Genomic DNA, 56,301 nt, shown 5'->3' on the forward strand with positions numbered 1-56,301 from the left:
CTCCACAACCAACATCCCACACTGTGCTCCCCGATGACCTCGGGGGCATCATCCACATCAGTGTAAGGGGGTCATTTTTGGACGCCGATCACCCCGCTACGGGGTCAATGTTGCATGCCTGTTCACACCCGTTGCCAATGGTTGGGCTCGCCAGTACGCCTGCGACTCCGCCCAAACTTGACGCCAAACAGATCGTCCAGCCTCGTCAGCACGCTGTTTGACGGCCTCATATTCGTCGGGCGTCACGGTGCCGAAAATCCGTTTGACCTTCTTGGCATACCCTTGCCAGTAGGTGCGCCGGTACGCAGCCCGCTCAACCTCTTCAGCCTTCTCGCGTTCGTGGGTTTCATCGGCAGACAAGCGCAAGCTCTGACTCAGAGTTTGGCCGATCCCATTCAATTTAGATGTCATGTTATACTGCCAGTTTACCGCTGCGATTTCGTTGCAGCAAACTTTGTGCAGAATTAGGATCGCCGAAAGGGACGGTATTCCGCCGAAACCGAATGTTTAGCAGTAGCACGCGGCGCCATTACCCGAGAAAACAGCGCGGGCTATTGTTATCAGTACATTTGAAAGCTGTTACTGCAGCTCCACCTTCACGCGTTCATATAGCTCTTTCAACTCTCCGAATCCCATGTCCAAAATGGGTTCATACATGAACGCATTGATATGGATGTTCGAGGGGGTGATCAAATTCGCTCTCTGCAATAGCCGTATTTCATCGGTAAGATTATTGTAGGTGGTTTTGAAGTCGCCAAGCAAATTCCCCATCTGTTTTCGCGAAGAGTCGTAGGAATCTTCAACCTCTCGAATTTTCCGCACCATATATCTTTCCGAACGAATTCGTGTCGCTATCGAGAGAACAATCTTGTGCTCCAAGTTTATTCCATCTGGCTGATTTAGGCAGTCGTCCGCAACTATAAGTATAAAATCGAGCACTGATATATGTTCATCAACAGCAGGGAACGTTTCGTTGGGAAATGCTCTTTCAAATATCTGCTTGTAATCTCCCATAGTTAGAGCTGCAGATTCATTTTTGAAGTGCACCATCCGAGTGAGCGTGAGATAGTCTGGGTTGTCCGTACCAGCAGCATCTTTTGCGCCTTGAGAATACTCGATAACATTTCTGAGGAACGGAATGAAAGCCACTTGGATAACGCTTTCAGCCAGCCTTTCTTTCCATTTTTCAAACGGGTTTCGTATGTCCGAACGCTTGAACTTCGAAAGCGTTACACCGTCAGGCGTTTTGGAGGCCATGAAACACTGATGTGAGGCACAAATTCCCCGGCTCTCTACAGTCCTCAGAAAATCGAAATTATGCGTCAGTACAATAGCTAGAAAATCTACATCTTCAACTTTCGTCACATCCTCCAGATAATCAATAATGGCGAACTTATTTTTGTAGTCAAAGGAATCCGATATATCGTCAAAAATGAAAAGAGTTTTCCTACGGAGCTTCTTCCTCATGTAGACTTCAAACATGATATTAAGAATGTAGAGCGCGCGCGCCTCACCTGTGCTCAGGATCCTTAGAAGTTCCTTTCGCTGACTATCCTTGTAAACGGCTTCTTGCTCTCCATCTCGGAACGAAAACTCTATAGATGGTGCCGTGTCTTTCAGTATCACGTCCGCTTTATTTTCCACTCGGAGCTCAAATGGAAGATGAAGAAAGCGGCGGTTGAAATCGGAAATTACAACATCCCAGTCGTTTGGATTTGCGCTAGCAGCAGCAACTATAGTTCTCAGCGCATCCTGACCTGACTTATACTCAGTCAAAAGTGCTTCGTATTCTTCATGCGCCTTAAACATGTATTGGACCCAAAGTTTGCGTTCAAATTCCCCCAGATTTTGCATCTCGGGCAATAGATGCTGGTTTTGGGTGATATAATCACGAAACGCCTGAAGCTCCTTGTTCTTGAGTTTCGCATTGAACTCCTCAAATTTGGCCTTCAATTCGGCATCATTTAGCACCGCGGCCTTCTCCGCCTCAATGCGTTCTTCGAGTTCTTGGCTAGAAGTGAATTCAGATTTTACGGCTGAGGACTTGTCCAGAAGATTGATGCTATGGCCAGCCTCGAAAAAGTTATTCAGCTTAAGTTGCTGTTGCACTTGATGTGCATGGTGGTACTGAAAATCCTGGCGAAGGACCGGTGAATTTTGTGTCAGTTCATCATATTTTCTTGCGAATTCCTCAACGATCTCTGCAGCATCGTTTGCCTGCAGCAGTTCGCGGACCTTGGGATCGAAAAGGACCTTGTAGTTTGCTTCGTCGAAGTCGGTATCTATCGCACCAGAAATCTCGTCCTCCAGTGCCAAAAGTGCGTCATAGTAAGGAAGCCCGAATATCTCTTCTATTATTGGGTCCATGGCCGTCCGAGAGCGCTCACCAAACCCAGAGAATTCCTTAAGACGCTTGTCTAGGGCACTCTTTGCTGCTCCAATCTTCTTGTGGACTTCCTCATATTGCCTCTTCAGATCAGCGTTGGCCAATAAGGTAGAAATCTCCCCCGAGGAGTAATTTTCATCGTAGGAGTTGACGACAAATATTTCATTTCTCTCAAGTGCGTTCCCATTTAGTGTTACTTCACACTTACTGTTACGCTCCGGGAACGCCAAATCGCTTGGAACCTTTCCGGCAGATAGATCCTTCAGTGTTTTGGCGAACGATGTCTTCATGACACCATTCGGAGCATAGATCGCGAGACCTTTGTGGGTAAATCTAAGCTCGTCCTCTAGCTTGTTGATGCCATAACACCATTTTAAATCGATCTTTAGGGTGTCTGCCATGGTGTGTTCCGATTTGCTTAAGTATTAGGTGTGCTTCATCATTCCGTCCACTGATGTTGCCTTGATATATTTAGCTGGATTAGGATCGATAGAAATCGCAGCGAAATGCTTCTCTCCACACTTGATCTTCGCTCCTTCCTGATGACGAAGATCATCCCACCAACCGCTGCTTTTTGTCTCGACAACAAAGTATAGTTTTTCGGCTCCGTCTTCGTCTATCAAAACTGCCCAGTCTGGATTGTAGGTGCCCAGCGGCGTCGGAATCTTGAACCATGCCGGAAGCTTGGCATAAACCTTCACCGCCTCGTTGGCTTCTAGATCCTCGGCGAATTTGCGTTCCGTACCCTCAGAATCGTAGACCACATACTCGAAAACCGACTTTTCCGTCTGGATCGCATTCTTCAAGTAGGTCTTCAGTTCTTCCTGTTCGAAAAGTTGTTGGCAGTAGTAGTGATCGTCGCCAATGCGCTGATAACGAATGCCATCAACCAGCGCTAAGCGCTTGGTGCGGGTAATAGCTTCGGCGCATTGGTCGATGAACTGCTGCGGATTGCGCTTGAAATCTTCCACGCGGTCACTCTTCAGTAGAATATCGACGATGCTGTTACGTGTCAGTTGTGTCTTGTCCTGAAGATCAGTGATAATGTCGGGCAGTTCGATATCGTCTTCATTGATTGTCGCAAACGCCCCCTGGCGTCCGTCCTTTGCAGAAACGCCGCCCTTGCCGATTTCCAACCCTGCGGTTCTGAAGCGAGCTCTGGTTTTTGTGATCGGCTCGCTTTTTCGGATGGCCTCTGCGGCATCCTCCACAAGCTTCGAGTTGTCGAATTCAACGCGATAGGTCGTCTTATGCTTGATCCGATCCCACAAAGCTTTGAATTCAGGGCTTTCAAGTACTGCCTCGCGGGTTCGAATAACTTTGCGATCATCCGCGTTCTTGATGTCCAAACGACCCGCGAGTTTTTTCAGAATGCCTTCTATCTGACTGGCGTGTTCTTCAAACTCCTCGGGCAGCTGGAGCGTACCGTCTTTGAGAGCCGTTCGAAGGCTGTCTAGGACCTTGCCTTTCCCATCAATCAATTCCGCCGCCTTTAGGTGCTCCCACAGCTTTTCGGATGCGGTTGCCCCCAGAGGCTGAAGTGATCCATCTTCCGATTTCACTTGTACCGACGCAAATTGATGTCGCTCAACAACACCAAACTTGATGCCGGTATCCTTTTCGATCTCAGTCTGCAGGTTTTTTGCGAATTCCTCATAGCTTTCGGTGGCGATAACGGTCAGCGTGTTTGTGTCGTTCCCACGTATCCGCCGACCTTTTTCGGCTCCGTCAGAGTTGACAGCAAGACGAAGGCCCCGGCCAATTGTCTGGCGACGTTCCCGTTCGGTGTTCATGTCCCTGAGCGTACAGATCTGGAACACGTTGGGATTGTCCCAACCTTCCCGCAAAGCTGAGTGGGAGAAGATGAACTTGAGCTTCGTATCAAAGCTCAAGAGCTTTTCCTTGTCCTTCATAATCAGGCTATAAGCGCGCTCCGCATTGTCGCGGTTGGCCTGGTTGTTCTCTGCGGTTTCGGTCCACCTTTTGTTCTTATCGATGGAGAAGTAGCCATCGTGCACGTCAGCGGCTTCCGCCTCAAAATCGATTGATCCAAAAAGCGTCTGGTATTCTGATGATTTGGCGAGCTTGGCGTACTCCTCCTCAAACATCTGGGCATATTTGCCCTTAACCTGGTTCCCATCCTCATCGTATTGCCGATAGTGATCCACCGTATCGATGAAGAACAAGCTCAGCACTTTGATGGGCCGACCGGTTTCCTTGAACCGAAGCTCCTTGTCGAGATGCTCTTTTAGGGTTCGTCGGATCATCAAGCGCTTCTGTGCATCTGGATCGACGCCACCGTGCGACATGCCGGGTTTCAATACCTTGTCCAGGCCCGGGCCTTTGACCTCTATCGTCTCTGCAGGACCGACGGTGATCGTGCCAATCTGCATGTTCTCGTAGATCGCTCGGTTTGCCAGCTGCTCCAGATCGTCACCGTCTTCGACCGTCAAAATCTTGCGCTTGACGGCTTTCCCGCTCGCCACGTCCAACTCGACCTTGGCCGTGATTGTGCCTTGCCGATTGTGGGTTGAGATCAGTTTGACGAACGGCTTGTTATGCCCGCCTTCAATCTCCAGAGACGCCACCTCGATCTGCTTCACCAGTCCGCGCTCGTAGGCGTCAACTGCATCGAGCCGATAGACCATATGATGCTTTTGGATATGCGTTGCCGAGTAGCGCAGCGTGCAAAGAGGGTTCATCGCCTGCAGCGCTGTTTTACCGGCCCCTTTGAGGCCCCCATCAACGCTCTGGGGTTCGTCCACAATGATGATCGGGTTGGTTGCCTTGATCAGGTCAATGGGCTTCTCGCCGCCGGTGTTCTCGTTCTCTTTATAAAGGTTGTTGACGTCCTTCTTGTTGATCGCGCCAACCGTCGTGACCATGATCTGGATCGTCGAACTGGTGGCAAAGTTGCGCACCTGTCCCAGCTTCGAGCTGTTGTATTGGAAATATTCATACCCCTTGGCCTTGGGATAGAGGTTTTCAAAGTGGTCGCGAGTAATCTCCAGCGTCTTGTAGACGCCTTCCTTTATGGCCACCGAGGGCACAACGATCACGAACTTGGTAAACCCGTAGTCTTGGTTCAGCTCGAAAATCGTACGCAAGTAGACGTAGGTTTTCCCGGTTCCGGTCTCCATTTCGACAGTGAAGTCACCTGACTGAAGCACAGAGTCCTGGGCCAGACCGTTGGCCAGCTGAATGTCGCCTAGGTTTTCCAAAAGCTCGTCGTCGACCAGCTGCAGCCTGTTCCCAACACCCAATTCGTTTTCTTGCAGGCCAAGCGTTCCTTGCGGGCCGCTTTCAGGGCGGTAGGTCACCGTGAACTCAGAGCGGGAGATTTCTTGACCCTTGAACAGATCCACCACTGCCGCGATGGCGGCTTGCTGGTAGTCCAGATCGTCTTCGAAATGCAGTTTCATTTTTGACATGGGAAATCGATCTTAAAGGCTACGGACATGAGAAATGCCGTTCTGTTCCAGAATGGCGGCCATGTTGGTCTTGGCGATGTCGTCGGCAAAGGCACTGTCGCGGAAGAAGACATGTGTATCGGTTTCCGGGGCTAGCTCTTTCTGCCAGTCCAGGATGCCTTGGGCGACCTTATCGACATCTGTGGCGGCAATGGACCTATCGAGGCACGCAAAGAGGACGCCATAGCCGATGCTGTGGATCGTTTTGCCCGCAGCCTGCCGCTCTTCAATAGGCACCGTCAGTTCGATCCCGCGTTTGAGCAAGAGTTCATATAGAACGTCCTGCTCCGTCCGGCCTTCGACAAGATGTTCTTTGTGGGAAAGCAGGCTTTCTTCAAGATCGGTACGATCTGGATTCCAAGCTCGTATATTCGAACCTGAGAGTTTAAAAAATTTAAAACCGAGGTCACCATTGAAAGCAGGATGCTCTTTTTTTATCCGTTCCGCAGCTCGCTTAATTCGCTCGACACCTAGCGCCGAAATAGTCGTGTATCCTGCCTGATGTGCTGCAGTCCCTCTGTCACAAGGTTCAGGCAACTGAACGCAGATATAACGCATTCGGCTGTTGCTCTCGGCATTTTCTTTAAGAACTGCGTGTGCGGTTGAGCAAGACCCGGCAAAAAAGTCCAAAACCAAGGAGTCTTCTGAAGCGGTCAGATGAAGCATCCTGCGAATTAGTGATATCGGTTTTGGCGTCAAAAACCCTGGATCACCTTCAAACAAATCAATCAATTCTTGTTTGGCAGTTTGGTTGCCACCAACTTCTTTGTAGCTCCACCATGTTCTGGCGATTACGCCATCACGAGCTTCCGAAAGGTATACTTTTTTGGTCGGCATAGCGTCACCAGCCTTTCCAAAGTAAATTCGACCAGCTTCGAGCTCTTCAAGGAACTTTGCCTCAGGCAGAGCCCAATGACGCCCCGGTGACGGTTTAACAAGACGACCAGACGGCGTTTTTACTTGGTAGCGATATTTTTCGCGCTTCTGTGAGTTTTCAGTGCGCACGTCCATGGGATATGTTCTCCACGGCCCTTTAGGATCGTTGTCAGCGTTTGAAAAACGAGAGCTTTGCTCTTCAGATCGTGGAAGATAGTTCCATCCACTTTCAAAAAAGGCTGGTCCTTTACAATACACTAAGACGTAGTCATGGTCCGTCGAAATAACCCGTCCATTACTCTTTGGTGTATAAACTTTTTCCCAAACAATTTTCGCAACAAAATTTTCGCGTCCAAATATTTCGTTGCAAATCTGCTCGAGATTTCCGCACTCGTTATCATCTATTGAGATGAATATTGCTCCATTGCTTGCAAGCATATTCTTAGCTAATTTTAAGCGAGGATACATCATATTCAACCAATTAGTATGATATCTCCCAGAGCTCTCTGTATTCGATGACAATTTTTGCCCTTGATCAGTCAATTGCCCTGTGTATTTAAGGTAAGTGTCAAGATTGTCAGCAAAGTTATCAGGATAAATAAATTCTCCGCCGGTATTATATGGAGGGTCAATAAAGATCATTTTGACTTGTCCAGCATAACTCTTTTGCAAAAGCTTCAGAACCTCGAGGTTGTCGCCTTCGATGAACAAGTTCTGTGTCGTATCCCAATCGATACTTTTGTTATGGCAGGGCAAGAGCGTCCCAGTGCTGGGAGCCAAAGAAATCTTACGCGCTGCTTTTTTACCATACCAGTTCAAGCCGTACTTCTCTTCACCTTCGTCGAGAAGGGATGCATCACCCAACAACTGGCGTAAAACATCAAAATTCACGCCGCCTTCGGTAAAAACATCGGGAAACATCTCTTGTAGTTTTTCAATATTCTCAGAGATAATGTCAGCGCTTTGGCCGTCCTGTGGGGTAACGTTTTGCATGCTCGGTCTATCTATTATTGGGAAGTGCCGATCAAATCGGCTTCAAGTTGAACTATAGCATCTTTCCGGGATTTGATCTCGGAATTCAAAGAGATTTTTCGGGCCATCTGGCTTTCGCGCTTTAACGCATTGCGCAGCTCCGCGATCTCCCGCTCCAGCCCGTCGATCTTGTGCAGCGCTGCACGGTGCATCGGCGCAACCTTGGCCGAGGCCGCTTGGAATTGTCCAGTACGTTCCGCCGCGATCAACGCGATAACCTGCGCCTGCAACCCTTGATACAGGGCATAGAAGTTCGTGGCCGGAAGTTTCGACAAGGTCACCGCATCCAGAAACGCAGCCTCGATCCCGGTTGGCGTCGTTGGGTCGAACCACGGGCTCAGCCAGCGCTCTTCCACCACGATCTTGGACGCATCCGCCTGATTGATCCGCTTGCCCGCGACACTCAGCGCCACTTTGCCCTCATGCTGAAACACCAACAAGAGCGGATAAGGGATCGCTTGCTGCATGAAGTTGGCCAGCCGCTTCACGCGGGTCGGGCTGGACAGGTCAACCGACAGGATTGCTACCTCTCCGTAGTCGCGTTCGTCGTCTTTCAACGCCGAGATATTGATCGAACTCGGCTTCAAGGTGTAGCGCCAACGAATGCCTGACACATCCTCGCTCAGCGCATTCTTGTCCGCAGCCTTTAGGTCCGCGTTGTCGAGAAACAGCTTCTTGAAAAGCGGCTTGTCCAAGCGGCAGCTATCCGGGATGCGAAGGCGTTCGAAAAAGGCGTCGATCATGCGGCTGCCTTTATGATCAGGAAACTCACAACTTCGAAGTCACCAGAGCCAGCGCCGCCGCTGGCCGACAAGGTCGTGCCGCCACGGGCAAACAGGCTCTCGACGCCTTTTTCCTCGGTTTTTCCGACGATACTCTCCACCGCGATCGCCAGAAGATCCTTGTAGGGCTGCATGTTCCGCAGGTTCTTTGTGCTAGAATTCAGCGTCTCGATCACAGCTTGATCAAGCTCTGTCGCGGTTGCGCCAAGCTTTTTCAACAGGTCTAGGCTCTTCTTCGCCTGCAGGTGATTGAACACGATGTCGCCGGTTTCCGCGACATAGGCGAGGAAGTAAGGCGCAAGCGCATACCCTTCATTCGCATGCGCCGTGCTAGTTTGGTCACGCAGGCAAAAGATAACTCCGGGAACGGCCTCTGTGGCAGAGGCTGAAACCACAGCGTGCAGCCCGGCAGGCGTGCGTTCAAGTTCTTCCAAGTGTTCTTTCAAGTAGCCTGACAGATCCATACGGAAGTCATTGAGCGTCAGGTCGGTGATAGAGACGTTTCCGTCCATGTCTTCCAAGTCGAGGACGGTATCCTGCAACTGCTGCATTTGCCGACGACGATACTCTAAGTCGTTCATCTGCTTTTTTTCATCATAATCAATGACGTTTTCCTCACCCGTCGCAGAGATGTCTAACAGAACCATTCGACCGCTCACTCGGGCCTCAAGGTTGATGTACTCATCCAGTTCCATGTTCGGCCAGAAATTGATTAACTGAATTGCGTCGTTCTTTGAACCAAGCCGGTCGACGCGCCCAAACCTTTGGATGATTCGCACTGGGTTCCAGTGGATGTCAAAGTTTATCAGGGTGTCGCAATCCTGAAGGTTCTGCCCTTCTGAAATACAATCCGTGGCGATCAAGATGTCGATTTCGTCGGTGGCGTCTGGGTCAATCTTGTCGCGCTCTTTTGATACGGGCGAAAAGTTGGTCAAGATTCCATTCAGGTCACGCGAAATACCGGCCAAAGTGCACTTTTTGTTGCCACTGCCACCTGTCACCAAGGCGCTGTGAAGACCACAGGCTTGCAGCGCCCATGCGTTGATGTGCTGATACAGATACTCAGCCGTGTCTGAGAAGGCGGTGAAAACAATAAGTTTCTTGTTGCCTTCATTGATAGGGCTTTGGCTCTTTTCCAGGATCAAACTCTTTAGCCGGTCAAGTTTTGCGTCTTCGTCCGCCGTAACCTTGCGAGCTTCCTCTAGCAAAAACTCTAGCAAGATACGGTCTGCTTCAAGATCCTGCCGCATCCGAAAAAGATCCAAGTCTTGGATCAGAACTTTCACTTTGCGACCGATCATCAAGTCATCGAGGTCCGCAGCGTCCACTTGAATATCTTCAATGGATAGCTCTTCGACTTCGGACGCCTCGTGCTCGTCGATCTTTTTAAGGAAATCGACAACCTGACCATGGACCTTACCCACTGTGAGCGCAAAAGAGTGGATTGAGCTTTCCATGCGCTTCAGCATGTTAACTCGCATCAAATGGATCAGGCTTCGTTCACGATCGACCTGTTTGAGTGTCGATTTTCCACCAGCGACCTGTTGGTCATACTTTCGACTGTACTCTTCCTGCTTGTCGATCAGCACGTAGTCCAGCGGTGCATAAGCAGCGAGGCTGAGTTTTTTTATCGAACGATTGATTTCCTTCAAAGCTGGGAAGCTACCGGCCATGTCTATGTCGGATTTAATGTTCTGCGGCTTGAGGCGCTCGGGAAATTTCCCGATCTCAGTCACGTCGTAATATTTCTCGATGTGCTGCCTTGAGCGCGCTATGGTCAACAGGTCGAGTAGCTTGAAGTAGCCGAAGTTTAGCGTTTCAAGTAAACGTTCGCTGGTTCTGGTTTCTTCGGGTAGCTTGAGCCAATCGTTAAACTGGGCCTGCGCCCGCCTCAAAGTCACTTCGATGCTGGCTATGCCTGCATCTTCAAATGCCTTGTCTCGACCTTCAGTGATAAAGGCTACTTGGTTTTTTAAGTCATTGAGCCGGTTGTTGACCGGTGTTGCCGAAAGCATCAGGACTTTGGTTTTGACCCCACTTTTTATCACATCTTCCATTAAGCGCTGGTATCGAGTGACGCCATCAACCCGAGGGTTGTTGTTTCTAAAGTTGTGAGACTCGTCGATCACCACAAGATCGTAGTTTCCCCAATTTAGAGTTTCGAGATTGATCTCACCGGATCTTCCCGCCAAGCGGCTCAGATCTGTATGATTGAGCACGTCATAGCTGAAGCGATCCTTTGCCAGCAGGTTGCGTTTGTCATTGACCGTGTAGACGGTCCAGTTTTCACGCAGTTTCTTGGGGGCCAAGACCAAAACACGATCGTTGCGTAGCTCGTAGTACTTGATCACTGCCAGGGCTTCGAATGTTTTTCCCAAGCCGACACTGTCGGCGATGATACAGCCGCCATAGCGTTCAAGCTTGTCAATCGCGCCCAACACGCCGTCTCTTTGGAACTTATAGAGCTTGTTCCAAACAATCGTGTCTTTGAAGCCGGTTTTCGACCGGATGATGCTCTCTTCGTCTATGTCTTCAAGGAAGTCCCTAAAAATATTGAACAACGTCGCAAAATAGATCTGACTAGCGGGCTTGTCACGTGCCAGCTGATCTAGCGCCTCTAGTAGTTCTGCCTTCGCCTCACGTACGGCTGTTGGATCAGACCAAATCGTGTCAAACCAGCTAAGGAGTTGCTCGGTCGCCGCCGGGTCGTGGGTCACCGTATTCATCGCAAATGACCGAGACGGCACGGATCCAAGTCCCGCTGCGGTGAAGTCCGAGCTTCCCGAGATTGCCGTAGGAGCGCTGTGTTCATTCGCGATGTGGAAGATGTTTTGCGCGATCGTGCTGCCGTGCAACTGTTGCACATCTACTTTGCGCTTCACCCAATCCGCACACTCGCTTGCGACCCGCTGAAGGTCTAATTTGTTCCGTAGACTTGTTTCGTCTCGGTTCCCGGCCAAGCTATCAATTTTGACTGTCTCGGCGTTGCCCAACAAAAGACGTAGCGTGCTGATTTTCCGCAGTTCATCTCGAAGCTCTGCGTACCCATAAATTGAAAAGAGCCCGGTCAGCACTGCCATTTTGGATTCATCGTTGAGCGAGCGTCTCAGCTCGTCAACAACCCTACCGTGGCTCTTATTGTCTAGTAACAAAGCTTGATGTCCTGTGTCTGCCGTCGATGCCGGGCTCTCGCCGTTGGTCATGAGTGATTTCTTTGATTGGGACTATCGTACTGAAATTCATAGAATTCACCAGCAAGACTTCGCTTACATTCTTCACGGCGCTTTGCTTGGCGCTGTGCTTCCGTACGGGGTTCCAAGGGCCCTCCCTTGGCAAGGTGTATGTCGCATCAAATCGGCCTCGTGTTGCTCTGCGACCGGGCTGTTTGTGCAGACATGCAAACTTGCGCGGTGCCAAAGCACCGCCGCTGTGGCTCTGCCAAATAAGCATCGCGCTCCGCTGTGAGGAGAAAATCGGCTTTGCCGGTAGCGCTGCGCCTCTCGTGCTTTGCCCGATCATGTTCCCCGCTCCCCTCTTGCACAAAGCCTTGAAACACTTGGCAACCCATCCACCACACGTACGCTCAGGGATGATCTGAAGACGGACCTCCGTCCCTGACGGGCTCTCGGCATCCGTGACAGGTACTTCCACATGAACAACCGTGTAACCGATACCGTACGGCTTGGGCCAGAAAACTTGGACGAGATCCGAGCGTCGATCGACTGGCAAGCTTTGTTTGCCGGTCTGGGGCTGCGCAAGGCAGAACAGAAGAGCAAGCCGCACGACTGGTGGGCGTTTTCTCCGTTCCATGACGAGAAGACACCGAGCTTCCATATGGCAGCGGGCGGCGTTTGGTACGATTTCTCCATCGGAGAAGGTGGCGGGCCGATCGAGCTGGTGCAACGCCTGGAAGGCGGCAACTGCTACGAAGCCGGACGCTTGATCCTTGAACGCGGCTGGGCGCATGCGTCGGTCGATCTGTCAAAGCCTGTCACCGCCCAGCGGGACACTGTCAGACAGGGCGTCAAGCGTACGATGACCCGCGCCAGTCAAAAAGAAAAACTGGTCAACGAACCCATCCGCCAGGACCTCCTGAAAATGTGCGAATACCACCCGTGGTTGGCTGAACGCGGGATCTCGGAAGCCACCTGCGATCTGCTCGGGATTGGCTACCTACCGCAGGGGCGCTCCCCTCTTAAGGGTCGGGTTGTGTTTCAGGTGGCAGACGCCCGATCGACCACCAAGAAACCAAACGAACCCAAGCGGGTCATCCTGAGCCATTTCGGGCGAGCGACCACCGACGACGTCGACCCAAAATACCTGTTTTACCCAGGCTTTCACAAATCGGCCGAACTGTACGCTCAAGAGATGATCGAGCTGCACGAAGACGCCGCCCAGCAGATCCAGGAAACCGGTGCGATTGTCCTGACCGAGGGGCCGTTTGACGTCGCCAAAGCCGTTGAGGCTGGTTTGCGCAACGTGGTGGGCTGCTTCGGGGCGTCGCTCTCGGAACAGCAGGCCAACAAACTCAAACACATGGCAGAGACTTACGGAGCTAAGCGGGTGCGCGTGGTCTTTGACCGTGATGACGCGGGGCAGAAGGGCGCGATCAAGGCGGCTGACGCTCTGCGTCAAGTGGGCCTGGAGCCGGTTATCTTCGACTGGAACGCCCCCATCGGACGGTCGTCTCGCGGCGATGTTCATATTCCGGCTGGAACCGACGATCTGGCCGATTTTTCCACGGAACAACTGGTCTGGCTGCGCGCCAAGAATCTAATTTAGGAAGGAGTTTTCTGATGTCTGTCAGTAAGATGGCGCAGATCAAGGGCGTGACCCTGTCTGAGACGCTTATGATCAAAGCCTTGGAAGCTGTGCCGGAGCAGGGGTTTTCCAAGACGGCTTTCGGTGATGCGCTGGTCGACCAAGGGATCAACGCGGCTCAAGATGGCGACTTTGTTCGTCGGGTGATGCAGCACCTCAAGCAAGCGGGCTGGATTGATTTTGATGGCACCGCCCAGAGTTGGCACCTGACGTCGTTTGGTCAGCTGCGTTTGCCTCAAAAAACCATTCCACTCGTTCCAGCACTGTCGAGCGCGTCGGCAACTATGCTGCCCTCCAACCGATTGGATCGGTGGGCCGAGCATGGCCGCCTGACCATCGGCGCGGTAGCGTGTTTGACGCTCTTGATGGCGCTGGTCGGGCTGAACGCCAGCTTTGCTTGGGAGCTTGGGCGCGAGGCGGCACAATTTCAAATCTTGTTCACCATGGGCGTCATGGCACTCGATATGATGCGGCCCGGTTTTGTGATGATCGGATTCTATTTGAACGGGCGCGGACGGTATGCTCTGGGCACTATCGCGCTCAGCATGGCGTTGACCTTATCCCCGGTTTCCGTGCTGTCAACGACGTCGATCTTGTCAGCCTCTTTCCTATTGGGCGCAGAAATCAATCGCGACGCGGATACACGGGCACAGACCCTTGAAGCGCTCCGCGTTCAACACGAGAGCTTGTTGCAACGAGCAGCGCAGGACGAGGCGGCGTGGCGGCAAGAATGCGCACGGGGTGGCTGCGGTCGGATTGCTGCAGAGTTGGAAACGGCATTCCAGACGACCGTTGCCGAAGCCCAGGCAGTACTCGATCGGATCGTATCCCTGACCGAAGCCGAGCAAGGCAATTCAGAGTTGCTCGCGCGTATGATTAAAACCTTCGAAAATTTGGGTCTGTTTGGAGGCGACCGGCAAATCCTCCTGCCGCTGTTTTTGGCTATCAGTCTGGAACTGGGGGCCTTATTCGGTCCGGCCCTGCTGTTGCAGCGCCGGACACAAACGATGACCCGGTCCTAGGCCGTGTCATCGATCCGTAAGCGGCGCAGAATATCTTGCGCCGCTTTTGCCAGTTGGGGCGTCAACGCGTTGGAGGCAGAAGTGTCGGCAAAGGCCCGTAACGTGGCCATAGGATCTTCGGTGGTCCAGCTGGTATGAGCGACGAAGCGTTCAGCGTCGGTCTTTGCTGTTTGGGCAATTTGTTCGAGCAAATCGATCCGCAGGTCAGACGTCACGCGGTTGTCAGCTACCGGGGTTTCTGCCGCTGATTTACCAGCTTCAAAGGCCCGCAATAGCGCTTCATTCAACGACCAGACGGACACTTCATGGAAGTCGAGCCCGTCACGGTTCTGGGTTTCGAGCGTCTCGATGTCGAGATGCTGCAGAGCAATGTCTGCTAGGATAGCGTCAGGTGACAAGGCTTGATCGCAGGCAAACCAGTTTTGACAGGTTTCCAGCAGGTGGGCGTAGTCTCCGGTTCGAGCTTCGGCCAAGAATTGGTCAACGACGTCTTTGTCGAGCCTGTGGTCGCGCAACAGTTTGCTGGCTCGGCCCAGAATGGCGAATGCATTGCCGTCTTCTCCTACCAGGCGCAAGTGTAGCATTGGGTAACGTGGCGCGAAGTTTGATGGTTGTGATGGTTGGAATTGGTTCATGATATGAAGTGATTAAAGATTAGGTGATGAATAGACGGGATTATTTGAAATCCCGCGTGGAGAGCCACCAGCAGGTTGGAGCACCGGTGTGGCCGGGTTTCCAGACGGCCCAGTAGTACTGTTGGCGGGCGATACGGGCGGTGGTTGAGGTCGGTTTACCCATCGGCCAGCAGGTCAGATCATCAAGGAAATAGAGCGCGGCAGGCGGGGTCTTGATGAACTTCTGATGCCGGTCAGGGTTGGCTAAACTGCGCAGGTTCAGCAGCATCGCCACGGTGCCGCCGGTTTGACGGGCGTGGATCAGGGCGCGTCGGACAAAGGCGTCACCCAGGCCGTGTGTCCCGTAGGGCGGATTAGTGACGATGTGTTTCGCCAGTGGGGTGGCCGACTTGAGAAAATCTTGGCCACCGGTTCCAAAACCCCGATCAATCAGATCGGTGGAAGTGACGTCGTAGCCAGCTTTGGTCAGTTCGCGGGCGATAGCCCCGTCACCGCAGGCGGGTTCCCAGATGGGTCCGTCAAAGCTTTCCACCGAAAGCAGGGCGCGGGTGGCTTCTGGCGGGGTTGGGTAGAACTCGAACGGCGCGCGTCCGGGGCGCGATTGATACGTCGCGCGCGGTTTGGCAGAGCTGCCAGTCCGGGGCCGGGTTGAAAGGGTAGTCATGTCTTGTTTGGGTTAAAGGATAAGACACCGACCACGCGCCGCGCCCCCAAAGGGCGGGCGTCAAGGAGGAACCCGCAGGGGCAAATCCTTTTCGCCTGACCAGGGCGTGGCAGGCTTGGTCGTTTCTTACTCCGACCCAAACCAAGCAGGATCCGCCACACCCTCCGACCGGCAGTTGTGCAAAACTCGACGGACAAAATTCAACCCATTAGGCTGTTTCTGTTTAGTAACCACACCCGATGACCGAAACCCCCGACCAATTTCATGAGACAGCTGACGATCTGGACGCCGAAACCCGGGCCATTCGCACCCTAAACGATAACCTGCGCCGGACCTTCTCGTGCGGGCGCGTGGTCATGACACAAGGCGTGCAAGCCCTAGCAGAAGACACCGTATACCGGATCCTCAAGGCCGTGCGCGAGTTCAACGACTTCAGCGAAGACAACGACCCTTACGGCACGCATGAGTTTGGCCTGTTTGATCAGGACGACGAACGCGTGATGTTTAAGATCGACGCCTATGACCAGAACCTGGAATACGGCTCCCCCAACCCCGCTGACCCAACCGTCACCACCCGCGTCCTGACCATCTTGCTCGCCTCGGAATACTGAGGCCAATTAATAATCCCCAACCTTATGGGCCTTGACCAATACGCTTACACCCGGCTGCCAGAACAAGACGCCGCTGAGGTGCAACCCCAGTTTACTTGGCGCAAACACGCCAAGCTGCAGGAATTTATGGAGCAGCTGTTTGTGACCCGAACTGGAACCGATGCCGCCGAGTTGAATTGCGCCGAACTGGAGCTGCAGTCCGAAGACATCGCCACGCTTCAAGCTATGGTCGAACACGGCGAATTACCGGCCAGTCCCGGTGGCTTTTTCTATGGCCATCAGTTTCAGGACGAATCTGCCTCGGAATACCGCACCCGCGATCTGGAATTCTGCCAATGGGCGCGGGCTATTTTGCAAACTCGCGCCAAGGTCTTCTATTCCTGCTGGTGGTAGCGCGTTCTTCTCTTTTCACCGCTTAAAATGTCTACTCGCGCCACGATTACAGTCGCTGATGATCGCGACAACTTCGATCTCTATCAGCATCATGACGGTTACCCCGAAGGACCCCACGGTCTGGTTCGGCACATCGCCATGGCCCGTCGCCTCGCCTGGGATCTCCCTCGTTTTGAGGCGGCGGATTTTGCGGCGGCGGTAATCGCGGTCCTGAAGGATCGCGGGGGGTCGACCTATCTGACCCAGGACGCTGAAGCCCATGCCGATCGGTCCTTCCATTACCGTATCGAACCAGTGCGGGAAAACTACGCGACGCGGGTGATGCTTACGATCAGTCGTCCCAGTTGGGACCGAAGCCAGCCCGATGTTGAGGTTTTTCATGGTGAGCTGCAGTCGGCAGTTTCGAAATTTAATGCCATCGGTGAGACCGCTATCCAACCGCGCGAATACCAAACCCTTATGACCGCCGAGGGGGCGCTGTGGCGGGCGCACGAAGAGATCCGCGCGCTGTGCGGGGAACGGCCCGACCCAGATACCGAAAAGGTCTTCGAAGATATCGAGGACGCCAGCCGAGACTTAGCCTCACTGCGTTATCATCTAGAACACAACGATCCATGGCGCACGCTTGCCCACACAGAAAAAGCTTTGGCGCGCGTTCGCGAATCCAGTGACACTCCGATTGCCGGGTTGCCAACCGTTAAGGTCAAATTGACTATGGATGCGCACCGAAGATTTCAACGTGAACTGACAGCGGATTTCGAGATTTCAGAAGAGTGAGCCTTGCCGATCGTCCTCTTCCATTCGCGTCCAGCTCGGATCTTTAGCGGCCTCGTCCAGCCACCAGAACACAAAGGCGACAGGATCGTGGTCAAACTCGGCCAAAGCGTCTGCACCGTTCAGAAAATGCGACCGGTAGCCTGTTTCCGTGATCGGTAGCAGGCGTTTTTCGGCACTGCGAATCTCGATGTGTTGGGTGACAAAACCATCCTCCGGAACCGAGAACCAACTTGGGCAGTGCCGGATTTCTACAGCGATATCCCGCCATGTCATTTGATAGATTTCATACTCGGCTCGTTCACACCTTTCCGGGATTTCCATTTTTCTCAGCGTATGCGCGAAGGCGAAAACCGCCAATTTTGCACAGTTTCGGGATCGTTGGGCGACTGGGCGTATCGACGACGCAGATCGCCGAAGCTCTCTCCCTCGAGATGATCAGAGCGGACTCCGTTGATCTTCCAAGGCCTGCAAAGCTTGCAACCGGCTCTTCGGTTACGGGGGCGTTTTTTCTTGTGATGCATACGCATTCTCCTTGGGTTGGCTTTGACCTGTCCAACTCCTAACAGACTGAATGTTTGGAAAAACGGGACGAAACTCCGTCTCTGACTTTGGCGCGCATGGCCCTGCATGATCCGAGCATGAGCATTCTGACACCCCAAGAATTCGCGCAAATGGAGCAACTGCTCGCCAACCTCCTGCCGCACATGCGGCCCGACGAAGAGGCTACGCTGCTTCACTTGCATGCACGCCTGCAGATGATTTACGAGGCGCAGTCCGGTTTAAATGCATCGCGTAATCGCCTTATGGCGTTGGGATCGAAAACGCCGCGATGATGTCGCGCAACTCAGTTAGGTCTTTCCCATACCCATATTTCGGACGCTGGAATTTGTGCCCCATAAGCTGCGCCTGCGCTCGGTCCACAACGTCACGCTTGGTCAGTTGATCCTGAAACCAATGGCGCAGACTATACAAACTTTGACGCTTGTCAGTGACGATGCCGCTATCGCGCAGATTACGATTGATGATGCTGGTGGCGTACATATTTTTGCCCAGCCGTTTCCCCCAGCCGCCTGCCACCACCAATTCCTCGGCGGCAGCCAATGACACCCCGAGAAGCGGCAGCAGCCTTTCAGAATGATCGGTCTTTAGCCCGCGCACCGCGTTCTTGCGCACGTGGACATGCGGAACCTCGTGCTCCAGGATCACGTCATCTAATTCCAACCCGATCGCTTCGACCGGGCGCATACCGGTGTTCACCAACAGGTGTACGAGCCGCATAAAATCAGAAGCAAGATTTGGTAAAGCTGCGGGCTTGATGAGGGCGCGAATTTGTTCGGTTTCCAAAGGAATGCGGGACACCTCAGCTGTTTCTTTCAGGCGCACCCCTGAAAAGGGATTGGACTTAGACAGTCCGTCAATGTCGTAGTTCACCCCAAACAGACGCCGGAGAGAATTGATCTCACGGTTGCCTGTGTAGGGCTTGAGGCCCTTAGCCTCGACCCGTTCCACCCACCAACTACGGAACTGAACGGCGTGACGGCGTTCCACTTGAGAAAATGGAATGTTGCCCACGGCTTCTTCAAAGCTGCGTATGGCCTTGAGGTAAATGTTGCGTTTGACGCGTTGCTGGTCGTGACTGAGCCGGCTCCACTCGTCTTTGATGTAGTCCCAGAAGCGATCAAAGGCGTCTCCCAACGAGAACTCAGGTTCGGGCATCATGCCCAAGATCGCTTTTTGTTCCGGAGCGCTATGCTGTCCGAGGATTAGCAAGCGCAGCCTATCCAGCAGATCCCCATCGGTTAGATCAGAGGCTGCTTTGGGCACTAACCCGTGCAGGTGTTGCAGGGCAGCGGCAGCGCGGTAGCGATCGGCGGCATCTTGTGCGCACAGTGACACGCCCCGCTCCTTGGCATCGTACCAATCCTGATCGAGGTCGCGTGAGATTTGAGCGGCAAGCAACCTAGCGTCGGCGAAGTCACGGGTATGGAGCGAGAAGCGGATGAGTTCTCTGGACTCAACGTCACGATAGCGGACGGGACGCCGTCGCTGGTAATGCCAGATGTCTCGGATCTGCTTGAGATGTAGCCCTCTCATGATTTTCCTCGCTTGCTACAAATCGAGCTACAAGCGCGATTTGCGGGGTGGCGAAGACGAAAATAGAAACCAATGGTCCCAACTACTTAGGGACGGAGTGCCGTTTGCTCTTGAAGCTAATGGTGCCCGGGGGCGGAATCGAACCACCGACACGAGGATTTTCAATCCACTGCTCTACCCCTGAGCTACCCGGGCACGGGAGAAGGTTTTCCTTCGGGTGGAGGCGGTTTAGCCGAGGTCCGACCCGGTGTCCAGCAGGTTTTCCAACTGTTTTTTCATCCGGTGAAACCACCTCTTTCAAAGCGTATCGGGGCAGGCTACATCCTTCGAATGGCTCTCGTCGCGGAAACCCTCAACACATTTTTCACACATGATTTCGACTGTGTGATCGACGTCCGTAGTCCGGCGGAATTTGCAGAAGACCGGGTTCCCGGGGCCATCAACCTTCCGGTTCTAGACAACGAAGAGCGCGCGCGGGTTGGGACGATTTACAAGCAGGAAAGCCCCTTCAAAGCGCGGAAAATCGGCGCGGCTCTGGTGTTTCGCAATGCGGCGGCTCATATGGCAGGGCCACTGGCTCACCATCCCGGCGGCTGGCGGCCACTCGTATACTGTTGGCGGGGCGGGCAGCGGTCCGGGGCTTTCACCTGGATGCTGCGTGAGATCGGTTGGCGCGCCGAAGTGGTGCAGGGGGGCTACAAGACTTATCGCCGCCTCGTGACACGCGCGCTGTATGATAACGCGTTGCCGCACCGCCTTGTTCAACTGGGTGGATACACTGGAACGGCCAAGACAGCGCTCTTGCCGCGATTGGGCGCGCGCGGGATTCAGGTGCTGGATCTTGAAGGTCTGGCGCGGCACCGCGGATCGCTTCTGGGGGAGATGCCCGGAGGCCAGCCCGCGCAAAAGGGTTTCGAATCCGATCTTGTCCGGGCGTTGCACGCGCTTGACCCGGCATTGCCGGTAGTGGTTGAGGCGGAAAGCAGCAAGATTGGTCAGATCAACCTACCGCCCGCGCTTTGGGATGCGATGAAATCCGCGCCGTGGATCGAGATTGCCGCCCCGATTGAGGCGCGCGCGCGGTACTTGGCGGAGGCATACGAGGATATTCTTGCCGATGGGCCACGTCTGACCCAAAAGCTTGCACCTCTCCGCTTTTTTCGGGGTCATGGGATTGTGGACCGATGGGATACGATGATCGCCGACGGGGCGCGGCTGGCATTGTGCCAGTCCTTGGCCGAGGATCATTACGATCCGGCCTACCGCACCTCGATGCGCGCGCACGCGCCCCGCATCCTTCACCGCGAAGAGACGTCCTCACTGACGCCTAAAGCACTGGATAAACTCGCCGACCGGCTGGCCGGGCACCTTCAGAAAATCCGGATCTGACCTGTCTCTGCCGTGATCCGCCCGATATCGCAGGCACTATATCCCGCAGCGCGCAAGTCGGCGACCAATTGTCCCGCGTCCCCCTGCACCGCCGCCAACAAGCCGCCGGATGTTTGCGGGTCTATCAACAAATCATGCCGCGGCGTGTCTGGGAGATCGGGGAAGGGGGCGCGGTTGTCGGGGTAAAGGCTCGACCGGACGCCGCTGGCGGACAGGGCCAGCGCGCCGGACATCAGCGGCACCGCGTCCAGGGTCACATCCGCGCCGACCGATGAATTCAGACATATATTGCGTAGATGGCCCAGCAATCCAAAGCCGGTAACATCCGTCATCGCATGAGCTTCTTTGAGGATTGTGGCTGCTTGCGCCTGTGATTGCACCATCAGACCAAGCGCGGCGCGCACGTCCTCGCCGCGCGCCTTACCGCCCATTTCGGCGGCCATAATAATCCCTGACCCCAAAGGTTTTGTCAGGATCAGCCTGTCGCCCGCACGCGCACCACCCAGCCCGATGGGCTTGTGATCACATACGCCGGTCACGGTAAAGCCTATCGTCAGTTCCGACCCTTGCGAGCTGTGTCCGCCGATAATGTCTGCCCCGGCTTCGCCCATCACCTCGCGGGCAACGGTCATGATCTCGCGTAGTGTCCGCGCCGCGAGCGCGGGGGACACACGCGGCAGGATGAGGTTGGTCAGCACCGCCTTCGGTTGCGCGCCCATGGCCCATATGTCGCCCAAGGCATGTTGCGCGGTGATACGGGTCATGATCGCGGGGTCCGGAACGATCTCGCGCAGGTGGTCCGTGCTGATCACTGTATGGACCCCGCCAATGTCGATCACCGCCGCGTCATCTCCGGGCAAGCCCCCCGGTTCAAGCGCCTGCTGCAACGCGCCCTGACCCAGTTTGGCACCACATCCCCCACACAGCACCTTGTCGCCAAGCGCCTCTGCCCCTGCGGCCCGAACAATGGGGAGCGGCGTGGGGGCCATTTGAGGCAGGTCTTGGAATTTCAACATGAATTTACGGTCAATACGATCTTTCCAACGCCAGACCCAAGGTCCAGAGAATGACAGTCCAAATCGATCGCCAAGGGCCGATTTACCGCCCAGAGACAGCAGTTTCAGATAGTCGCTCTGGGGGTGATAGCTGCGAATTTGCCCCGTTTCGCGCAATGCAGCCCGCAGGTTCCGCGTAAGGATCGGTGCCTGTCGCACCGCGTAAACCCCAGCCTTGGGGCGCGGCGCAAATGCCATATCGGCGCAATCGCCAACGGCAAAGACATGTCGATCTGAACTCTGCAAACCCGCGTCTACGGTAACAAAGCCGTCTCGATGGGCCAGTCCGGTCTCTGCAAGCCAGGCATGCGGACGGGCACCAGCGGCGCCACAGACGAAATCGGCCTCGATCAATCGGTTCGCAAGCCGGACGCCATTGGCGGTGACCTCTATGACGTCGGCGGCTTCGTGGACCTCAATCCCGGCCTCACTCAACGCGCGCCGCATCCGCCGGGCCGAACGCGCCGGGAGAGCGGCCAACGCCTTGTCCCGTTCGATCAGATACAGACGGGCAAGGCGCCCGGCCTTGGCCAAGGCATAGCTCATCGCAAGGATCAGTTCGGCGCCCGCCACGCCGCCGCCGATTACGGCGACAGACGCGGGTTCCTCTGTAGATAGATAGCTCTGCCAGGCGACAGCGAACCCCTCCAACGGTTTTGCCGGAACCGCATGTTCGGCAAAACCGGGTAACTCCGGCATGGCGGTGGTGATCCCCACGTCGATGCTAGCCAGATCGAATACAATTGGTGGACGATCCGCCACGCGGATTTCTCTGTGGTGCAGGTCAATTTCTGTTGCTGCCCCAAGGACCAATCGGGCACCGGCAAAATGCGCCAGTTTTACAAGGTCAATTTCAAGCGTCTCGCGCGGATAATGTCCCGCGATATGCCCCGGCAGCATTCCGGAATAGGCCGCCGTCGGGTTTGGGCTGATCAACGTGAGGCGGGCACCGGGCAGCGGGTTCATTCCCCAGGATCGAAGGACCAGCGCGTGGGTGTGGCCGCCGCCGATCAGCACCAGATCGCGGGTCAAAGGATGGGGCGTTGACTGCATCTCTGCCTCCTTCGGCACACCGGGCCGCTTTCTGCGACAGCCCCCGGCATAGCGCCGAAGTGCGCGTCAGAAAAGTGTGATCTCGTCGGCAACGGGGCGTGGGATCGGTGTCGGTTTTTCTGGCGGCAGTGCAACAGATTCGGCCGAGACCAGCAGCTGACGCACCCGCCCGTCCGTCGGCCAAAAACGGATCCGCCGCGCTGCGGTACCAGCCACGCTTTCCGCGATACAGGGTATGCCTTCATCAGACAGGAATTTCCGGGCAAAGGCCGCGTTTGACGCGCCGATGTCGCGCAGGTTGCCCATCATGCTGGCGCCGCCGAAAATTTTGGCCTGCAGCCGGGCGCGCTCTGCCCCTTGGCGCAGCAAGCCGTTGATCAACAGTTCCATGGCATAGGCACCATAGCGGACGTTTGCCCCGTCGCCGCCCTCGCGATTGGGCAAGAGGAAGTGATTGAGGCCTCCGATCCGGCGCGTTACGTCAAACATGCAGACCGCGATGCAAGACCCCAGAACGGTGGTCAAAACAACCTCCGGGTCTTCGGAAATCTGGTATTCGCCCTGGATGACATTGACTACCTTTTCGGTCGACCCTCTCATTGTTGTATCTCCCTGGATACGCGCTTGGTCTCACCGTGTTCGCTGAGAAGTGCCTCCGCAATACGGTCGAGGGGTAGGATCCTGCGGACACTGCCGTTTTGAACAGCGGCGCGCGGCATTCCGTAAACAACACAGCTTGCCTCGTTCTGGGCGATGGTAAACGCCCCGGCCTCAAAGAGGGCTTTCATCCCGTCAGCACCGTCCCTTCCCATTCCGGTCAGGAGCGCAGCCGATACCCGCGTTGCAAGCGGGACTGCGGAGGCAAAGAGCATGTCGACCGACGGTATGTGCCCGGCGACGGGGGCTTCCTTGACACAAATCGCGCGTGTACCGGCACGGCCATCGATGACCAGATGGCTGCGCGTGCCCGCACCTATCAGGATTTGGCCCCGCCGAATGGGTAAGGGGCCGGTGGCAAGCAGCACGTTGGGCAGGCATTGTCGGTTCAAAAGCCCTGCAAGGCTCTCACCAAAGCCGAACCCGGTATGCTGCACGACCATTGTCGGCGGACAATCCTCGGGGAATTGCGTCAATACGCCAAGCAAGGCGTCAACGCCTCCTGTACTCGCCCCGATCAAAATCATGCGCCCGGCGCTGCTCGCGGTTTTTGCGATTGGGGGCGTCCTTGTGGGAGCCAGCGGGGAAGCGGGGCGCCGCGTTAGCGGAGCCTTTATTGCCGAACCCGGAGCGCGGATTACGCTCACATGGGGGGTTGCGGCGTGCTTCCTGCCTTGCGCCCCTGTCGAGGGTGCCGCCATCGGACGACTGTGTCCCGTTGTAGCGATACCTCTTGGAGTGGCCGATTTTTCAGCAGAGACCGTTGATGAAAGCGGTTTCTTGGTGTGGCAATGCTTGCGATCGGTGCGGGTCAACGCGCAAAGCTGCTGGACATATAACTCTTCCGGCGCATCAGCCGGTATCGAGAAAATATCCGAACCGGGCTGATCAAAACCCACTGGGGCCGAAGGCAGCCGCGCTGACCGATTGGGCATCGTTACCACCAGCCAACGAATGTCGAGCGTTGCAAACAGGGCGCGCATGACTTCGAATTCTGGCAGGTTGGCCAAAACGTCGGCGATCAATACGGCGCTCGGCAGGCGCTCTTCGACAACGTTGTAGGTGTTCATCAGGTCGCCAGTTGTAGATACCACCTGGAAATCGACCATTTGGTCAACCAACCGTTCGAGCCGGGCCTGTTGCGCGCGATCCGGTGTTGCGATGACAACGGTCTTCCTAGGCATTTTTTACCTCCTGCGACGGTGTGTTCACACCTGAACCGGGCTAGGCGGCTGGCGCATCAAAACAGTTCCGCGTGCCCGCCGGTGGCAGCGGAATTGACTGTTCCGCTTAGTCTGGTCGCCATGTCGCGAAGCGGCACGGCTGACAGTGCCTGCACCACATCCACCATTCCCGTTTCATCAGTCTCGGCAGAGATCTGTTCGAGGTAGTCCGCCAGAGCGCCAATCGACTGCCGTAGCATGTCCAGTTCCTGCAACATTCCGATGGACTTTGTATCGAACGCATGGGTTGCGTGGACGATGACGGTGTCTAGCCCATGCTCCAATCGCTCCAGCCGAACATACAGTCCCTCAAGTTCAGCCGAGGCCCGCCGGGTGGCCACTTTCAGGGGTAACGTGTTGTCTGCCACCGACGTCATAGGCGACCAACCACGCTTTCGATGCACTGTTTCATTGAGGCCGATGTAAACGGTTTCTTGATCATGTTATTGAGACCAAGCTGTTTTGCCTCCGCAACGATCTCTGGCGTAGGGCGCCCCGTGACAAGGATAAAGCCCATCTTCTTGAGGGCTTGGTGGCTGCGTACGGCCTTTAACAAGCCAAGCCCGTCCAGACCGGGCATGTTGTAGTCCGACAGGACCAGATGCACCGGGCTTGCGGCCATCCGACCAAACGCGGCACGACCGTCATTTTCGGTGACGTAGTTCTTGATCCCGATATCATCGAGGGCCTGGGTGATCAGGCCGCGGCTTGTTGCCATGTCATCGACGACCATGATCCTCAGAGAGTCCTTCAATCCCATAATGCTCTCCTATTGCAGCGTGGGCTGCGCGTTGGTGCGCGATTTGCAGTAACTGGTGATGCCGACGCCTTCGAGATTTTCAAGGGCCGGTCCTGTGACGCGCTCTGAGTGTCCGATAAACAACAGTCCGCCGGGGGTCAGCATGGCGCTCATGCGCTGCCAAAGACGCCGTTGGGTTTCAGGGGCGAAATAAATCGCTACGTTTCGGCAGAATATGGCGTCAAACGGTCCCTTGAATGGCCAGTCGTTCATCAGGTTCAACTCATTGAACGTCACCAGAGATTTCAGTGTTTCGGCCACACCATACGTTTTTTCGCCCGGGTCATTGGTTGCCATCCACTCCTTGCGCAGGGCAGAGGGGACGCCCGCGGCTTCTTCGGCGGAATAGATCCCGGCCCGCGCCTTGGCAACGATCTTGGGGTCGATGTCCGTAGCAAGGATACGAACATCCTTGGCATGTGCCTCCGGTATTGCCGTGAGTACAGTCATGGCAATTGAAAAGGGCTCCTGACCGGACGAGCAGCCCGCAGACCAGATACGCAAGCGCCCGCCAGCGCGGACCTTGTCGCTGAGCCCATGGGCCAAACTCTTCTGCAAAATTTCGAAATGATGGTTTTCCCGAAAGAAACTGGTAACGTTTGTGGTCAGCGCCGAGATCAATTCCAGCCTTTCGTCCTCTTCCTCGGTACGTTTGAGCAACGCTAGGTAGTCTGCAAAACTCTGCACTTGCCGTGACTTGAGCCGCCGAGCCAGCCGCGAGTAAACCAATGGTTTCTTGCTTTCGGCAAGGCTGAGCCCAAAACGTTCCTGCGCAAGGTCGGCAATCGAACGAAAGTCGTCGTCGCTGAAAGGAATGTCGCGCGTGTAGGCGCTTGGCGCCGGGCTGTTCATGCAGGCAGCCCTTTTTCGCTATCGACCACGGCTCCAAGATTAACGACCCGAACCATGGAGTCGTCGACCGAGATCATGCCGAGGATGCTGTTTCGGGTGGCCTCGGACTTGATGTCCGGGGTCTCTTGGATTGCACTTTTTTCGACCGACAGGATTTCGGATACCGACTCGACCAAAAGTCCGATGGTTGCACCATCGACGGCAGCCACGATCACAACGTTGCGTTCGTTTGCGGGCGTCGCGCCCAGACCAAAGCGCGCGGAAAGGTCAAAGATTGGGATCACCGCACCGCGGAGATTCATGACCCCCAGCACGTCCTGAGGCGTGTGAGGTAGGGCCGTCACCGGGGTCCATCGCCTGATCTCGCGGATTTGCGTTATCTCAAGGCAATAACTCTGGCCGCCTGCCGAGAAGGTGATGAATTCGAACTGCGTGTCCGAAAGTGCTTCTGCTGTCTCAGCCATGACGAAGCTCCATTCTGCTGTGCTGTGCAAAGGGATCGTGCCCCGAAGTATGGGCCAGTTTGATCAGTTCTTCGGGATCGAGGATCAGTGCGATTTTGCCATCCCCCAGGATGGTCGCCGCAGAGACCCCGGCGATTGCTGCATAGTTGCTTTCAAGGCTCTTGATCACCACCTGCCGCTGGTCGTGGATTGCAGTAACGCGCAGTGCGGTCAGACCTTGCATCTCAGTGCTGACCAGAAGCAAAATACCGTTTCTGTTCTTGTCATCTGGTTTGCCCAGCCCAAGACTGTCGGCCACATCGATGATCGGCACGTAGGACCCGCGTACGCTGACCACTTCGCTGTCGGTGCCGACTACATGGATGTCGCGGGGGTTGGGTCGAATAGTCTCAAGGATCGAAGAAATCGGAATGACCATGGTCTGGTCGGCCACGGAAATTACAAAGCCATCCATCACGGCCAGCGTCAGTGGCAATACGATAGCAAATGTCGTGCCCTTTCCGGGGGTCGAGGTGATCGATACCCGACCGCCAAGTGCGTGCACTGCATTCTTGACCACATCCATCCCCACGCCTCGGCCAGACAAGGCCGAAACCTGACCTGCGGTGGAAAAACCTGGCAGGAACAGTAAGTTGTCGATCTCAGGATCGGACAATTCGACATCCGGCGGAACCAGTCCCTTTTCCATCGCCTTGGCGAGGATGACTTCGCGGTTCAATCCGGCACCGTCGTCCGAAATCTCGATAAAAACGCTACCGGATCGGTGTGCCGCTGAAAGCCGGATCGTACCCGTCTGGTCTTTGCCCGCCGCGGTGCGGGCAGCGGGCAGCTCCAGCCCATGATCAACCGCGTTGCGCACCATATGGGTCAGCGGGTCGGCCAGCCGTTCGATGACTGTCTTGTCCACCTCGGTGGAGTCGCCGACGGTAACCATCTTGGCTTTCTTACCCGTTGCGTCCGACGCCTCTCGCACAATTCGGGACATGCGCTGGAAAAGCGGTTTGACCGGCTGCGCGCGGATCGCCATGACACCTTCTTGGATGTCGCGCGCCAGGAGTTTGTAAGCCTCCAGCTCATTTGTCAGATGCGCGACGGTGGGCAGATCAAGTTCTTCGATCCGTTGGGAAATCATCGCTTGGTTGATGATCAACTCGCCGACCGTGTTGATCAGTCTGTCGACCCGGTCCAGATCGACCCGCAGTGTGGGTTTGGGTCCGCGAGATTCCTTACTTGCCGCCGCAGGAGCAGCTTTTTCCGGACCGGCTTCCGCTTTTTTGTTGGGCTCTTTTGTAACCTGTTCCGTGCTGGCGGGTTCGTTGATTGGATCCTGAGGAAGCGCCGTCTCTTCGAGTGTCGACAAGGTTGCCTCGTCCGGACGTTCGAGCGGCTCTGGAATGTCGATTGCCGGGGGAACCGCCGCCTGATCTACCGTGATCTCCAGCGTACATAGCCCTTCTACGAATTCGAAAACTTCGTGCAGAGTGGTTTCGGGTTCGCTGGTCGACAGCGACAGCTGCCAGGACAGGATTGCATCCGCCGGATCGAAGGCGTCGAATTCCGGCAACCGGCTGAGATCCGCTTCGACCGAAAGGTCCCCCAACTCGGCCAGCGCGTCGAAGATCAGCAGCGGTTCATGCCCGTTTTCGTAAAGCGCCCGCGACGGGGCAAAGCGGATGTCGAAAACGCGGATACTGTCTGCGCTATCCTCGATGGAAAGGTCGATTTGGGGTCCATCGAAGTCCAATGTCACCGCATCAAAACTGAAATCCTCAGCCGCGGTGTCGCCGTCCAGATAGCTTTCAAGTTCATTGACAAGACCGGCCTCAATCTCATCGTCAAGCTCCGTGTCGTCACGCGCCGCGGCGACAAGGTCGGACAGGTGGTCCCCAGAGCGATGGAACAGACCCATCAGTTTTTCGTCGACGGCCAGCGCGCGGTCACGCACCTTGTCCATCACGGTTTCAAAGCTGTGAGCAAAAGCCACCAGCCGGTCGAGGGCGAACGCACCAGCACCGCCCTTGATGGAATGCACGGAGCGGAAGACCGCGTTCACGACCTCCATGTCGTCGGCGGCGTCCTCCATCTGGGACAGCCCCTCAACGAGCGCTTCGAGGAGCTCTTCACATTCCTCGAAGAAGGTATCTCTGATCGAATTTCCCGACATCTCAGCTCACATGCCCCGTCAGACGCCTCAGGACGGACACCAACGAGGCGTCGTCGAAGGGTTTTACAATCCAACCCGTGGCGCCTGCGGTGCGCGCCCGCGACTTCAGGTCATCGGAACTTTCAGTGGTCAGAACGAGGATCGGCACATTGGTGCGGTTGGGACCACTGCGCAGCGTATCGATCACGCCAAACCCGTCCATCTTGGGCATGTTGATGTCGGTGATCACCACGTCTGGGTCGACATCTGGAAAGATGTCCACGCCCTCTTGGCCGTCGCAGGCAGAGTGAAATTCGAACCCCGCACCTTCGAGGGAGACCCGCAACAGGTTGCGGATCGTTCGCGAGTCGTCAATTGCCAGGACTTTTGTCGTCATTGCAGCGGTTCCTTGTCGAAATGATCGGAAGAGAGACCAAGCCTTTTCAGTCCCTCACGAAATCCGGGCGCCATATCGGCAACGTCGAAATCAACGCCGTCCTCGGCCCATTGCCTCTGCGCCACGAGCAACAATTGCAGCCTGTGCGAATCCAGACGCGCAACATCGCGCGCCGAGACCGTGACCGGCATTCGTCGGGCATTCAAAAGAAAGGCGACCAGCGGATCTTCACCGGATCGGGCCCGCGCGGGTCCGAGAGCGTGGAAACTGATGTCTGACATCGCGGTACTGCATCCTTCGTGGCACTGTGCGCGTCTTGGCATGACACATCTGACGACCCGAAGAGATAGGGATGCGACCTTAACAAAGGGTTCCGATGTCTTCGTCGGGCGGTCGCTGACACGTGGCATTGCAGACGAGCTGATCCCGAATTCGGCGCAGCGTCTCGAAACTATCTGAATCCAATAGGGAAAATCACGCCATCATAGTGCGCGGCCAAGTTTTAGCTGCATCGTTCGAAAAGTGAAAATTCGAGGCATCGGCATCCAGCGTGGGGTCGGCCGCTGCTTCTGTCAGGCCAGCGGCCCTGCACATGGATCGACACAAGAGGCACCTGGCGCATCGAACAGGTCACTCCTCCAAGGCCGTGTCCTCCTGACACTCTCTATGAGCCCAATGCAAAGCGGGGCCAGTCTGTCCAGACCAGCCCCGCCGACTGACACCGCGCAGTGCGCGACGCCTCAATTCCAATGCAGATCAGGCTGCCTTTGCGCTGTCCGGCCCGAACCGACCGTAAAAGCTTTGGGTTTTGTCGGCCATCTCACGCAGCAGGGGCGGGCAGCTAAAGCGCGGACCATAGGCTTCGGTCAGCTGATCACAGCGTTCCGCCGCATAGGGCGCGCCGATCATGTCCAGCCAGCTGAGCGGTCCACCGGACCACGGCGCAAAGCCCCAGCCAAGGATCGCGCCGACGTCGCCTTCGCGGATGTCCATCAACACGCCTTCCTCCAGCGCGCGGACCGCCTCGAGCGATTGCACGAACAGCAGGCGATGCTGGACCTCGGTCACAGTGGGCTGGTCCTCGGCCTGCGGGTACTTGTCCTGCACCAACTGGCTCAGGCCCTGACGCTTGCCCTTTTCGTCGTAGTCGTAAAAGCCCGCCTTGGTCTTGCGACCCAACCGGCCCTCACCTTCCATCCAGAAGATGACCTCGTCGACCTCGCCGTCGGGATAGGCATCGCCCATCGCCGCGCGGGTCGCAAGGGCGATCTTGGCTCCCAGATCAATCGAGGTTTCATCGACCAGTTGCAGCGGCCCCAGCGGCATCCCTGCCATTTTGGCAGCGTTTTCGATCAGGGCGGGCGCTACGCCTTCCTTCACCATGCGGATGCCTTCGTTGATGTAGGGTATGATGCAACGGTTGGCGTAAAAGAACCGTGCGTCATTGACCACGATGGGCGTCTTGCGGATCTGGCGCACGAAATCCAGCGCCTTGGCCACGGCGCGGTCGCCGGTCTCCTTGCCCTTGATGATCTCGACCAACATCATCTTCTCGACGGGCGAGAAGAAGTGGATGCCGATATACTGCTCAGCATTTTTGGACGCCTTCGCCAGTTCCGAAATCGGCAGGGTCGAGGTATTGGTGGCAAAGATACAGTCGTCGCCGGTCACGGCGTCCACGGCTTTGGTCACTTCAGCCTTGATCTTGGGGTCCTCAAACACCGCCTCGACGATCAGGTCACAGCCTTTCAGATCGTCGTAGGACGTGGTCGCCGTGATCCGCGCCAGCATCGCGTCGGCCTTGTCCTGCGTGATCTTTTTCCGACTCACGCCTTTGGCGGCGTAATCCGCGCTATAGGCCTTGCCCTTGTCAGCGGCGGCCTGATCGCGGTCCAGCAGCACCACCTCGATGCCCGCCTGCGCCGATACCAGCGCGATGCCCGCGCCCATCATGCCCGCACCCAGTACGCCAACCTTGGTGACCTTCTGGTCAGCCACATCTGCCGGACGCACAGCACCCTTTTCCAGCGCTTCCTTGTTGATGAACAGCGACCGGATCATGTTCGCCGATGAGGGGTTCATCAACACGTTGGTGAACCAGCGCGCCTCGATCTTCAGCGCGGTGTCAAAGGGCACCAGTGCCCCCTCATAGACCGCCGACAGCAGCGCCTTGGCGGCGGGGTAGACGCCCTTGGTCTTGCCGTTGACCATCGCGCTCGCCCCGACAAAGGTCATGAAGCCGGCGGGGTGATAGGGCGCACCGCCGGGCATCTTATAGCCTTTGGCATCCCACGGCTTTAGAATATCGGCATCCTTGGCGTTCAAAACCCACTCTTTCGCGGCGGCCAGCGGGTCCTCGACCACCTCGTCGATCACCCCGGCGGCCTTGGCCTTTTTCGGATCGTTCAGCTTTCCCTCCAGCAGCAGCGGAGAAGCGGCCATCGCGCCCATCTTGCGCACAAGGCGCGTGGTGCCACCTGCGCCCGGAAAGATGCCGACCATGATCTCGGGCAGGCCGATCTTGGCCTTGGGGTTGTCGGCGGCAAAGATCCGGTGCGTCGACAACGGGATCTCCAGACCGATGCCAAGTGCTGTGCCGGGCAGGGCGGTGGCGATCGGCTTGCCACCCTTGTTGGTCTTGGGGTCCATGCCCGCGCGCTCGATCTTGCGCATGATGCGGTGGGCGTTCATGATCCCGTCAAACAGACCCTTGGCCGGGTCGTCTCCGGCCATTTCTTTCATCTTGGCGATGACCTTCAGGTCCATGCCGCCGGCAAAGCTGTCCTTGCCAGAGGTGATCACGATCCCCTTGACCGCATCATCTGCCAAGGCGTCGTCGATCAACCCGTCCAGTTCGTCCCAGGCCTCCAGCGTCATCACGTTCATGGACTTGCCGGGCACATCCCAGGTGATTACCGCGACGCCGTCTGCGTCCGTTTTCATCGTGAAATCAGTCATGCTCACTCTCCAGTATTTTTCGGGTGGCGCCCTGTCCACGCATGGTGGCCGCGGGCGTTGAGGATTGCCGACATCTTCCATCCGTCGTCAGTGGGATGCAGAAGTGCCGTTGATGTATAGGGATCGGCGATCCGTTTGCCCTGCCGCATCAGGTTGGTGCGGTAAGAGGCCAGAACGGTCCCGTCTTCGCAGTGTTCGACGCCCATCCGTTCCCGGTGGACAATATCCAGAGCCATGGCATCGCAGGCTTCAAGGTACAGTTCAAAATTCTTCCGCACGTCGTCATCGGTGGACAGGGTGACAGGCCCGGAACCCGTAACCATGCTGAAAGGCAGCTGCATCCGTGCGCGCCATTTGGTGATGTCGCGCGTCAAGAAAGGCTCGGAGATATCTTTTAGAAACTCTTCGAATGCGGCATGTGTGAAAGCAGATGTCATGGCCTTTCCAACTCCCCACCATCGCGGCGCACAAAGCGCATCTTGCCGTCTTCAACCTCGACCTTCAGATCCAGGTCCGAATACCAGCCGGTCTCTCGGTCCGTCCGTGTGCCAACCACAACAAAAGCAGCCTCCGTATCCGACCTGTTCAGGATATGATGACCGTTCGGGTCGCCCGCCGGAAACGCGCAGCAATCACCGGGGGCAAGCGGCGTCTCGCCGGTGTCGTCGACCAGTGTAAGCGCCCCTTCGGTCACCACCAGAAATTCATCCTGACGTTCATGCCAGTGCCGAAGTGAGGACATCGCGCCGGGGGCCAACCTCACGAGGTTTGCACCGAATTGGGTCAGCCCGGCGGCGTCGCCCAGGCGCTGCTGACGACGCCCGATCATGGCCTCATCATGCGGGGCAGGGTAGGAGGACCCGGTGCGCAGGGGTATCTTGTCCAGATCAATCTTCGGCATCAGGTCGCCTGCCTTTCCAGAAGATGTTCGAACGCTCTTGGCGCGATTGTCGTGGATTCACGGGCCTTCATGCCGCAACGAATGTGGCTTGCCCGCCAGTGTGGCCCTTCTTTCACCAGAGCGTGTTCACAGAAATATGGATCGACAAGATAGGTTCCGCCGCGCATGACACGTGTCTTGTGACGGCCACTGATCTGCGTTCCCACCGGATTGATGAATTTCGCATCGATGCAGATGCGGCGATATTCGGTTGTGCCAAGGTCCAAAGGGGTGCTGCGCTGTTCCTCCAGCATGACCTCAAGAGCCTCGAGCCGTTCGACCCGAAGTGCGGTTCCCATCGTCCGGACCTTTGACGGAATCGCAAGCGCGTTGTCGATCCGCGACAGGTCACCGTCGATGAACTGCCGCGTCACCGTGTCCAGATTGGTCTGACAATACTCTTTCGCCATGTCTTCGGTCATGTGAGGCCGCCATGTCCGGGGGCGGCCTGCGCGTCAATTTGCGCCTGCATTGTCAAATGGCCCATTGGGTGAATGACAGAGGTCATGCGCCAGTTCAGGTCCGCGCCTTGTTCGATGGTCATAGCGCTCTTGTAGGCCGGGATAACCAAACGAGCGCCGCTCAGAATATGGGTGCGATACGCTCCGTGGATTCTGCGGTCGCCAACCATCTCGGCGATATGGACGCGCCGGACGATGTCGCTCACGCCATGAACGCGCAATTGCGTGACGGTCCGGTTAAAGTCTTCCTCAAGGCCGTCTGTTCTCATCACGACCATCGTTCCCTTGCTCGTCTGAACAAAAAGCGGCAGTTGAACAGCTTCGCTCAAGGTGGCGAAATGGCCATCCAGATAGGCACGAGTAACACGGTCCAGATAGCTCTGGAAAACGGCTTCGGCGGCATATTTTTGCACCTGATCGGTTTTTGGCGGCGTCCCGCCGCTCAGCAGTGCCTGACCATGGTCGCTGTCCGACGGCACGGAATACAGCATTCCGGAAATCAGCCACTGATCGTTCTCGCACACCAGTTGTGACAGCGTCACCACGGGGTCTTTCAGAAGCGTGCCATCCTCCGACCGAACATGCGTCATATGGCAGGATCGTATCACATCCGGCCCGTCAAAGAGCGCCAACTCGATCCATCGGTCCAGTTTCGCCAGACCAATGTCCGCGTAATGCGCGCGCACCCGGACAAATGCGCGTTCCAGATCCGCCTTATTGTTTAGAAGGCGGACACCGTCGATCGTCACGATGGACTGTGGCAGTTTGAAACAGTTTGCGAAGGCATCGAAATCGCCAGCCATAAGCGCGCGTCCAGTGGCATCCAGAAGGCTGGATGCCACTTTTTTCGCGGTTTCTGGCGACATCGGCACCGGAGTTACACCCTCTCGATGATCGTCGCGGCACCCATGCCCGACGCGATGCAGAGCGTGGCCAGGCCGGTGCCTTTACCGGTCCGCTCCAACTCATCCAGCATGGTGCCAAGGATGATCGCGCCTGTCGCGCCCAAAGGGTGGCCCATGGCGATGGAACCGCCGTTCACGTTGACCTTGCTGTCGTCCACGTCAAAGGCCTGCATGAAGCGCAGCACAACCGAGGCAAAGGCCTCATTGACCTCAAACAGGTCGATGTCGCTGATCGACATGCCGCTGTCCTTGAGGATTTTCTGTGTCGCGGGGACCGGGCCGGTCAACATGATGGTTGGATCGGTGCCGATTTTGCAGGTCGCCCGGATACGCGCACGCGGCTTCAGTCCGTATTTCTCGCCGAACTCCTTGTTGCCGATCAGCATGGCGGCCGATCCGTCCACGATGCCAGAGCTGTTGCCGGCATGGTGAATGTGGTTGATCCGCTCCAGATGCGGGTACTTCATCAGCGCGATGGCATCAAAACCCGGCATGACCTCGCCCATATCCTTGAACGACGGCTTGAGCGCGCCCAGCGTCTGCATGTCGGTGCCCGGCCGCATGTATTCGTCATGGTCGAGGATCGGAAGGCCGTTCACGTCGCGCACGGTGATGAGCGACTTTTCGAACCGCTTGTCCGCCCAAGCCGCGGCGGCCCGCTTTTGGCTTTCGACAGCCAGACCGTCAGCATCATCACGCGAAAAGCCGTATTCGGTTGCGATGATATCGGCCGAGATGCCCTGCGGGACGAAATAGCTGTCCATGGCGATCGACGGATCGACCGCGATGGCCGCGCCGTCGCTGCCCATGGCCACGCGGCCCATCATTTCGACCCCGCCGGCGATATAGGCCTGACCGGCACCGCCCTTGACCTGGTTCGCGGCCAGGTTCACCGCCTCCAGACCCGAGGCGCAGAAACGGTTGATCGCAAGGCCGGGGATGCTCTCGTCAAGGTCGCTCGCCAATACGGCAGACCGCGCAAGGCAACCGCCCTGTTCGCCGACTTGGGTGACGTTTCCCCAGATCACGTCCTCGACGGCGTGACCATCAAGGCCGTTGCGGTCCTTCACGGCGTTCAAGACCTGTGCCGAAAGGCGCAGCGAGGTGACTTCGTGCAGGCTGCCATCCTTGCGGCCCTTGCCGCGCGGGGTGCGGACGGCGTCGTAGATATAGGCTTCGGTCATGTGATATCCTTTTCTTCAGGCCCGATCCGCAGGGGATCCGGGCATCAGCTCATAGGGTGCTTTCCAACGGGGCAGCCCCTCGATATTTTTCAGCCACCGGTCGATCGCGGGCCAATCGCTGCGGTCAAAACCAAAGGGTTCGGGGTAAAAGAGATAGCCGCAGCAGGTCAGGTCCGCATTTGTAGGCGCATCCCCAACGATCCACGTCCGGTTCGATAGGTGTGCGTCGAGAATGCCATAGGCGCTTTTGAGCCGCCCCTGCATGAAACCGATCACCTCTGCGGGTTGTTTCTCCTTGGGCAGGAAGTTCATCAGGAACCGCGTCATGCCTGCCATTGATGACAGCTTATGATTGTCCCAGAGTATCCAGCGCAGAACCTCGCGCTCTTCGGCGTTGGTCGCTCCGCCGAAATGTCCGTAGGTCTGGGACAGGTACTGCTGGATCACGCCGGACTGGCTGAGCCGGATGTCGCCATCCTCCAGCACCGGGCATTCACCCATCTCGTTGACGTCCTGCCGATATGGATCGGACCGGGTCTCACCGTTAAAGAAATCGACCTTCACCGGCTCCCAGTCCAGCCCGGCCAGTTCCAGCGCCAGTGCCGCCTTGTAAGAATGTCCCGACTCGCCAAAGCAATAGAGTTTCATGGTCATCGCGCAGCGCCTCCCGTCGCGCCTGTTTTTCCCGACAGAGCGGGGGTTTCACACCCCCGCGCCCCCGTGGAGGTATTTTCACCAAGAAGAAGCTGAAAGACGCTTCCGCCAGTAACCGAGCGTTAAGGTTAACGCGCCTAGTCTTGTTGTGCGGTACAGGCTGGAGAGCCGATGACCGCCCAAGGAGAAGTCCCGCTTCTAGCCAAAGGATCGGGCACCGCGGGGAGGCCGATTGCAGCCCGGATGTATGGGTCCGATACGCGGCCTTCCTGCTTCTTCTTGGTCAAAATACTCATATCCTCCTTCACCACGCCGCGCTGACCTAGAGCGCGCGCGCGATCAGTTCTTTCATGATCTCGTTCGTGCCGCCGTAGATGCGTTGAACCCGGGCATCGGCCCACATTTCGGCCACGGCGTATTCCTGCATAAAGCCATAACCGCCATGCAGCTGGACGCATTCATCCAGAACCTCGCCTTGCGTGTCGCTCAGCCAGTATTTCGCCATAGCCGCCTTTTCGACGCTCAGTTTGCCTTCCAGATGCTCGGCCATGCAGGCATCGAGGAAGGCGCGCGAGACCGTCGTCTTGGTCTGACATTCCGCCAGCTTGAAACGGGTGTTCTGGAACTGGGTAAGCGGGCCACCAAAGGCTTCGCGTTCCTTGCAATAGCGAACCGTGCGGTCCACCGCGCCTTCCATCGCGCCCACCGCGCCGCAGGCGATGATCAATCGCTCCTGCGGGAGTTGCTGCATCATCTGGTAGAACCCTTGCCCCTCGGCACCGCCCAGCAGGTTTTCCGGCGGTATTTCAACATTGTCGAAGAACAGCTCGGATGTGTCGGCCGCGTGGCAGCCGATCTTGTCGAGGTTGCGACCTCGGCTGAACCCTGCCGCGCCTTCGGTTTCGACCACCATCAGCGACATGCCTTTGGAGCCTTCCTTGGGATCGGTCTTGGCCGCCACGATGATCAAGTTCGCGTGTTGCCCATTGGTGATAAAGGTCTTTTGCCCGCTCAGCCGGTAGGCGTTGCCCTCTTTCACAGCCTTGGTCTTTAGCCGCTGCACATCCGACCCGCCCGAGGGTTCTGTCATCGCCAATGCGCCCACCAGCTCACCAGTCACCATCTTGGGCAGCCAGCGCGCTTTTTGCTCCTCGGTGCCGTAGGACAGGATGTAGTGCGCGACGATGCCAGAGTGAATGCCGTGACCCCAGCTGGCCAGATTGGCGCGCCCGGCCTCTATCAGGATTACCGCCTCATGGCCGAAATCGCCGCCCGCGCCGCCGTATTCCTCTGGAATCGAGGGACAGAGCAGGCCCAGTTCACCTGCCTGTGCCCATGTTTCGCGGTCCATCTGGCCCTGCTTGCGCCATTTGTCATAGAGCGGCTGCCATTCGGTTTCGATGAACTTCGCCGTCATCTCGGCCAGCATGGCGTGTTCGTCGGTCATCCAGTTTTGCGGCATGGGGTCCCCGTTATGTCTTGCGTTCGTCCAGATCGGCATTGAACAGCCGCAACCGGTGCGCCAGCGCATCGGTGTCGGTCACGCTGTCGAAGTGTTCAAAGAGGAAAGACAAAGCCTCACCTTCGTCCAGCCCCGCCTCGTGGGCAAAACGTTTGAGCTTGCGATAGCCGTCTTCGGTCATCGCGACCGGAAAGCGGCGAGTCAGGCGAAATCGTTTTGGCATGGGCTCCTCCGAGGCTGGGTGTGCCGGGCGGGTCGCCCGGCGATGGGGCGGCGGGGACATCCCACCGCGCATACCTTTGCCTCAGAACGCGTCCGCCTCAAGCGCCATGACCGTCTCTGCGCCACTCTCGATCCGCTTGAGGTGGGTGCCGGTCATCGGCAACTGGCGCGCCATGTAGTAACGCCCGGTCGCGATCTTGGTGGCGTAGAAGTCCGCATCGCCCCCACCTGCGGCCAGCTTGGCCTTTGCGGTCCATGCCATTTTCGACCACATCAGCCCAAGGCACACATGCCCGAAGAGGTGCATGAAGTCGTAAGAGCCGGACAGCGCGTTGTTCGGGTTCTTCATGCCGTTCTGCATGAAATACATGCCCGCCGCCTGCAGATCCTTGGAGGCCGCCTTGAGCGGGTCGAGGAAGTGTTTATCGAAATCCTCGTCCTGACCTTTGTGTTCAGAGGCAAAGCTTTTGACCATGTCAAAGAAGGCCATGACGTGTTTGCCGCCATCCTGCGCCAGCTTGCGGCCCACGAGGTCCAGCGCCTGCACGCCATTTGCACCTTCGTAGATCATGGCAATGCGGGCGTCGCGGGCGAACTGCGACATGCCCCATTCCTCGATGTAGCCGTGGCCGCCATAGACCTGCTGCGCGGCAGTGGCCATCTCGAAGCCCTTGTCGGTCAGAAAGCCTTTGACGATCGGGGTCAGCAGGGAAATCAGGCCGTCGGCGGCGGCATCGTCTGTCTTGTGCGCGCGGTCGATCATCGACGCGCCCCAAAAAACAAAAGCGCGGGCCGCTTCGACAAAGCTTTTCTGATCCATCAGGTTGCGGCGGATATCGGGGTGCACGATCAGCGGATCGGCGGGGCCATCCGGGTTCTTTACACCGGTCACGTCGCGCCCCTGCAGACGGTCCTTGGCGTATTCAACGGCGTTCTGATAGGCGACTTCGGCCTGAGCATAGCCTTGAAGACCGACACCGACGCGGGCCTCGTTCATCATGGTGAACATGGCGCGCATGCCCTTGTGCTCGTCGCCCAACAAATAGCCCGTCGCCTCGTCGTAATCCATGACGCAGGTCGAATTGCCGTGGATGCCCATCTTTTCCTCGATCTTGCCGACCGAGACGCCATTGCGCGCGCCAGGATTGCCATCGGCATCGACGATGAACTTGGGCACGATGAACAGGGAGACGCCCTTGATACCCTCGGGGCCGCCGGGGATCTTGGCCAGAACCAGATGGATCACGTTCTGGCTCATGTCGTGGTCACCGGCAGAGATAAAGATCTTCTGTCCGGTGACTTTGTAGCTGCCATCGTCCTGCGGGACGGCCTTGGTGCGCATCAGGCCCAGATCGGTGCCGCAGTGCGGCTCGGTCAGGTTCATGGTGCCGGTCCATTCACAGGTCACCATCTTGGGCAGGTACATCGCCTTCTGCTCATCGGACCCATGCGCGTGGATCGCCGAATAGGCGCCGTGGGTCAGGCCGGGATACATGTTGAAGGCCATGTTGGCGGCGGAGAATTGTTCGCCCACCGCAGTGGCCAACACATAGGGGAGACCCTGGCCACCATACTCCGGGTCGCAGTCCAGTGCCGTCCAACCGCCTTCGCGCATCTGGTCGAAGGCCTCAAGGAACCCTTTCGGCGTGCGCACCACACCGTTTTCAAGGACACAGCCCTCGGTGTCGCCAACCTGATTCAACGGGGCCAGCACGTTCTCGGCCAATTTGGCCGCCTCGCCGAGGATCGCGTCGAGTGTTTCGCGGTCCAAGTCTTCGTATCCGGGGATATCCTGCGTGCTGATCTTCAGAACATCGTCGAGGATGAACATCTGGTCTTGGGTTGGCGCCGTGTAGCTGGGCATGTCTCTCTCCCTAAAGTCCTGCCCGCGACCCCCTGTTTACCGGGCCGCGCGCTTCTGCTCAATTGAGGCCAGCATCCGCTCGCCCCATTTCATCTGGTCCTGCAACTCACCGATCGCGGTGTTCAGATCGTCCCGCTGCCGGATCAGGTCCGCCAACCGGTTTTTCGCCACCCCGTAGGCCGCTTCCAGCTGCGTCTGCTGCCGGTCGCCCACATGGTAGAGGTCAAGCAGTTGCCTGATTTCCTCAAGGCTGAAACCAAACCGCTTGCCGCGCAAGATCAGCTTTAGCCGGGCCCGGTCGCGCCGGGTAAACAGCCGTTTCTGGCCTTCGCGTATCGGGAAGAGCAGCTCCTTCTGCTCATAAAAGCGCAAGGTTCGAGGGGTCACCTCGAACGTGTCGCACATTTCCCGGATCGTCATCAGTTGCCCATCTGTCATGTCTCGCATCCCCGGTTCTCCATGTCCGTCACATCAGTGTCACGGAGAGGAGGTGCAGGTTGCGCTCCCTTCTTACAATGGGAATTCGCGTTGACGTAACTCATACGCTGCGTCACTCACGGCTTGACGTAAGATAAGGCAAGGTCAAGTGCTGCTTTGCGCAATATTTTTACCAACGGGTAAAATTTCTGCGCAGCGAATGGCTTAGGCGGTTTGGCGTGACTGCGACCAAAGCGTCAATCAGGTGTCAACCGGCACCGTTCAACGTTTGGTCAGTCTCGTCACGCAGTGCTTTTAATTCGTTCATTGCTTCGTCAAGTTGGCGCCGCTCGTCTTCGAGATGGGCAAGTTGCCGGTCTGCCATGGCGATCCATGCCCGCATTTGCGCCTCGGTGCCTTCGTGTTCGTAGATCAGCAGCCACTGGCGAATATCTTCGAGTTGGAAACCAAATTTTCGGCCGCGCAGAATCAGCGTCATCCGCGCAATCTCGCGCGGGCCGTAGTGGCGCGACCGGCCATCCCGCTCGGGGGTCAGAAGCTCAATATATTCGTAATAGCGCAAGGTTCGCGGCGTGACGTCGAACTTTGCGCACATTTCCTTGAACGTCAGACGCGTGTCGCTCATCACCTGTCTCCCCATCGTCCACGGTGAAACCTAGGCCGCAGCTGCCCCCGAGACAACCCGACGTCAGTGCGCACCCCGATCCCGGATCGCTTGCAGCCCTCCACCCGCGCGCCCATAAAGATCCCAAGGAGAACCCCCAATGACCGCAGACAAGGCCCGCATTGCCCGTCAGTTCATCGATTCCATACCGCATTGCCGTGCGCTGGGCATGGAAATCACCGAAATCGGCGACGGGCTGGCAGAGATTCGCCTGCCCTACGACGCCCGCTTTATCGGTGACCCCGAAACCGGCGTGATCCATGGCGGCGCGGTTTCGGCCCTGATGGACACGTGCAGCGGTGCGGCGGTCATGAGCCACCCGCAATCGCCCGCCGGCACGGCGACCATCGACCTGCGGCTGGACTACATGCGGCCCGCCACGCCGGGGCAGACCATCACGGCGCGTGCCGAATGCTATCACATCACCCGCTCGGTCGCCTTTGTCCGCGCGACCGCCATGGACGAAGACCCAGAACGCCCGGTGGCGACGGCAGCCGGCACATTCACCGTGGAGGGCAAATGATGGCGCACACCCCTCCTGAACCCGTCCAGATCATCAAGCAGCGTCGTGACGCCGCGTTGTCGGCGCTGGTGTCGGGCGTGCCTTACATGCAGTATCTCGGGGTGAGCTTTGACCGCCGTGGCGATGAGCTCACCGCAATTCTGTCCTATGACGAAAAGCTGATCGGCAACCCATTCCTGCCCGCGATCCACGGTGGGGTGACCGCCGCCTTTCTTGAGATGACGGCCATGGTCACGCTAAGCTGGAGCTATCTTTGGCAGGATATCGAGTCCGGAACGCTTGATCCCGACGAAATGGCGCGCGGCGCGCTGCCCCGCCTGCCGAAGACCATCGACTTTACCGTCGACTATCTGCGCACGGGGCTGCCGCGTGACGCCTATGCCCGCGCCCGTGTGACTCGGTCAGGGCGGCGCTATGCCAGCGTGCAGGCCGAGGCATGGCAAGACAATCGTGACCGCCCCATCGCCGAGGCGACGGCGCATTTCCTGATGCCGCGCCGAGACGACTGAACGGACCGGTTGCGGCTCTTGCCGATCCGGAAAGCCTGACATACCCGGTACATATCCTTTCTGGCGATGCAGCTTTGTCTACATCGCGTTTTTCGACAATTGAATTGCCATGACCACAGCAGAGCCCATCACCCACGCCCGTGTCCTGCGGATCGCCGTTCCCATCGTGCTGGCGAACATGACGGTGCCGTTGCAGGGCGTGGCCGACACCGCTGTGATCGGCCAGATCCCCGACGCGACACCCATTGCCGCCGTCGCGATAGGTGCCGCGCTGTTGTCGACCCTTCTCTGGGTCTTCGGGTTCCTGCGGATGGGTACGGCGGGCATGACCGCGCAGGCGCATGGTGCCGGCGACCGGGCAGAGGTCGCGGCACTGCTGACCCGCGCGCTGATGATCGGCGGGGCAGGGGGGCTGTTACTGATCCCGCTCATGGGGCCGATTGCCGATCTGGGGTTTGCCTATTCCCCGGCCGCCGATGAGGTAAAAACCCTTGCCCGCGACTACATGGACATCCGCATCCTGTCGGCCCCGGCGGCCGTGGCGATCTTTGGCATCAATGGCTGGCTCGGCGCGCAAGAGCGCACGCGCTCGATGCTGGCGCTACAGATCTGGATCGTCAGCCTGAACATCGCGCTTAACCTGCTGTTCGTGGTGGGCTGGGACCTTGGAGTGCCGGGCCTTGCATGGGCGACGGTCTGCGCCGACTGGACCGGCTTGGCCCTTGGCCTCTGGCTCTGCCGGGGGGCTTTTGCCAACCCGGCATGGCGCGACTGGCCGCGGGTTTTTGACCGCGCCCGCCTGCGCGTCATGGCGGTGGTCAACAGCGATATCCTCCTGCGCTCGCTCATGCTCGAGGCGGTGCTGCTGTCGTTCATCTTCTACTACAGCGCCGGATTCGGGGTGGTGGTTTTGGCGGCAAGCCATGTTCTTCTGCACTTCATCGAAATCATGGCCTATGCGTTGGACGGTTTCGCCTTTGCCGCCGAGGCGATGGTGGGGCAGGCGTTCGGAGCCCGCGCGCTGGACCGGATGCGCCGCGCTGTCTGGCTGACCAGCCTCTGGGGATTCCTGTCGAACTTTGCCTTCGCGCTGACTTTCGCCTTGCTGGGCGGGGGGATCATCGACGCGATTACCAAAGACCCGGAAGTGCAGCAGGCTGCGCGGCAGTTCTTGCCGTGGATCGTGCTGGCACCGGTCCTTGGCCTGCCGGCCTGGATGCTGGACGGTATCTTTATCGGGGCAACGCGGACTCGCGACATGCGCAACATGATGGCGGTCTCGGTCTTAATCTACTTCGCTGCGGCCACGGTGCTGATCCCGCTCTGGGGGCCGCACGGCATGTGGGCCGCGCTGATGATCGCCTTTATCGCGCGTGGCGTGACGCTGGGTCTGCGGTATCCGTCTCTGGAACGGGCAATGCAGTAACAAAGACGCGAGGCGCAGGGTAAGTCTATGAAAGAGAACTAGACGACCGGTCTAATCATTCCTAACTGCTCCTCATGACAGAGACGCCAAATACCCGCCAGACGATCCTTGATGCCGGTCAGGCACTGATGTTGACGTCTGGCTTTGCAGGATTGGGCCTCTCGACCCTGCTTAAGGCGGCAGGGGTGCCCAAGGGGTCGTTCTATCATTGGTTCGAGTCCAAGGAAGATTTCGGCCGCGCTGCGATTGAGGTCTATGCCGAAGGGTACATCACCCGGCTTGACGCACTGATTGAAGGGGCGGGAACGGGGGCGGACAAACTCGACCGCTTCTTTGGCGCTTGGAGGTCGGACGCTGCGACCGCTGGGCTGGCCGAACGCTGCCTTGTGGTCAAACTGGGGGCTGAAGTGTCCGACCTGTCCGAGGCCATGCGCGCGGCGATGGACCGGGGCGTGCAGCAATTCATTGGCCGTCTTGCCGACCTCTTGGGGCAGGGGGCCGAGGATGGCAGCTTGCGCACCCTTGCTGATCCACTATCCGAGGCCCGCCGCATCTACGCGTCCCTACTGGGCGCGGCAATCCTGACCCGGATTTCGCGCAATGATGCCGCTCTGTGCGATGCAACGAACGACGCCCGCGCGCGTTTGAAATCCTGAACATCCATACACTCTAGATAAGGAACACCACGATGAAAGCCGTGATCCACGAGACATTCGGCGACCCCGCCGAGGTTGTGAAAACCGCCGAGATCGACACACCCAAACCCGGCAAGGGGCAGGTGTTGATCCGCACCATCCTGTCGACCATACACAACCATGACCTTTGGACAGTGCAAGGCAATTACGGCGTGAAACCCGATCTGCCTGCCACCGGCGGAACCGAGGCCGTCGGCGTGATCGAGGCGTTGGGCGATGGCGTGCCAGAAGACCTGAAGGGCAAGCGCGTCACCTCTGCCGGGGCAATGGGCACTTGGGCCGAATACTTCACCGCCCCCGCAGCGGGCATCATTCCACTGCCTGACGCGATTTCGGATGAGGCGGGCGCACAACTGGTGGCCATGCCCTTTTCGGCCATAGCCCTGCTGGAATTCCTGCACGTCGAACCGGGCGACTGGATCGTACAGACCGCCGCCAACGGTGCCGTGGGCAAGATCCTAGCTAAGCTAGCAGAGGCGCGGGGCGTCAAGGTTCTCAGCCTCGTCCGTCGTGCAGCAGCCAAGGCCGAACTGACAGACCTGGGCATCGACAACGTGCTGTCGACCGAAGACGACGGTTGGATCGAGGCGGCAAAGGCGATCCTTGGCCCGGACGGGGCACGCGCCGCCGTGGATTCTGTCGGGGGTGAGATGGGCGCAAATCTGGTCGAGCTGCTGGGACAAGAGGGCCTGTTGGTCACCTTTGGCACCGCCACAGGCGCGCCTCTGGAACTCGAAACCGGGCCGATCATCTTCAAGCACATCACGCTCAAGGGGTTCTGGGGCAAGAAAGTCATCGAGGAAATGCCCGCTGATGACCGCACTCGCCTGATGACGGAACTGGTGACACTCGCCGTCCAAGGCAAATTGCCATTGACCGTGGACCAGACCTTTACCCTTGATCAGGGGCAAGAGGCCGCCGCCGCCGCCCGCACTCCGGGCCGCAAGGGCAAGGTCATGTTCCGGGCCTGACCTGACCAATTTCACACCTTGCGCCCCCAGAGCCAATCTGGGGGCGCTTTTCATTGGGTTTGCCTCTGGTCACGGGGGCACCAAATGCCCTATTCAGACGGCCAGACAGAGGAGTGGCGAAATGGACGATCTCGTAAACAGCTTCATGAATGGTCCCGATGAGAAGGGCCGCTTTGGCATCTTCGGTGGCCGCTTCGTCTCGGAAACGCTGATGCCGCTGATCCTCTCGTTGGAAGAGGAATACGAGAAGGCCAAGACCGACGATAGTTTCTGGGCGGAAATGGATTTCCTCTGGAAACACTACGTTGGCCGCCCCTCGCCTTTGTACTTTGCCGAACGCCTGACCGAACGGCTTGGCGGCGCCAAGGTCTATATGAAGCGGGATGAACTGAACCACACCGGCGCGCACAAGATCAACAACGTCCTGGGCCAGATCATCCTGGCCCGCCGCATGGGCAAGACCCGCATCATCGCAGAAACCGGCGCGGGTCAGCATGGCGTCGCCACCGCGACCGTCTGCGCCAAGTTCGGCCTGAAATGCGTGGTCTACATGGGCGCGCATGACGTCGAACGCCAAGCCCCGAACGTCTTCCGGATGAAACTGTTGGGCGCAGAGGTTGTCCCGGTAACCTCTGGCCGTGGTACGCTCAAAGACGCAATGAACGACGCGCTGCGCGACTGGGTGACCAACGTGCGCGACACGTTCTACTGCATCGGCACCGTCGCAGGGCCGCACCCCTATCCGGCCATGGTCCGCGATTTCCAGTCGATCATCGGCAAGGAAGCCAAGGAGCAGATGCTGGAGGCCGAAGGCCGCAACCCCGATACGCTGGTAGCCGCCATTGGTGGCGGGTCCAACGCGATGGGCCTGTTCTTTCCTTTCCTCGACGACAAAGATGTTTCGATCATCGGGGTTGAGGCGGGCGGCAAGGGCGTCAACGACAAGATGGAGCATTGCGCCTCTTTGACTGGTGGGCGTCCCGGCGTGCTGCACGGCAACCGCACCTATCTGTTGCAGGACGACGACGGTCAGATCCTCGAAGGCTTTTCAATCTCCGCTGGCCTCGACTATCCCGGCATCGGACCCGAACACAGTTGGCTGCATGATGTCGGTCGCGCGCAATACGTCTCGATCACGGACAAAGAGGCGCTTGCCGCCTTCCAGCTGTGCTGTGAGACCGAAGGGATCATTCCCGCGCTGGAACCCAGCCACGCGCTGGCTCATGTCGCCAAGATCGCGCCGGACCTGCCCAAGGACCACATCATCTGCATGAACATGTGTGGCCGGGGCGACAAGGACATCTTTACCGTGGCCAAACACCTTGGCGTTGATATGTCCGCCACCGAAGGGCGCAACGCGGGCTGACGCCGCGTTTGGTCCGCTGACGATTGGTACGGCCCGGACACCCGACACGTCGGGGCCGTTTACCATGTGAGGGATGAGTGGGCACAGGGCAACCCGGCCCCAACACCCACCCAAGCCTGCGAAAAAATCCGCAATATCCGCAATTTCGCAATCGCTTTGCCCCTCAGGAAAAGCCGCAACCACTGGCCTGCGCTTTCCATTAATTGCGCGTTGGCGCAATATTGTTGCGCTTGCGTCACGGCACGCACAGGCCCGGAATTCCATACTGGAGCGAGTCAGGCCTTCGCGGCTATCCAGCACTCCCGGCTCCAATGGACCGGACCCTTGCGGGTGGAGGTGATCACTCCCCCGGTGCAGTCGGCGCTGCCGTTTCTGTATGTCAGGGCCTGTTCGGGCGGTCGGGACGACATTGTAGCTCAGCGGTAGAGCGGCAGGCCTTTGCCTGTGTGTCGGGGGTTCAATTCCCTCCTGTGTCTCCAAATGTAGCTCAACAGGTAGAGCATTCGACTGCTAATCGAAGTGTCGCAGGTTCGATTCCTGCCATTTGACCCAAAGCCCTTCATGGAGGGCACCGGCCTCAAACGCCGGTCCGCGCAAGCGGTCCAAATCATAGGGTCCGGGGTGTCCTTTGCAGGGATCACCCACGCCAATCTCTGCGCGGAAACGCAACGAGGGCGGCACCGGTCTTGCCTGCTCCGGCTGCTGGCCGGAGCGTCGGATGACGGTTCCGCCGGGTTCCGGTCTGCTGTTCGATGCTTGCATCGAGGGCACGCCGGGGCTCCGCGCCCCTCTCACCGGCCTCCCGTCCGCAGGTGTGGCACGGGGGCATTCCGGGCCCGCCACTTTAACACCTGTGGGGCAATTCTGCCTCCAACCCGATCAAAACAAAGGAACATCGCTTTGCTACGACGATAGGCACGCGGAAGAGGAGACTTGAGATGACAAACGTGCTGACTTTTTTCATGGATGCATTCACGGGACGTGAACGCATCACGCTGTCCGAAAACGAACGGATGCTGGTTCTGGTTCAGGGGCGCTTTGACGCGCTGCTTGGCCCCGGTGAGCACCGGGTTCGGCGTGCCAAAAGCACGCGTGAGACCCACAACATCGATCGTCTCCGCTTTACCTCGGGTTTTGACCGGGCGTTGTTCCGCAGCCGTCCTGACCTGACCGAAGGGCATCTGACAGAGGTGCGCACGGACACCGGCGAGATTGCCGTGGTCTCGCGCGACGGACGTCCGATAGAGGTGCTCTTTCCCGAGGACCGGGCGGTCTGGTGGACTGACGCGGGGCCGTTCACAGTCGAACGGTTTGACCTTGCGGCCAATCCTCGGGTCGATGCCGGTTTTGCGCGGCGTCTGGACCGGGCGGGCCTCAGCCGTGCGATGACCACTCTGCACGTTGCAGAGGGGCATGTCGGGATGCTCTTTCTCGACGGGGTTCTTGCCGGTCGGCTGGAACCCGGGGTCCACACGTTTTGGTCTGCCGGTCCTCGTGCCACTGTCAAGCTGGTGGATACCCGTCAGCGTGCGCATGAGGTTTCGGGGCAGGAGATCCTGACCAAGGACCGCGTGACGATCCGGGTCAACCTGACGGCAGTTTTCCGCGTGACGGACCCGGAACGGGCCGTGACCGTGGTGACCGACTTCGAAGAGGCGCTGCACCGCGCGGTGCAACTGGTCTTTCGCCGCCGCCTTGGCGCGCTGACGCTGGACCAGCTTCTTGCCGAAAAGGGGGCCATCGACGTGGAAGCAGGTCAGACCCTGCGGACCGAGATGGCGTCGATCGGGATCGATGTGCAGGAGATCGCCCTCAAGGACGTGATCCTGCCGGGTGAGATCCGCGAGATCCTCAACCGCGTGGTCGAGGCCGAGAAAAAGGCCGAGGCCAACGTGATCCAACGGCGCGAGGAAACGAACGCAATGCGGTCGCTTCTGAACACCGCAAAGGTCATGGAGGACAATCCCGTGATGCTCCGGCTCAAAGAGCTTGAGGCGCTGGAGGCGATTGCCGGCAAGGTCGATCACCTCACCGTCCACAACGGGACGCAGGGTCTTATGCAGGACATCGCGCGCCTGCGCGACTGATCCGCGTGACAGAGGCCGCTCCGGGACACCGGGGCGGCCATTTTCGTGGCTTGATCATCATTCTGGGTAAAGCTGTGACTTGATTGTGTATGTGAAATAATACCAAGTCTAAAAGCTGGGATTTTGGGTTTATGATCGGGATTTGAAAGAAAATCGCGGGCGATCAACTGCTCCTCATCACTCACACAGAGACGAAAGTGGACGCAAAAGCACGTCCACGCCCCGTTTCTCGACCATCAGCCAGATTTTCAGCCTTCTGAGGCGTCCGCATGGCCTTCAAGAACGGCCAATGGCACAATCTCCAGCGCGGCGTGATGGGTGGCCGCCAGATTGACCTTGGGGGCACAGCCCTCGTCATGCGCTTGCAGGAAGCGGGACGCGCAAAGACACCAGTGATCCCCCGGCTTCAGCCCGGAAAAGCCAAACTCGGGCCGTGGCGTCGACAGGTCGTTGCCAACATATTTCGAATAGGCCAAAAATTCGGCTGTCATGACGGCGCAGACCGTGTGACTGCCCTGATCCTCGGCGCATGTGTTACAGTGACCGTCGCGAAAGAACCCGGTCAGCGGGACTTGTGAGCATGGCTCAAGAGAGCTGCCCAATACGTTGAAAGACGGATCTTTTTTCAACATCTCTGATCGCCCCTTACTGGCCCGCCAGACGGCGCAGCATCTGCAGTGCATCGTCAAACGCCCCGGCCTTGCGAAAGCTCCGGTCCGCCGCAGTCATTGCGACCACCGTACCGCTCTGCCGATCAACATAGACGTATTGGCCGTAAATGCCACGCGCCATGAACTCGCCCTCGCGCGCATCCGAAGGCATCCACCACTGGTAGCCGTATTTCAATTTGCCCGGTGCGGTCTTGGCCGATGGGGCTGTGCTCTCCATGACCCATGTTTCGGGCACGATCTGTCTGCCGTTCAGGCGCCCGCCGTCGCGAAATACTTCGCCCAGCCGCGCGTAATCGCGCAGCACCATGTTAAGACCTCCCAGGGCGAAGGCCACGCCGTAACCATCTGAGAGGTAATAGGGTTCACCTTCGACGCCCATGGGGTCCAGCAAGTATTCGGTCAGCAGATCCGGCAGGTCGCGCCCTGTTGCTCCGCGCGCCACCATCGACAGCACATGTGTGTCGATGGAAACGTAGCGCCAGACGCCACCCGGCGGCTGATCACGCGCATCCAACCCTGCAGCAAAGCCGTCCATCGACCCGCCAAGCGCAAGGATGCGGCCCATCTTGTTGATGTCGCTCCAGAAATCCAGATAGTCCTCATCGAAAACAACGCCGGTGGACATCTGCAGGACGTTGCGGATGGTTGCGCCGTCATAGGCGCTTCCCATCAGACCGGGCGCGTATTTCGTCACCGGATCGTCCAGACTGCCCACATGACCTTGCGCCAGCAAGATACCGAAAAGCGACGATAAATAGGACTTCGCGATTGACCATGAGACGCGCAGGTCGTCCGGGCCGGTCCCCAGATGATAGCTCTCATGACGCACCGCACCGTCCTTCAGGACAATCACGCTGGTCACGGCCCGTCGGGTCAGCCAGTCTTGCCACTCCGGCGGCATTGTCATGTCAGGCCTCCGGGGCAAGGGGGTGGCGCGAGTCTGGACCGGGATCGGAACCGTTTCGAACAGACGGTTCATATGGCTGAAATTCTCCACGATTTCGCCTTCGTCAAACAGCGTCATCGTCGCGCGCAGGCGTTGCACCTCATCGCGATAGCCATAGCCCGTACCCGCCACACCGATCAGCAGGATCAGACCCATCGCGGCGGCGCGCCGCCGGATCATCGGAACTTGTCCGCCAGCCGTTGCAGCGGATTGCGGGTGTCAGCGACGCTGGCGCTATCCTCTGGGACCGGTTTGGGGGCGGTCTCGACCGCTGGTTTCGCGGCGGCCTTGGAGGACCGCGGCGGCGCGGTGCGCAGCGCAACGGCATTCATGAACTTGCCCGGATCACCCTCGGCCAGATGCGCGGCGCCGTCCGACATGCCGCGCAGCAGATCGTCCAGCCAATCCTGATCCGCCTTGTGGAAATCGTGCAGCACATAGGCCGCCACCAGTTCCTTGCGCCCCGGATGGCCGATCCCCAACCGCACCCGCCGGTAGGCCTCGCCGATATGGGCATGGATCGAACGCAGCCCGTTGTGGCCCGCGTGCCCGCCCCCCGTTTTCACCTTGCACTTGCCGGGCGCCAGATCCAGTTCGTCGTGAAAGACGGTCACATCACCCGGCTCCAGCTTGTAGAACCGCATCGCCTCACCCACTGATTGCCCGGAGAGGTTCATGAAGGTTTCCGGCTTCAGCAGCAGCACCTTTTCGCGGCCCAGCCGCCCCTCGGTTAACTGCCCCTGAAACTTCGCCTTCCATGGTCCGAACCCGTGATCTTCGGCGATCCGGTCCAGCGCCATAAAGCCGATGTTGTGCCGGTTTCCGGCGTATTTCGCACCGGGATTGCCGAGACCCACGAATATCTGCACTCTGCCCTCCAAAACCGTAGCTGCGCCCTATGTAGGCCAGAGCGGACGGATATCACAACGGGAGAGCAGGATGTACCTGACTATGAATCGCTTCAAGGTCGTCACGTCAGAGGCGCAGGCGTTCGAAGACCTCTGGACCCGCCGCGACAGTCACCTCAAATCCGTCCCCGGCTTTGTCAGCTTTGCGTTGATGAAGGGGCCAGAGTGCGAGGACCATGTGCTTTATGTCTCGCACACTGTTTGGCAGGATAAAGACAGCTTTGCGGGCTGGACCCGGTCAGAGGCATTTCGGGCCGCGCATGGCGGGGCCAAAAGCTCTGGCCACATGTATCTGGAATCGCCGGAACTCGAATGCTTTGAGGCTGTTCAGGTTCTGACCGCCTGAACAGGTCGCCGGTAGTCGCTTCTTCTTGGGTAAAATACCTCCGGGGGTGAGGCCGCAGGCCGAGGGGGCAGCGCCCCCTGTGCGCAACAAAAACCCCCGCACACAGGCGGGGGTTTCCAAAATCACGTTGCAAAAGACCTCAGTCTTCTGCGGCCTCGGTCTCGACCTGTTCCGCGTCGGCGTCATCGTCATCGCCCGCAGCCGTCAGACCCGACGGAGCAGAGATGTTGCAGATCACAAAGTCGCGGTCGATCGTCGGCTTTGCACCCTCGGGCAGGGTCACATCCGAGATGTGCACGATGTCGCCAATTTCCATGCCGGTCAGGTCAACGGTGACCTTCTCGGGGATGTCGCCGGCGGTCACGATCAGTTCCACCTCGGGGCGCACAACGGTCAGCATGCCGCCGCGCTTGATGCCGGGGGCAGCTTCTTCACCGATGAACTCGACCGGGATGAAGAGGTTGATCTTCGAGGTGCGGCGCAGGCGCATGAAATCGACATGCGTCGGCAGGTCCTTGACCACGTCGCGCTGTACGTCGCGGCAGATGACGCGCACGTCCTCATGACCTTCGACCTGCAGGTTGAACAACGTCGACTTGAACCGGCCCGCCTTCAGGCGGTGGAACAGCTTGTTGAACGGGAGGTTGATCGGCAGCGGGTCTTTCTCACCACCGAAAACGATCCCCGGAACCATGCCGTCGCGACGTGCCTGACGAGCGGCGCCCTTGCCTGTCCCCGTCCGTTCCAGAGCTTTGAGATCAGGAATCTCACCAGCCATTTGAATTCTCCATCTATCTGTGCAGGGTGCCTCCAAGGCTGTCACCCCGCGTGAAGACGTGCCGGTAAACCGGATCGTCCTTCAAGGCAAGCGGTTTCGTGCCTTTCGGGGTCGGTTTCGCGCTGGACGGGGCCGCCGCGCCGTGGCACCCGCAGGACATGTTTCGTGACCTTTACATCAGCCGTGGCCCGGCGTCGGGCTTTGTTGCCGTGGGCCTTTACTGGGGGGCCTTCGCGGCACTGGTGCCCGATCTGAAACCGCAGGTCGGGCTGTCGGACGGTGGATTCGGTCTGGCGATGCTGGTTTCGGCCTCCGGCGCGGTTCTTGCGATGTGGCTGGCCCCTTGGGTGCAACGGCGGCTGGGGGCGGTGGATCTGCCGGTCTTGGGCGTCATTATGGCGGCAGCGTTTCTCTTGCCGGGGCTGGCGGGCAGCGGCACGGGCTTTGCGCTGGCGATGATGGCGGGGGCGATGGCATCCGGCACGCTGGACGTGTCCATGAACGCGCGGCTGTCGCTGTTGGAGGGGCAGAAACGGCGCTCCCTGATGAACCTCAACCACGGGCTGTACTCGCTGTCTTATGCGGCGGCTGCGCTGGGGACGGGGTTTGCGCGTGAGGCGGGCTGGTCCCCGTTGGCGGTGTTTGCCGCGCTGGCGGTGCCGGTTCTGGCGCTCTGCGTCCAGATGGCCCGCGCCCCGGTGCGAGAGACACCGCGCGCCGAGGATGCACCCGAATCCGCGCCTCTGTCATGGGCGCTGCTCGCGCCGTTGGGGTTGATTGTCTTGTTGGGCTTCATGGCCGAACAGGGGACAGAAGGCTGGTCGGCGCTGCATCTGGAACGCGGGCTGGGCGCAGGTGCGGCGATGGGTGCGCTGGGGCCTGCGATCCTTGGGCTGACGATGGCGGTGGGGCGGTTTGGCGGGCAGGTGGTGGCGCAGCGCGTGTCAGAGGCGGCGGTCATCCGGCTTGCCGCTGTGCTGACGGCGGTCGGGGCGGTCTGCGCGGCCTGGGCACCAGCTTTGCCGGTGGCTTATCTGGGTTTTGCGGTTCTGGGGTTCGGGGTTTCGGTGGTGGCGCCGATGGCTTTTTCGTGGTGCGGCAGGCAGGTCGCGACCGAGTATAAGGCACTTGCGATCAGCCGCGTGGCGGTGATGGGCTATGCCGGGTTCTTCATCGGCCCGCCGCTGATGGGCGGCCTCTCCGAAGCCTTCGGCCTTGCCGCCTCCTTTACCGTGGTGGGGGCACTGATGCTGGTGATCCCGCTGGTTCTGGTGCCGATGGCGGCCCGTGCGGCCCTCAAGGAAGCAAGCCCCGTCAGGTGACCCCGGCGGGGTGTTTCGCGCGCGAAACATTGTCTTTTTTAACAGGGAGTTAACGGGGATTTACCCGGTCTGACCCACGGCCATCTCGACAATCCGGGCGTGCAGGGCAACCATGTCGGCGGGAAAGCGGGGCAGGGGCTGACCGGCGGCAGCGGCAAGTTTTTGATGCAAGACCAGGAACTCCCCCGACACGACCGAGCCGACAGCAGTCTGCGCGGGCCCGGTCAGCGCCTCTTCAAGAGGCACGAACTCCACGCCCTCGGACTTTAGGCGCGCGAAGTAGGCTGAGGCGATGTCGGCGAAGAAGGGCACGTTGTGGCCCAGCGTGATGCCGATTTGGGGCGCGCCGAACCAGGCCTCCGCCGCCGCCATATCGTGCCGAAGCTGCGCGACGGAAAAGTCGAGGAAACTTTCCCTGACAAAGGTCTGCGCCTCGGTGTCCCGCGCGTCCAGCGCATTGCGATAAGCCCTGTTCCAGGTCCATTCAAAGGCCCATGAATGCACGTCCACCGGCGTCAGGCCTCGCTTCTTTAGGTGCGCGTTCACGCGGGCCAGCTTGTCCGCGGTCTCGCCCCAGTGGCAGAGGGGATGGCGGAACAGCTGTCGCGGTGCTTTGGACAACCACGGGGCCAGGCGTGCCTCGGCCAAGTCGATATCGGCAATGAACGCCTCGGCTGTCACATCGGGAAGCTCGATATGACCGTGGGTATGGTTGGCGACATGGTGTCCGTCGGCCACCCAATCGTCGAGGATGGCGGCAAATTCGGGGTGTTTGTCCAGCGGCCAGGAGTTGCAGAAGGCATAGACGCCCGTGATGCGGTGGTCTGCCAGCGCGGCGCGGATCGCATCGACGATCCCGGCAGCGGTGTAGCCGACCGGTGGATAGGACTGCGGCCACAAGGGCAGATCGTCCATGGTAAAGGCGATCATCATGGCCGTCCTCCGCGCGCTGCCGTTCGGTCCCGCCCGGCAGGGCGCCGGGCTTTACCCCTTGGCTATCTGGTGAGGGCGGCTGTGTCGAGCGCGGCGACGTGCAGAGGTTTCTCAGCCAAAGTCCCGGCGCGCGGGTCAATCCGCGCGCCATGTTTTGCAGGGCCGGTCCCGCGCCAGCCGGAGGTTGGTCTCAGCTCCAGTCGCCGGAGAACCCCTTTGGCACCATCAGGATGTCGCGGTTCACGGTGTTGATGTCCGTATGCCCACAGAGCGCCATGGAATGATCCAGTTCCTTGTGAATGACCTGCAAGGCCTCTGTCACGCCCTGCTCTCCGCGTGCGCCCAACCCGTAGACATAGGCCCGGCCGATCCAAGCCGCCTTGGCCCCAAGCGCCCGCGCCTTGAGCACGTCCTGACCGGACCGCACGCCGCTGTCCATATGCACCTCGATCTTGTCCCCCACCGCGTCCATGATCGGCTCCAGCGCGCGGATCGAGGACAGCGCCCCATCCAGTTGCCGTCCGCCGTGGTTGGACACGACGATCGCATCGGCGCCGACATTGCAGGCCTCCAGCGCATCGCGCGGGTCGATGATTCCCTTGATGATCAGCGGCCCGTCCCACATCTTGCGGAACTCGCGGATACGGTCCCAGTTCAGTGACTGGTCAAAGCTTTCTGCGGTCCAAGTCGCCAGCGAGGATGGATCGGTGACCCCGCTTGCATGACCCACGATATTGCCAAAGAACCGCCGCTTGGTCTGCAACATTCCCAGACCCCAGCCGACCTTGGTCATCATGTTGGCAACCGACTTCGGCGTCAGCTTGGGCGGGGCGGACAGGCCGTTCTTGAGATCCTTGTGCCGTTGTCCCAGCAGTTGCAGATCGACGGTGATCACCGCTGCGGAACAGTTGGCCGCTTTTGCGCGGTCAAAGAGGTTCTGCATGAACGCATTGTCCTTGAGCGTGTAGACCTGCATCCAGAACGGCTTGTCCGTGTTTTCGGCCACGTCCTCGATCGAACAGATCGACATGGTGGACAGGCAGTAGGGCACGCCGAATTTCGCCGCCGCACGGGCGGCGAGGATCTCGCCGTCGGCGTGCTGCATTCCGGTCAGGCCGACCGGGGCCAGCGCCACCGGCATTGCCGCGTCATTGCCGATGATTTGCGTTTTTGTGGACCGGCCCGCCATGTCGACCGCCACACGCTGCCGAAGGTAGATGTCGTCGAAATCCGAAGAGTTCTCACGGAAGGTCTGTTCTGTCCAACTGCCGGATTCGCAGTAGTCGTAAAACATTTTGGGGACACGGCGGCGGTAGAGGCGTTTGAGATCCTCGATTTCGGTAATGACGGGCATGCACGGCGCTTTCTAAGGAATTGGTAAGTTTCGATTACCAATAATGTAGGTTTTTTGCAATGCGACTCTTAAGACAGCGTTCACCGCAGTGCGCTATCGCATCAGCATTAAGGTCAAGG

Annotated in this window: 54 protein-coding genes and 3 tRNA genes; 18 read left to right on the forward strand and 39 right to left on the reverse strand. The window is 58.2% G+C overall.

Annotated features, from left to right (window positions below; genetic code table 11):
* Positions 1-96: 96 nt before the first annotated feature.
* The 6 genes from VOI21_RS22140 to VOI21_RS22165 form a co-directional block, all read right to left on the reverse strand.
* Positions 97-411, reverse strand: a complete 315-nt coding sequence (locus VOI21_RS22140) for a hypothetical protein (RefSeq protein WP_323772142.1) — start codon at positions 409-411, stop codon at positions 97-99.
* A 168-nt stretch (positions 412-579) separates the two neighbouring features.
* The gene (locus tag VOI21_RS22145) at positions 580-2,787 is read right to left on the reverse strand and encodes a hypothetical protein (RefSeq protein WP_323772143.1); all 2,208 of its coding nucleotides are present in this window, start codon (positions 2,785-2,787) and stop codon (positions 580-582) included.
* Between the two features lie 24 nt (positions 2,788-2,811).
* Positions 2,812-5,817 carry a type III restriction-modification system endonuclease gene (locus VOI21_RS22150; RefSeq protein ID WP_323772144.1) on the reverse strand — a complete coding sequence of 1,002 codons (3,006 nt, stop codon included), beginning with the start codon at positions 5,815-5,817 and terminating at the stop codon, positions 2,812-2,814.
* A gap of 12 nt (positions 5,818-5,829) precedes the next feature.
* Entirely contained in the window at positions 5,830-7,725 is a 1,896-nt protein-coding gene (locus tag VOI21_RS22155; protein WP_323772145.1) for a site-specific DNA-methyltransferase, read from the reverse strand.
* Between the two features lie 14 nt (positions 7,726-7,739).
* Positions 7,740-8,507 (reverse strand): DUF4391 domain-containing protein, encoded by a 768-nt coding sequence (locus tag VOI21_RS22160; protein ID WP_323772146.1) that lies wholly within the window; start codon positions 8,505-8,507, stop codon positions 7,740-7,742.
* Positions 8,504-11,749 carry a helicase-related protein gene (locus tag VOI21_RS22165; RefSeq protein ID WP_323772147.1) on the reverse strand — a complete coding sequence of 1,082 codons (3,246 nt, stop codon included), beginning with the start codon at positions 11,747-11,749 and terminating at the stop codon, positions 8,504-8,506. Before VOI21_RS22165 ends, VOI21_RS22160 begins: the two co-directional genes overlap by 4 nt.
* Before the next feature lie 448 nt (positions 11,750-12,197).
* On the opposite strand from VOI21_RS22165, the gene VOI21_RS22170 reads away from it, so the two are divergent.
* Positions 12,198-13,328 (forward strand): toprim domain-containing protein, encoded by a 1,131-nt coding sequence (locus VOI21_RS22170; protein ID WP_323772148.1) that lies wholly within the window; start codon positions 12,198-12,200, stop codon positions 13,326-13,328.
* A gap of 14 nt (positions 13,329-13,342) precedes the next feature.
* Entirely contained in the window at positions 13,343-14,389 is a 1,047-nt protein-coding gene (locus VOI21_RS22175) for a hypothetical protein (RefSeq protein WP_323772149.1), read from the forward strand.
* On the opposite strand, the gene VOI21_RS22180 is transcribed toward VOI21_RS22175, so the two are convergent.
* A complete protein-coding gene (locus VOI21_RS22180; protein WP_323772150.1) occupies positions 14,386-15,024 on the reverse strand; it encodes a DUF6900 domain-containing protein in 639 nt (212 codons plus the stop codon). The genes VOI21_RS22175 and VOI21_RS22180 overlap by 4 nt on opposite strands.
* A gap of 40 nt (positions 15,025-15,064) precedes the next feature.
* Entirely contained in the window at positions 15,065-15,688 is a 624-nt protein-coding gene (locus VOI21_RS22185; protein ID WP_323772151.1) for a hypothetical protein, read from the reverse strand.
* 239 nt (positions 15,689-15,927) lie between these two features.
* On the opposite strand from VOI21_RS22185, the gene VOI21_RS22190 reads away from it, so the two are divergent.
* The 3 genes from VOI21_RS22190 (at position 15,928) to VOI21_RS22200 (ending at position 17,469) form a co-directional block, all read left to right on the forward strand.
* Entirely contained in the window at positions 15,928-16,299 is a 372-nt protein-coding gene (locus tag VOI21_RS22190) for a DUF3768 domain-containing protein (RefSeq protein ID WP_323772152.1), read from the forward strand.
* 24 nt (positions 16,300-16,323) lie between these two features.
* Complete coding sequence (locus tag VOI21_RS22195) at positions 16,324-16,692, forward strand: hypothetical protein (RefSeq protein WP_323772153.1); 369 nt, start codon at positions 16,324-16,326, stop codon at positions 16,690-16,692.
* 138 nt (positions 16,693-16,830) lie between these two features.
* Positions 16,831-17,469, forward strand: a complete 639-nt coding sequence (locus VOI21_RS22200) for a hypothetical protein (protein ID WP_323772154.1) — start codon at positions 16,831-16,833, stop codon at positions 17,467-17,469.
* Here VOI21_RS22200 and VOI21_RS22205 read toward each other — a convergent pair.
* Positions 17,458-17,790 carry a hypothetical protein gene (locus VOI21_RS22205; protein ID WP_323772155.1) on the reverse strand — a complete coding sequence of 111 codons (333 nt, stop codon included), beginning with the start codon at positions 17,788-17,790 and terminating at the stop codon, positions 17,458-17,460. The two genes, VOI21_RS22200 and VOI21_RS22205, sit on opposite strands and share 12 nt — an antisense overlap.
* A gap of 317 nt (positions 17,791-18,107) precedes the next feature.
* Here VOI21_RS22205 and VOI21_RS22210 point away from each other — a divergent pair, with 317 nt between their 5' ends.
* Positions 18,108-18,302: a hypothetical protein gene (locus tag VOI21_RS22210; RefSeq protein ID WP_323772156.1), complete on the forward strand. Its 195-nt coding sequence runs from the start codon at positions 18,108-18,110 to the stop codon at positions 18,300-18,302.
* Here VOI21_RS22210 and VOI21_RS22215 read toward each other — a convergent pair.
* Positions 18,271-19,563 carry a DUF6538 domain-containing protein gene (locus VOI21_RS22215; protein ID WP_323772157.1) on the reverse strand — a complete coding sequence of 431 codons (1,293 nt, stop codon included), beginning with the start codon at positions 19,561-19,563 and terminating at the stop codon, positions 18,271-18,273. The two genes, VOI21_RS22210 and VOI21_RS22215, sit on opposite strands and share 32 nt — an antisense overlap.
* A 120-nt stretch (positions 19,564-19,683) precedes the next feature.
* A tRNA-Phe gene (locus tag VOI21_RS22220) sits at positions 19,684-19,758 on the reverse strand.
* Between the two features lie 135 nt (positions 19,759-19,893).
* Between VOI21_RS22220 and mnmH the strand changes: the two genes are divergently transcribed.
* Positions 19,894-20,952, forward strand: coding sequence for a tRNA 2-selenouridine(34) synthase MnmH (gene mnmH / locus VOI21_RS22225; RefSeq protein WP_323772158.1), 1,059 nt, complete (start codon positions 19,894-19,896; stop codon positions 20,950-20,952).
* Here the strand turns inward: mnmH and selD are convergent.
* From selD to VOI21_RS22335, 22 genes are all read right to left on the reverse strand, one after another.
* Positions 20,934-23,060, reverse strand: coding sequence for a selenide, water dikinase SelD (gene selD, locus VOI21_RS22230; protein ID WP_323772159.1), 2,127 nt, complete (start codon positions 23,058-23,060; stop codon positions 20,934-20,936). The two genes, mnmH and selD, sit on opposite strands and share 19 nt — an antisense overlap.
* A gap of 66 nt (positions 23,061-23,126) precedes the next feature.
* Entirely contained in the window at positions 23,127-23,660 is a 534-nt protein-coding gene (locus VOI21_RS22235) for a chemotaxis protein CheD (protein ID WP_323772160.1), read from the reverse strand.
* Positions 23,657-24,901, reverse strand: a complete 1,245-nt coding sequence (locus VOI21_RS22240) for a CheB methylesterase domain-containing protein (RefSeq protein ID WP_323772161.1) — start codon at positions 24,899-24,901, stop codon at positions 23,657-23,659. Before VOI21_RS22240 ends, VOI21_RS22235 begins: the two co-directional genes overlap by 4 nt.
* A 56-nt stretch (positions 24,902-24,957) precedes the next feature.
* The gene (locus VOI21_RS22245) at positions 24,958-25,317 is read right to left on the reverse strand and encodes a chemotaxis protein (protein WP_323772162.1); all 360 of its coding nucleotides are present in this window, start codon (positions 25,315-25,317) and stop codon (positions 24,958-24,960) included.
* Positions 25,314-25,700: a response regulator gene (locus VOI21_RS22250; RefSeq protein WP_323772163.1), complete on the reverse strand. Its 387-nt coding sequence runs from the start codon at positions 25,698-25,700 to the stop codon at positions 25,314-25,316. Before VOI21_RS22250 ends, VOI21_RS22245 begins: the two co-directional genes overlap by 4 nt.
* Before the next feature lie 9 nt (positions 25,701-25,709).
* Positions 25,710-26,591, reverse strand: a complete 882-nt coding sequence (locus VOI21_RS22255) for a protein-glutamate O-methyltransferase (RefSeq protein ID WP_323772164.1) — start codon at positions 26,589-26,591, stop codon at positions 25,710-25,712.
* Entirely contained in the window at positions 26,588-27,055 is a 468-nt protein-coding gene (locus tag VOI21_RS22260) for a chemotaxis protein CheW (protein ID WP_323772165.1), read from the reverse strand. The genes VOI21_RS22255 and VOI21_RS22260 overlap by 4 nt, the downstream gene beginning before the upstream one ends.
* Positions 27,048-29,219, reverse strand: coding sequence for a chemotaxis protein CheA (locus VOI21_RS22265; protein ID WP_323772166.1), 2,172 nt, complete (start codon positions 29,217-29,219; stop codon positions 27,048-27,050). Before VOI21_RS22265 ends, VOI21_RS22260 begins: the two co-directional genes overlap by 8 nt.
* Position 29,220: 1 nt before the next feature.
* Positions 29,221-29,595 (reverse strand): response regulator, encoded by a 375-nt coding sequence (locus tag VOI21_RS22270; protein ID WP_323772167.1) that lies wholly within the window; start codon positions 29,593-29,595, stop codon positions 29,221-29,223.
* Positions 29,592-29,876: an STAS domain-containing protein gene (locus VOI21_RS22275; RefSeq protein WP_323772168.1), complete on the reverse strand. Its 285-nt coding sequence runs from the start codon at positions 29,874-29,876 to the stop codon at positions 29,592-29,594. The genes VOI21_RS22270 and VOI21_RS22275 overlap by 4 nt, the downstream gene beginning before the upstream one ends.
* A gap of 475 nt (positions 29,877-30,351) precedes the next feature.
* On the reverse strand, positions 30,352-32,553 hold the full coding sequence (locus VOI21_RS22280; protein WP_323772169.1) for a 3-hydroxyacyl-CoA dehydrogenase NAD-binding domain-containing protein: 2,202 nt from the start codon (positions 32,551-32,553) through the stop codon (positions 30,352-30,354).
* 2 nt (positions 32,554-32,555) lie between these two features.
* On the reverse strand, positions 32,556-32,990 hold the full coding sequence (locus VOI21_RS22285; protein WP_323772170.1) for a hypothetical protein: 435 nt from the start codon (positions 32,988-32,990) through the stop codon (positions 32,556-32,558).
* On the reverse strand, positions 32,987-33,454 hold the full coding sequence (locus VOI21_RS22290) for a cupin domain-containing protein (RefSeq protein WP_323772171.1): 468 nt from the start codon (positions 33,452-33,454) through the stop codon (positions 32,987-32,989). Before VOI21_RS22290 ends, VOI21_RS22285 begins: the two co-directional genes overlap by 4 nt.
* On the reverse strand, positions 33,454-33,915 hold the full coding sequence (locus VOI21_RS22295) for a hypothetical protein (protein WP_323772172.1): 462 nt from the start codon (positions 33,913-33,915) through the stop codon (positions 33,454-33,456). Before VOI21_RS22295 ends, VOI21_RS22290 begins: the two co-directional genes overlap by 1 nt.
* Positions 33,912-34,796, reverse strand: coding sequence for a hypothetical protein (locus VOI21_RS22300; RefSeq protein ID WP_323772173.1), 885 nt, complete (start codon positions 34,794-34,796; stop codon positions 33,912-33,914). The genes VOI21_RS22295 and VOI21_RS22300 overlap by 4 nt, the downstream gene beginning before the upstream one ends.
* A 35-nt stretch (positions 34,797-34,831) precedes the next feature.
* Positions 34,832-36,043 carry an acetyl-CoA C-acetyltransferase gene (locus tag VOI21_RS22305; protein WP_323772174.1) on the reverse strand — a complete coding sequence of 404 codons (1,212 nt, stop codon included), beginning with the start codon at positions 36,041-36,043 and terminating at the stop codon, positions 34,832-34,834.
* Positions 36,044-36,058: 15 nt separating this feature from the next.
* On the reverse strand, positions 36,059-36,697 hold the full coding sequence (locus tag VOI21_RS22310; protein ID WP_323772175.1) for a glutathione S-transferase family protein: 639 nt from the start codon (positions 36,695-36,697) through the stop codon (positions 36,059-36,061).
* Positions 36,698-37,019: 322 nt separating this feature from the next.
* Positions 37,020-38,159, reverse strand: coding sequence for an acyl-CoA dehydrogenase family protein (locus VOI21_RS22315; RefSeq protein WP_323772176.1), 1,140 nt, complete (start codon positions 38,157-38,159; stop codon positions 37,020-37,022).
* Between the two features lie 10 nt (positions 38,160-38,169).
* A complete protein-coding gene (locus tag VOI21_RS22320; RefSeq protein ID WP_323772177.1) occupies positions 38,170-38,382 on the reverse strand; it encodes a hypothetical protein in 213 nt (70 codons plus the stop codon).
* 81 nt (positions 38,383-38,463) lie between these two features.
* Positions 38,464-40,245: an acyl-CoA dehydrogenase C-terminal domain-containing protein gene (locus tag VOI21_RS22325; RefSeq protein WP_323772178.1), complete on the reverse strand. Its 1,782-nt coding sequence runs from the start codon at positions 40,243-40,245 to the stop codon at positions 38,464-38,466.
* Between the two features lie 36 nt (positions 40,246-40,281).
* Positions 40,282-40,683, reverse strand: a complete 402-nt coding sequence (locus VOI21_RS22330; protein WP_416358998.1) for a MerR family transcriptional regulator — start codon at positions 40,681-40,683, stop codon at positions 40,282-40,284.
* A 247-nt stretch (positions 40,684-40,930) separates the two neighbouring features.
* Positions 40,931-41,308, reverse strand: coding sequence for a MerR family DNA-binding transcriptional regulator (locus VOI21_RS22335; protein ID WP_323772180.1), 378 nt, complete (start codon positions 41,306-41,308; stop codon positions 40,931-40,933).
* Between the two features lie 139 nt (positions 41,309-41,447).
* Between VOI21_RS22335 and VOI21_RS22340 the strand changes: the two genes are divergently transcribed.
* From VOI21_RS22340 to VOI21_RS22380, 9 genes are all read left to right on the forward strand, one after another.
* Positions 41,448-41,870, forward strand: coding sequence for a PaaI family thioesterase (locus VOI21_RS22340; protein WP_323772181.1), 423 nt, complete (start codon positions 41,448-41,450; stop codon positions 41,868-41,870).
* Positions 41,870-42,379 carry a PaaI family thioesterase gene (locus tag VOI21_RS22345; protein WP_323772182.1) on the forward strand — a complete coding sequence of 170 codons (510 nt, stop codon included), beginning with the start codon at positions 41,870-41,872 and terminating at the stop codon, positions 42,377-42,379. The genes VOI21_RS22340 and VOI21_RS22345 overlap by 1 nt, the downstream gene beginning before the upstream one ends.
* A gap of 109 nt (positions 42,380-42,488) precedes the next feature.
* Positions 42,489-43,805, forward strand: a complete 1,317-nt coding sequence (locus VOI21_RS22350) for an MATE family efflux transporter (RefSeq protein ID WP_323772183.1) — start codon at positions 42,489-42,491, stop codon at positions 43,803-43,805.
* Positions 43,806-43,879: 74 nt separating this feature from the next.
* A complete protein-coding gene (locus VOI21_RS22355) occupies positions 43,880-44,461 on the forward strand; it encodes a TetR/AcrR family transcriptional regulator (protein ID WP_323772184.1) in 582 nt (193 codons plus the stop codon).
* Between the two features lie 32 nt (positions 44,462-44,493).
* Positions 44,494-45,471 carry a zinc-binding dehydrogenase gene (locus tag VOI21_RS22360; RefSeq protein WP_323772185.1) on the forward strand — a complete coding sequence of 326 codons (978 nt, stop codon included), beginning with the start codon at positions 44,494-44,496 and terminating at the stop codon, positions 45,469-45,471.
* A 121-nt stretch (positions 45,472-45,592) separates the two neighbouring features.
* Entirely contained in the window at positions 45,593-46,837 is a 1,245-nt protein-coding gene (gene trpB / locus VOI21_RS22365) for a tryptophan synthase subunit beta (protein WP_323772186.1), read from the forward strand.
* Between the two features lie 405 nt (positions 46,838-47,242).
* Positions 47,243-47,316, forward strand: a tRNA-OTHER gene (locus tag VOI21_RS22370).
* A tRNA-Ser gene (locus tag VOI21_RS22375) sits at positions 47,314-47,389 on the forward strand. The genes VOI21_RS22370 and VOI21_RS22375 overlap by 3 nt, the downstream gene beginning before the upstream one ends.
* 386 nt (positions 47,390-47,775) lie before the next feature.
* On the forward strand, positions 47,776-48,924 hold the full coding sequence (locus VOI21_RS22380; protein WP_323772187.1) for a slipin family protein: 1,149 nt from the start codon (positions 47,776-47,778) through the stop codon (positions 48,922-48,924).
* 248 nt (positions 48,925-49,172) lie between these two features.
* Here the strand turns inward: VOI21_RS22380 and VOI21_RS22385 are convergent, their stop codons facing one another.
* The 3 genes from VOI21_RS22385 to pth are packed head-to-tail and all read right to left on the reverse strand — an operon-like array spanning position 49,173 to position 51,410.
* Positions 49,173-49,556 (reverse strand): DUF2237 domain-containing protein, encoded by a 384-nt coding sequence (locus tag VOI21_RS22385; RefSeq protein WP_323772188.1) that lies wholly within the window; start codon positions 49,554-49,556, stop codon positions 49,173-49,175.
* A gap of 13 nt (positions 49,557-49,569) precedes the next feature.
* Positions 49,570-50,721, reverse strand: coding sequence for a serine hydrolase (locus VOI21_RS22390; RefSeq protein WP_323772189.1), 1,152 nt, complete (start codon positions 50,719-50,721; stop codon positions 49,570-49,572).
* Positions 50,718-51,410: an aminoacyl-tRNA hydrolase gene (pth, locus tag VOI21_RS22395; RefSeq protein WP_323772190.1), complete on the reverse strand. Its 693-nt coding sequence runs from the start codon at positions 51,408-51,410 to the stop codon at positions 50,718-50,720. The genes VOI21_RS22390 and pth overlap by 4 nt, the downstream gene beginning before the upstream one ends.
* Before the next feature lie 70 nt (positions 51,411-51,480).
* On the opposite strand from pth, the gene VOI21_RS22400 reads away from it, so the two are divergent.
* A complete protein-coding gene (locus VOI21_RS22400; RefSeq protein ID WP_323772191.1) occupies positions 51,481-51,795 on the forward strand; it encodes an antibiotic biosynthesis monooxygenase in 315 nt (104 codons plus the stop codon).
* A 139-nt stretch (positions 51,796-51,934) separates the two neighbouring features.
* Here VOI21_RS22400 and VOI21_RS22405 read toward each other — a convergent pair whose 3' ends face one another.
* Positions 51,935-52,573 (reverse strand): 50S ribosomal protein L25/general stress protein Ctc, encoded by a 639-nt coding sequence (locus VOI21_RS22405; RefSeq protein ID WP_323772192.1) that lies wholly within the window; start codon positions 52,571-52,573, stop codon positions 51,935-51,937.
* Between the two features lie 98 nt (positions 52,574-52,671).
* On the opposite strand from VOI21_RS22405, the gene VOI21_RS22410 reads away from it, so the two are divergent.
* A complete protein-coding gene (locus tag VOI21_RS22410; protein ID WP_323772193.1) occupies positions 52,672-53,895 on the forward strand; it encodes an MFS transporter in 1,224 nt (407 codons plus the stop codon).
* A gap of 60 nt (positions 53,896-53,955) precedes the next feature.
* Here VOI21_RS22410 and VOI21_RS22415 read toward each other — a convergent pair whose 3' ends face one another.
* Together VOI21_RS22415 and VOI21_RS22420 are read right to left on the reverse strand one after the other, a co-directional pair.
* Positions 53,956-54,828, reverse strand: coding sequence for a polysaccharide deacetylase family protein (locus VOI21_RS22415; protein ID WP_323772194.1), 873 nt, complete (start codon positions 54,826-54,828; stop codon positions 53,956-53,958).
* 190 nt (positions 54,829-55,018) lie between these two features.
* Positions 55,019-56,182 carry an alpha-hydroxy acid oxidase gene (locus VOI21_RS22420; protein WP_323772195.1) on the reverse strand — a complete coding sequence of 388 codons (1,164 nt, stop codon included), beginning with the start codon at positions 56,180-56,182 and terminating at the stop codon, positions 55,019-55,021.
* Between the last annotated feature and the right edge of the window lie 119 nt (positions 56,183-56,301).

Origin of the sequence: Antarctobacter sp., assembly GCF_034670325.1 — a bacterium.
Lineage (GTDB): Bacteria > Pseudomonadota > Alphaproteobacteria > Rhodobacterales > Rhodobacteraceae > Antarctobacter.

Bases quoted from the DNA above. Each gene is read 5' to 3' on its own strand.
- VOI21_RS22140 (WP_323772142.1), bottom strand. From the start codon at position 411: ATGACATCTAAATTGAATGGGATCGGCCAAACTCTGAGTCAGAGCTTG.
- VOI21_RS22145 (WP_323772143.1), bottom strand. From the start codon at position 2,787: ATGGCAGACACCCTAAAGATCGATTTAAAATGGTGTTATGGCATCAAC.
- VOI21_RS22150 (WP_323772144.1), bottom strand. From the start codon at position 5,817: ATGTCAAAAATGAAACTGCATTTCGAAGACGATCTGGACTACCAGCAA.
- VOI21_RS22155 (WP_323772145.1), bottom strand. From the start codon at position 7,725: ATGCAAAACGTTACCCCACAGGACGGCCAAAGCGCTGACATTATCTCT.
- VOI21_RS22160 (WP_323772146.1), bottom strand. From the start codon at position 8,507: ATGATCGACGCCTTTTTCGAACGCCTTCGCATCCCGGATAGCTGCCGC.
- VOI21_RS22165 (WP_323772147.1), bottom strand. From the start codon at position 11,749: ATGACCAACGGCGAGAGCCCGGCATCGACGGCAGACACAGGACATCAA.
- VOI21_RS22170 (WP_323772148.1), top strand. From the start codon at position 12,198: ATGAACAACCGTGTAACCGATACCGTACGGCTTGGGCCAGAAAACTTG.
- VOI21_RS22175 (WP_323772149.1), top strand. From the start codon at position 13,343: ATGTCTGTCAGTAAGATGGCGCAGATCAAGGGCGTGACCCTGTCTGAG.
- VOI21_RS22180 (WP_323772150.1), bottom strand. From the start codon at position 15,024: ATGAACCAATTCCAACCATCACAACCATCAAACTTCGCGCCACGTTAC.
- VOI21_RS22185 (WP_323772151.1), bottom strand. From the start codon at position 15,688: ATGACTACCCTTTCAACCCGGCCCCGGACTGGCAGCTCTGCCAAACCG.
- VOI21_RS22190 (WP_323772152.1), top strand. From the start codon at position 15,928: ATGACCGAAACCCCCGACCAATTTCATGAGACAGCTGACGATCTGGAC.
- VOI21_RS22195 (WP_323772153.1), top strand. From the start codon at position 16,324: ATGGGCCTTGACCAATACGCTTACACCCGGCTGCCAGAACAAGACGCC.
- VOI21_RS22200 (WP_323772154.1), top strand. From the start codon at position 16,831: ATGGCCCGTCGCCTCGCCTGGGATCTCCCTCGTTTTGAGGCGGCGGAT.
- VOI21_RS22205 (WP_323772155.1), bottom strand. From the start codon at position 17,790: ATGGAAATCCCGGAAAGGTGTGAACGAGCCGAGTATGAAATCTATCAA.
- VOI21_RS22210 (WP_323772156.1), top strand. From the start codon at position 18,108: ATGAGCATTCTGACACCCCAAGAATTCGCGCAAATGGAGCAACTGCTC.
- VOI21_RS22215 (WP_323772157.1), bottom strand. From the start codon at position 19,563: ATGAGAGGGCTACATCTCAAGCAGATCCGAGACATCTGGCATTACCAG.
- mnmH (WP_323772158.1), top strand. From the start codon at position 19,894: ATGGCTCTCGTCGCGGAAACCCTCAACACATTTTTCACACATGATTTC.
- selD (WP_323772159.1), bottom strand. From the start codon at position 23,060: ATGCAGTCAACGCCCCATCCTTTGACCCGCGATCTGGTGCTGATCGGC.
- VOI21_RS22235 (WP_323772160.1), bottom strand. From the start codon at position 23,660: ATGAGAGGGTCGACCGAAAAGGTAGTCAATGTCATCCAGGGCGAATAC.
- VOI21_RS22240 (WP_323772161.1), bottom strand. From the start codon at position 24,901: ATGCCTAGGAAGACCGTTGTCATCGCAACACCGGATCGCGCGCAACAG.
- VOI21_RS22245 (WP_323772162.1), bottom strand. From the start codon at position 25,317: ATGACGTCGGTGGCAGACAACACGTTACCCCTGAAAGTGGCCACCCGG.
- VOI21_RS22250 (WP_323772163.1), bottom strand. From the start codon at position 25,700: ATGGGATTGAAGGACTCTCTGAGGATCATGGTCGTCGATGACATGGCA.
- VOI21_RS22255 (WP_323772164.1), bottom strand. From the start codon at position 26,591: ATGAACAGCCCGGCGCCAAGCGCCTACACGCGCGACATTCCTTTCAGC.
- VOI21_RS22260 (WP_323772165.1), bottom strand. From the start codon at position 27,055: ATGGCTGAGACAGCAGAAGCACTTTCGGACACGCAGTTCGAATTCATC.
- VOI21_RS22265 (WP_323772166.1), bottom strand. From the start codon at position 29,219: ATGTCGGGAAATTCGATCAGAGATACCTTCTTCGAGGAATGTGAAGAG.
- VOI21_RS22270 (WP_323772167.1), bottom strand. From the start codon at position 29,595: ATGACGACAAAAGTCCTGGCAATTGACGACTCGCGAACGATCCGCAAC.
- VOI21_RS22275 (WP_323772168.1), bottom strand. From the start codon at position 29,876: ATGTCAGACATCAGTTTCCACGCTCTCGGACCCGCGCGGGCCCGATCC.
- VOI21_RS22280 (WP_323772169.1), bottom strand. From the start codon at position 32,553: ATGACTGATTTCACGATGAAAACGGACGCAGACGGCGTCGCGGTAATC.
- VOI21_RS22285 (WP_323772170.1), bottom strand. From the start codon at position 32,990: ATGACATCTGCTTTCACACATGCCGCATTCGAAGAGTTTCTAAAAGAT.
- VOI21_RS22290 (WP_323772171.1), bottom strand. From the start codon at position 33,454: ATGCCGAAGATTGATCTGGACAAGATACCCCTGCGCACCGGGTCCTCC.
- VOI21_RS22295 (WP_323772172.1), bottom strand. From the start codon at position 33,915: ATGACCGAAGACATGGCGAAAGAGTATTGTCAGACCAATCTGGACACG.
- VOI21_RS22305 (WP_323772174.1), bottom strand. From the start codon at position 36,043: ATGACCGAAGCCTATATCTACGACGCCGTCCGCACCCCGCGCGGCAAG.
- VOI21_RS22310 (WP_323772175.1), bottom strand. From the start codon at position 36,697: ATGACCATGAAACTCTATTGCTTTGGCGAGTCGGGACATTCTTACAAG.
- VOI21_RS22315 (WP_323772176.1), bottom strand. From the start codon at position 38,159: ATGCCGCAAAACTGGATGACCGACGAACACGCCATGCTGGCCGAGATG.
- VOI21_RS22320 (WP_323772177.1), bottom strand. From the start codon at position 38,382: ATGCCAAAACGATTTCGCCTGACTCGCCGCTTTCCGGTCGCGATGACC.
- VOI21_RS22325 (WP_323772178.1), bottom strand. From the start codon at position 40,245: ATGCCCAGCTACACGGCGCCAACCCAAGACCAGATGTTCATCCTCGAC.
- VOI21_RS22330 (WP_416358998.1), bottom strand. From the start codon at position 40,683: ATGACAGATGGGCAACTGATGACGATCCGGGAAATGTGCGACACGTTC.
- VOI21_RS22335 (WP_323772180.1), bottom strand. From the start codon at position 41,308: ATGAGCGACACGCGTCTGACGTTCAAGGAAATGTGCGCAAAGTTCGAC.
- VOI21_RS22340 (WP_323772181.1), top strand. From the start codon at position 41,448: ATGACCGCAGACAAGGCCCGCATTGCCCGTCAGTTCATCGATTCCATA.
- VOI21_RS22345 (WP_323772182.1), top strand. From the start codon at position 41,870: ATGGCGCACACCCCTCCTGAACCCGTCCAGATCATCAAGCAGCGTCGT.
- VOI21_RS22350 (WP_323772183.1), top strand. From the start codon at position 42,489: ATGACCACAGCAGAGCCCATCACCCACGCCCGTGTCCTGCGGATCGCC.
- VOI21_RS22355 (WP_323772184.1), top strand. From the start codon at position 43,880: ATGACAGAGACGCCAAATACCCGCCAGACGATCCTTGATGCCGGTCAG.
- VOI21_RS22360 (WP_323772185.1), top strand. From the start codon at position 44,494: ATGAAAGCCGTGATCCACGAGACATTCGGCGACCCCGCCGAGGTTGTG.
- trpB (WP_323772186.1), top strand. From the start codon at position 45,593: ATGGACGATCTCGTAAACAGCTTCATGAATGGTCCCGATGAGAAGGGC.
- VOI21_RS22380 (WP_323772187.1), top strand. From the start codon at position 47,776: ATGACAAACGTGCTGACTTTTTTCATGGATGCATTCACGGGACGTGAA.
- VOI21_RS22385 (WP_323772188.1), bottom strand. From the start codon at position 49,556: ATGTTGAAAAAAGATCCGTCTTTCAACGTATTGGGCAGCTCTCTTGAG.
- VOI21_RS22390 (WP_323772189.1), bottom strand. From the start codon at position 50,721: ATGATCCGGCGGCGCGCCGCCGCGATGGGTCTGATCCTGCTGATCGGT.
- VOI21_RS22400 (WP_323772191.1), top strand. From the start codon at position 51,481: ATGTACCTGACTATGAATCGCTTCAAGGTCGTCACGTCAGAGGCGCAG.
- VOI21_RS22405 (WP_323772192.1), bottom strand. From the start codon at position 52,573: ATGGCTGGTGAGATTCCTGATCTCAAAGCTCTGGAACGGACGGGGACA.
- VOI21_RS22415 (WP_323772194.1), bottom strand. From the start codon at position 54,828: ATGATGATCGCCTTTACCATGGACGATCTGCCCTTGTGGCCGCAGTCC.
- VOI21_RS22420 (WP_323772195.1), bottom strand. From the start codon at position 56,182: ATGCCCGTCATTACCGAAATCGAGGATCTCAAACGCCTCTACCGCCGC.